Here is a 56376-nt window from a genome sequence, read left to right as displayed (position 1 = left end):
GCGACGACGGTCAGCGGGTCCTCGGACTCGCGCAGCAGCCGGGCCGCCGTGGTCATGCGCCAGCGCGTCAGGTACGCCATGGGCGGCTCCCCGACGAGCGCGGTGAACCGGCGGGCGAAGGCCGCGCGGGACAGCCCGGCCCGGTCCGCCAGCGCGTCGACCGTCCAGGCGACCGACGGGTCCGCGTGGATCGCGGCCAGCGCCGGAGCCACCGCGGAGTCGCCGAGCGCGGCGGCCCAGCCCGCGGCGGCGGCCGGAGGCTGGGACTCGAGCCAGGCGCGCAGGATGTAGAGGAGCAGCGAGTCGATCAGCGTCGGGACGATGCCGCTCGACCCGATCCGCGGGTTCTCCAGCTCCGCGCCGAGGAGTTGGACCGCGGCGCTCAGCTCGGGGTGCCGGCCGTGCCGGGTGGGCAGATGGATGATCTCGGGCAGCTGACGCACCAGCGGATGCGGACGGCCCTGGTCCAGGTGGTAGTTGCCGCACAGCAAGGTGGTGCGGGCGCCGTCGCCGCCGACGCTGACCGTCCCGATCGGGCCGACCTGCTTGTACTGGTCGGGCCGTTCGACCTCCGCCGGGGTGCCGGGGTCGTCGGCGAGGATGTGCCCCCGGCCGTCCCGGAGGAAGACCACGTCCCCCGGGCTCAGCGCGATCGGCCGCAGGTGCGGCGGGGCGTCGTCCAGCGGGATGAGCCAGCACGTCCCGTACAGGACGACGTGGAACCCCGCGCCGGCGACCGGCGGGAGCCGCAGCCCCCAGGGCGCCCGACCGTCGGTGCGTACGGATGTGGGCAGCCCGGTCCGCATCGACCCCAGCGCCTCCGTCAGGATGTCCAACGCCCCTCCAAGTCCGGTCTCCTGGAACTGGAGACGATACGTCGGCGGCTCGTGGCTCTCGGCAGCCCGTCGCCTGAGACGGCCCACCGCCTGAGGCGGCCCACTGCCTGCGGCTGCTCACTCGACGGTGAGCACGACCTTGCCCCGCACCTGCCCCGAACCGACCAGCTCGTGCGCCTTGGCGGCCTCGTCGAGCGCGAAGGTCTCGGAGACGTGCGGCCGGATCAGCCCCTCGTCGACGAGACGGGCGATGGCCTCCAGGGAGGCGTAGTCCGGCTCGACGGAGACGCCGACGAAGCGCCGCCCTGCGGCCTCGGTCACGGCGGCGAGCTCCTGGTTCCAGTGCTCCATGATGCTGACGAGCGTGCCACCGGGGCGGAGCACGGAGAGGGACTGGGTGCCCTGCGCGTTGGAGTCGAGGACGACGTCGACGTCCCGGACGAGGGTCTCGAACGGCGCCGCGGTGTAGTCGATCACCTCGTCGGCGCCCAGCTCGCGGACGAAGTCGTGCTTGCCGGGGCTCGCGAGGCCGATCACGTACGCGCCGCGCGCCTTCGCGATCTGCACGGCGAAGTGTCCGACGCCGCCGGCGGCCCGGTGCACGAGCACCCGGTCGCCCTCCTTGATCCCGGCCCCGTCGACGAGCCCCTGCCAGGCGGTGAGCGCGGCGAGCGGGAGGGCGGCGGCCTCGACGTGCCCGATCGAGGCGGGCTTGCGGGCGACCTGGCGGGACGGGACCGCGACGTACTCGGCGTAGCCGTTGGCCGCGCGCGGGAAGAACGGCATCCCGAACACCTCGTCCCCGGCCTTGAACCGCGCCCCCGGGCCGGCCTCCTCGACGACGCCGGAGATGTCCCAGCCGACGCCGAACGGCGGCTCCCCCAGCAGCGGGTAGGCGCCGGACCGCACGGCCACGTCGACGGGGTTCACCCCGGCCGCGTGCACCCGCACGAGCACCTCGCCCCCGAGCGGCGCGGGCCGCTCGGTCTCGACGGTACGCAGGACCTCGGGACCGCCGAAGGTGTCCTGGACGACAGCGCGCATGATGTTTCTCCCCTGTGAGCAACGTGTGATGTCGTTTGCCGACACCCCCAACAGTAGGAAGATCGAGCGAGCGGCTGAATATCCCTCAGTCTTCAAAAGATGTCCCAGACGCTCGCCCTGCTGCCTCCTCGCCCGGAACGACGAAGCGCCCCGTCCGGTCGGAACCGGGCGGGGCGCTGTCGTGAAGACTCGTAGGCCGTGTGGGACTCGAACCCACAACCAACGGATTAAAAGTCCGCTGCTCTGCCAATTGAGCTAACGGCCCTCGGCGAGTCACCCCCGAGCATAGCCGGACGCGGCCGGTGAGCCGATCGGGTATCGGATCACCGGCCGCGCCGTTTCTAGAACAGCCCCTTGAACGACCCCCAGCCGGACCCGATCTGCACGGCCGTCCCGAAGGACCCGTTGCCGTCCCCGGAGATCCGGAACAGCAGACCGGCGCGGTCGCGCACGACGAGATCGCGCTTCGCGTCGGAGTCGAGATCCCCGACGCCGACGACGGTGGTGTACGAGGCACCCCACCCGGACTTGATCTTCACCCCGGCCTTGAGCCGGCCGCCCCCGGCACCGGAGTACCGGTACAGCGACCCGTCACTCTTCCGCGCGACGAGATCCCCGATCCGGTCCCCGTCGAGATCCCCGGCCCCGGCGATGTGCGTGAACGGCGACCACCCGGACCCGAACCGCACCCCACTGGCCAGGGTCCCCCCGGCCTTCCCGGCGTACAGGTACAACGAGTCCCCGTTCCGCGCGACGAGATCGGCCCGCCCGTCACCGGTCAGATCCCCGGGCGACGTCATCAGGTTCATCCCGCCGAACCCACTGCCGGCCTTCGTGTACGCGACGGCCGGCGTGAGCGGCTTGCCGCAGCCCGGCTTGTACGTCCGCAGCTCGCCGGAGGACATCCGCAGCATCACGTCGTTGCAGTTGTCGCCGTTGACGTCGCCGAACGGCACGGCGGTGTTGACGCTCGTCCCCCACCCGGCCCCGGCGGTCTTCCCGGACACCCGCCCGGTCCCGGTCCCGTGCCAGAAGTCCAGCGACCCGGAGGTCGTACGAACGAGCAGGTCACCGTTCCCGTCGGGCAGGGAGCCGCCCCCGGCGTGGTCCCGGCGTACCGCGGTGCCGCCGACGAGGCGCGACGTACCCGACAACGTCAGGGCGGAGCCCTGGCCGGCCACCGGCTGCGCGGTCAGCGTCCAGGTGTACGCACCGTTGGGCAGCAGACCCCCGGAGGCTGTGCGGCCGTTCCAGTCGGCCGTGAACGGTGCGTCCGTCGGGCCGCCCGTACGCGTGGCGACCACCCGGCCCGTGGCCGTGTGCCGAAGGGCGAGGGTCCAGCCCGCGATCGGCTTGCTCAGCCACCACTGGCCGCGCCACGCGACGGGGGTCGCGTCCGTCTCGACGACGGGCGTCACCTGTGTGGACACGGGCGCCGGCCCGGAAACCGGCTTGCCCAGCTCACGGATCCTGATGTCGCCGCCCAGCACCGAGTAGGCGAGCTGACCGGTCTCCGGATCCAGGTCCGACACCCCTGCGGCAGGGTCGACCGACCGCTCGACGACCGAACCGCTCCGCACGTCGAACACGCGCAGGGATCCGTACGTGTACGTGTTCCGTACGACGAACCCGTCACCGAGTTCGATCCTCCCGTAGCCCTCCGGAAGCGTCACGTTCTTCTGCGTGTGAAGGTCGAAGACACCCGTCGCGAAGGAATTCGTCCGCTGACAGGACCAGTACAGCCAGCGGCCGCGGGCCTGCAGGTCCGACGTTCTTCGCGGTCACCGACGTACCCACGACGTCCGTCACCGAGTTCGATCCTCCCGTAGCCCTCCGGAAGCGTCACGTTCTTCTGCGTGTGAAGGTCGAAGACACCCGTCGCGAAGGAATTCGTCCGCTGACAGGACCAGTACAGCCAGCGGCCGCGGGCCTGCAGATCGGAGACGCTCTGGCAGCCCGGAATCCCGGTCGACACAAGAGTGGCCCCGGTCCTGACGTTCTTCGCGGTCACCGTGCCCGACGTACCCACGGAGCTCCACAGGACGTCCTCCCACACGGCCGCCGGTCCGGCCTGCACCCGTTGGACGAGCTTGCCGCCGGCGTCGAGGTCCAGGACTCGCCTCTCGGGCTCGCCGCCACCGGCGGGCCGCCCGTACACCACGACGTAGCGGCCTGAAGCGCCCAGCACGCTGATCGTGCTGTCGAGGTACGTGTCGGCAAGCCCGGTCTCCAGCACCGTTCCGGGGAACTGCCTGTCGGAGCCCACGGCGTGGAGTCGGAGATGCAGGGCTCCGTCCTCGCCGAGGACGCGACCCACGTACACGAACCGGCCGTCCCCCGTCGGGATCAGATCCGGGCAGAACTCGTCACGCCCGCACACCTGCTTTGCGCCCGGAGCCGGCGAACCCTTCGTCTCGCGGGTGCCGTAGCCCGGAGCCACCGCGGTCAGCGGCCTCTCGTATACGGAGCCGTCCCCGTCCCCGAGCTCGAGTGAGGTCAGGCGGTTTTCGTCCAACGCCACGTCCCGGATGGACATGGGGTCAGGGGGCAGTGTGCGGACCCGCTTGACCTGTGGCTTTCCGTCCGGACTCGCACTGATCAGATTGAAGCCGTAGTCCAGCGCCGAGGCGCCGCCCACGGCCACCAGCCCGCCGCCGGGGTGAGGAAACGTCCGCGATTCCGCCTGGGCGATCAGCGGCCTCTCCGCCGATCCGTCGAACGGGACGGCGACCACCCGCCAATCCGCCTCGCCGGGAGCCGGCTGGGGCCGCGCGACGATCAGGGAGTCGCCCACGACACCCATGATCTGTGCCCGGTAGAGGGCAGGTTCGAAGTCCTGAACCGGCGCGTCGAATTTCCCCTGTTCGTACACGAGGACCCCGCGGTCTCCGGTGACGACCACATGATGGGACGTCACGATCGGCGGAACTATCGCGGTCTCCGGAATGCGGGTGAGCGTCGCCGACCGAATGTCGAGCCAGGAGAAGTCCCTCGTCCGGTCCGGGTGGGTGAAGGCGATCGCCACACCGCCGACGCCGGCACGCGTGATCGACCCGTCGACAGAGCCCTCCGGATAGCCGGCCACCAGACGGTCGGCCGTACCGCCGCTCTCACGACGCAGCAGGTGAACCGATCCCTCCCCGAAGGACACCACGGTGTCGCCGATGGCCCCGATGTACCGCTGGCCGGCCGGCACCATGACGGTCCAGCTCTCCCCGGTCGACATGTTCCGCAGGCGCACCTCGCGGCCCGCTGTGTCCGCGCGGGACGGGATGGCGACTATGTCCGACACGGAGCCGTAGTACGGGCTCAACCCGACGGTCGAGAGATTCTCGGCGCCGGGGAGGGGCCGGACCGTCCCGTCGTAGGACGTCCATTCGAGTCCGCGATACCCCGGCGTGCTGCTCTGCTGCAGATACCCGCTCGCCCCCGCGCTCTGAATCACGGCGAACGGCGGAGAGGTCTGCGTCGTCGCCGGAACCACGATCTCCGCCGGAGTGTCCGCGGCCATCGCCACCTGTCCCGGCGCCCATCCCGTGGTGAGCGTCAGTCCGGCAGCGGTGGCGAGCGCGATGGACAGAAGTCTCGAAGTGCGTATACGCACGGATTCCCTCCCCAGAGAATCCCGTGGTGCGGCTTGCTCGAAGGCCCCCCTCCGCGCCCTCACCACGGGCGTGCGGATCGTAACAGCCGTCACACACACCGTGGAAGGACTTTTCGAACCCGTTCAAAGCAGGGTACGCAAAGGGCCCGTACCAGCACCGATGTGCTCGTACGGGCCCTTGGCTCAGTGTCCTACCGACCGTCAGCCGTTGCGCTTCCAGCGGGGCTTGTCGTCGCGGCGGCCGAAGGAGGAGCCGGAGCCGGCGCCGCCTCGGTGGTCGTCGCGGCGGCCGAAGGGACGGTCATCGCGGCGGTCGCGGTTGAACGGACGATCGCTGCCGCGGTGGCCGCCGGACGGGCGGTCGTCGCGACGGAAGCCGCCACGGTCGTCACGACGGTCGTTGTCCCGGCGGAAGCCGCCGGACGGACGGTCGTTGTCGCGGCGGAAGCCGCCCGAGGGACGGTCGTCGCGGCGGAAGCCGCCACGGTCGCCACCGCGGTCGTCACGACGGTCGAAGCCACCGCGCTCGTTGTCCCGGCGGAAGCCGCCCGAGGGACGGTCGTCGCGGCGGAAGCCGCCACGGTCGCCACCGCGGTCGTCACGACGGTCGTTGTCCCGGCGGAAGCCGCCGGACGGACGGTCGTTGTCACGGCGGAAGCCACCGCGGTCGCCGCCGCGGTCGTTGTCCCGGCGGTCGAAGCCACCGCGGTCGTTGTCACGGCGGAAGCCGCCACGGTCGCCGCCCCGGTCGTCACGACGGTCGTTGTCGCGGCGGAAGCCGCCACGGTCGCCACCGCGGTCGTCACGACGGTCGTCCCGGCGGAAGCCACCGCGGTCGTTGTCGCGGCGCTCGAAGTTGCCCCGGTCGTCGCGGCGCTCGTACGACTGGCGCTCCTTCTCCGCGGCAGCGGCCTTCGCCTGCTCCTCCACGGCCTTCGCCAGCTCGGCCTCCGCGGCCTCCGCGACCTCGGCGACGGCCGTCTCCGGGTCGTCGCCGCGCTCACGGGCGGCGCGGGCGACCAGACGGTCGGCCTCCTCGCGCAGCTCCGTGGCCCGGCGCTGCAGGCGCTCCAGCTGCTTGGTCAGGTCGGCGAGCTCGCGCTCGGCCTGCTTGGCGGCGTTGTTCGCGGAGTCGGCCTGGACCTCCGTCAGCGAACGCGCACCGGTGATCTCGGCGACCTCCGGGTCGAACGCGCCCGCCCCGCCCACGATGTGACGCGAGGCGTCCACGCCCGCGTCCTCCATCAGGCGGAAGATCTGACGGCGCTGGTGCGGCAGCGCCAGGGAGACCACGACACCCGAGCGGCCGGCACGCGCCGTACGGCCCGAGCGGTGCAGGTAGTCCTTGTGGTCGCCGGCCGGGTCCACGTTCAGGACCAGGTCGATGCCGTCGACGTGGATGCCGCGGGCGGCGACGTCGGTGGCGACCAGCGCGTTGACGTAGCCGTCCTTGAAGTCGGCGAGCACGCGGGTACGGGCACCCTGCGTCATGCCGCCGTGCAGCGCGTCCGCCTTCACGCCCGCCTCGACGAGCTGCTCGGCGATGCGGTCGGCGCCCAGCTGGGTGCGGACGAAGATGATCGTGCGGCCCTTGCGGGCGGCGATGGCGGCGGTGACCGGGGCCTTGTCCTTCGGCTTCACGACGAGGACGTGGTGGCTCATGGTCGAGACGTTGCCCTGGGCGCTGTCGACCTCGTGGCTGACCGGGTCGACCAGGTAGCGCTTGACCAGGGTGGAGATCTCGTTCTCCATCGTGGCCGAGAACAGCATGCGCTGGCCCCCGGCCGGAACCTGGTCGAGCAGCTCGGTGACCTCGGGCAGGAAGCCCAGGTCGGACATCTGGTCGGCCTCGTCGAGGACGGCGACCTGGACGTTCTCCAGGGAGCAAGCGCCACGGTTGATGATGTCGCGCAGTCGGCCCGGGGTGGCGACGAGGATGTCGACGCCGCGCTCCAGGGCGTAGATCTGGTTGCCCATGGACGTACCGCCGCAGACGACCTTGATCTTCAGGCCGAGCACGTCGCCGTACGGCTGGAGGGCGTCCGCGACCTGCATCGCGAGCTCACGGGTCGGGGTGAGGATGACCGCGCGGGGCTTCTTCTTCTCGGTGTGGCCGCCGGCCAGCTGCGCCAGGGTCGGCAGACCGAAGGAGAGGGTCTTGCCGGAGCCGGTGCGACCGCGGCCCAGGATGTCCTTGCCGGCCAGGGCGTCCGGGATGGTCGCGGCCTGGATCGGGAAGGGGGTGGTCACGCCGTTCTGCGCGAGCTTGCGCACGACGCCCTCGGGCAGACCGAGGTCGGCGAACGTGATGGTGGGCTCCGAGGACTCGACCTCGGTGGTCTCGTCGGACTCGGCAGCGATGTCGTCGGCCTCGGTGGCGACGGTCTCGGAAGCCTCTACGGCCTCGACGATCTCGTCGTTCTCGGGCATGACGGCGTGGTCAGAACTGAAAATGGACATGCGAAATGCGAAACCTTCCGGAGTCTCGGCACGCGCCCGTCAACTCCGTGAATTCGCACAACGACCGCCTCAATGCGGTCAGCCACGGCTAGGGAGAGTACGCGCCACGCGGCGCTCTTCTGTGTCGGCGCCGGGCAATGGGATCAAACGATCTACCACCATACGCACCCTCCCCCACCTGTGGCAAACCGGACTACGTCACACCGGCCCGACCTGCGGCGATGCCTGCGGTTCCGACTGGTCCCCGGAAGCCTCGGCGGCCTTCATGGCCCCCATGTGGGTGTCCGCCCCGGGCGTCGCCGAGGGCTGCTCGCTCGGCTTCGGACCCGGATCCGGGTTCGACGACGGTCCCGGCCCCGGCGGCTGCTCCGTCGGCGTCGGGTCGACCGGTGGCGGCTCCTCGCCACCACCGCCGACCGCGCCGCCCGGCGCGCTCGGCTCACCGCCCGGCCCGTGGGGCTCCCCCGGCCCCGCCGGCTCCTCGGGCCGCTGCGGCCCTGGCTTGCCCGCACCGCCCGCCGCGGCCGGCTTCCCGGGCCGCGAAGGCGACGCGCCCGGCTCGGGCGACGCCTCGTCCCCGCCGGCCCCACTCTTCTTGCCGTCCTTGCCGGACGTCCCGTGCCCGTGCGCCCGGTCCCGTACGCCGCCGGGCGCGCCCGCGCCCCCGTCCGACTCGGCCGACACACCCTGCTGCTTTCCCGCGGACTTGCCGGGCGCGGGCTCGGCCCCCTCGTCGGTCACACTCATGCAGCCGCTGAGTCCGGCGCAGGCGGCGACCGCCAGCGCGGTGGCGGCCCATCTCACGGGGGTGGGCAGTGGGCGCACGGAGGGCACCTCCAGGGAACCGGGGGAGAACGCGTTTCACAGCCCAACTCCCCGCGCGCCACAAGGGACACGCCCGGGAACGAAGGGATCGAGAACGAAGAGCCCGGCTTCGCGCCCGGTCCCGGACAATGGACCTGTGCTGGAGATGACACGCGAGGCGTTCGAAGAGCTGGTGAGCCAGGCCCTGGACACGATCCCGCCGGAACTGACGCGGGTCATGGACAACGTGGCGGTGTTCGTCGAGGACGAACCCGATCCGTCCGACCCCGAACTGCTGGGCCTCTACGAGGGAACCCCGCTCACGGAGCGCGGGGAGTGGTACGCCGGGGTGCTTCCCGACCGGATCTCCATCTACATGGGGCCGACGCTGCGCTACTGCGAGACGGCGGAGGACGTGGTCCACGAGGTCGCGGTGACCGTCGTGCACGAGGTGGCGCACCACTTCGGCATCGAGGACGAGCGGCTCCACGAGCTGGGCTGGGGCTGAGCCGACGAGGCCCGCCGGAGGCCCTGCGCACCCACCGGGGGAAACCGTTTTGGCGATAGCCGCCGGCATCCCATATGCTTCTCACGTCCCCGAGGCGCTGACGAAGTGCTCAGGCGGGCCCTTAGCCCTCATCGTCTAGTGGCCCAGGACGCCGCCCTTTCAAGGCGGTAGCACGGGTTCGAATCCCGTTGGGGGCACGCACAACCGTGTGCGAGACTGGTTCTCGCACACAAGCAAGGCTCTGTGGAGCAGTTGGTTAGCTCGCCACCCTGTCAAGGTGGAGGTCGCGGGTTCAAGTCCCGTCAGAGTCGCTGAGGCTGGAAACAGTCTCGTGGCTGGGTAGCTCAGTTGGTACGAGCGATCGCCTGAAAAGCGATAGGTCGCCGGTTCGACCCCGGCCCCAGCCACAAACGAAGGCCCCCGTCCTCAGGACGGGGGCCTTCTTCATGCCTCCTCGCGCTCCCGCCGACCCGCGCCGTCCATCCGGCCCGCCCGACCCGCGCCGCCCGCCCGGCCCGCGCCGTCCATCCGGCCCGCCCGCAGGCTCCGCACCGCGAACCCCGTCGCCACCACTGCGACCAGCCCCACCAGCAGCGCCCAGTCCGGGACCGTACGGCCCACCGCCGCCACCCGCTGCTCCACGGCGAACGAGTCGTCCACCGACAGCAGCCCGGGCAGGGCCGTCGTGCCGTCGAAGACCAGGAAGAGCGTGCCGAGCACCACGAAGAACAGCCCGGACAGCAGCGAGGTCGAGTGCAGTTCGAAGCGGCCCAGCCGGATCGGCCGGCCGCGCAGCCAGCGCCGCCGCCCCAGGTCGTACCGCTCCCACAGCAGTGCCAGCACGAACAGCGGAACGGCCATCCCCAGGGCGTACACCGCGAGAAGGAGCCCGCCGTACGCCGGGCTGCCGCTCAGCGCCGCCACCGTCAGGACGCTGCCGAGGATCGGGCCCGCGCAGAAGCCGGCGAGGCCGTACACCAGCCCCAGGGCGTACACCGAGAGTGCCGTGGTCGGCCGGATCCGGCCGCTGACCTCGGCGATCCGACGCGACGCGAAGCCCAGGCCGAGGATCTGCAGCAGGCCGAGCCCGATGATCAGCCAGCCGCCGGCGGTCACCAGCAGGTCCCGGTGGCCGTAGAACAGCCGGCCGGCGAAGGAGCCGGCCGCGCCCAGCGGCACGAGGGTCGTGGCGAGGCCCGCGTAGAAGATCCCGGTGCGGGCGAGCAGCCGGCCCGGCGAGTCGATCGAGTACGCGAAGAACGCCGGGAGGAGCAGCGCGCTGCACGGGCTGAGCAGCGCGAGCAGGCCGCCCAGGAGGGCGGCCAGATAGCCGATGTCGCCGGTCATCGCGCCGCCGACCCGGTCGGGGACGGCGCCGGGGTCCCGGACGCCGACGGTCCGGCGGCCTTCGTGCCCTTCGCCTTGGCGGCCCGCGCCGCCGCCTCGATGGCCTCGGTGAACGTGTCGAGGGGCTGCGCGCCGGCGATGGGGCGGCCGTTCACCAGGAAGGACGGGGTGGACGTCGCCCCCAGCGAGTACCCCTGCTCCTGGTCCGCGGCGACGGCCTCGCGGGCCGCCGCGCTCTCCGTGTCCGCGGCGAACTTCGCCAGGTCAGGGACCCCGGCCTGCTGCGCGAGCGCCGCGAGCCGCTCCTTGCCGAAGCCCTTCTCCTTCGTGCCCTCGGCGTACGCCGCCCGGTGGAACTCCCAGAACCGCCCCTGCTGCCCCGCCGCCCACGAGGCGCGGGCCGCGGCCTCAGACTCCTCGCCGAAGATCGGGAAGTTCCGCCACTCGATGCGCAGGATGCCCTGCTCGACGTACATCGCCACCAGGAGCTGCTCCGTGCCCCGGGCGAACTGCCCGCAGTACCCGCACTTGAAGTCCGCGTACTCGATGAGCACGACGGGCGCGTCGGCGCGTCCGAGCGCGAGCCCGTCGGAGGCGTCGCGGCGGGCGTACGACTCCAGCTCGGGGAAGACGCCGACGGTCGGCTCGGCGGCGGCGGACGTGCCGGCGCCGGAGCCGCGGGGGTCGGGCCTGGTGGCGGTGTACGAGACGAGGCCGAGCACGGCGGCGGCCACGGCCACCCCGGCGACGGTGGTGATCGACTTGGACCTGGACATGCGGAAGACGCTCCTGAACAGGGAGAAGAGAACGGACGGCGGCGAGGAGGGCCGCCCGTCTAGACCCTCAGGACGGACAGCTCCGGCGGGGACGGCGGCACGAGCTCCGGCGGCTCGGGCCCCGGTGCGAGGTCCCGCACGAGCGCGTCCGCCGCTCCGTACCCGCAGACCGGCCGGCCGGCCGCGAGCGACGTCAGCAGCTCCCCGAAGCCGTGGGCGCGCGGCGGTACGACGGGGCCCGCGGCCCCCTCGCCGACCGGATGTCCCGGCCCGCAGCCGGGCTCCCCGGCATCCGCCGTCGCACCGGCGACGACGGCCACGGGCGCGTCGCCCGGGGCCGCTCCGGTGACCAGGAGCCCCAGCACCACGGCGGCCAGCGCGGCGAACGCCGCCAGCGCGCGGGCGGCGGTGCGGGACATGGGGAGCCTTCCTGTTCGGGTGTCCGAAATATTACGCAGGCCCGTGACCCACCCCTCGTAAATCGGTTCGCCGGTTCTCGGCCGCAGGTGCGATCCTGGGTTCCGTATGTCTACTTCCTTCGCCGCCCTCCAGACCGTTCTGGCCGAGGTCTCGCTGCGGGACGCCCACCGGCTCGGCCGCCGTCTCGAAGGCGCCCGCCGCATCCGCAAGCCCGAGGCCCGCGAGGCCGTGCTGGACGAGATCGCCGCCGAGGCCGGCAAGGCCAAGGAGCGCGTCGACGGGCGCGCCACCCGCGTGCCCACGGTCACGTACCCCGAGCAGCTGCCCGTCTCCCAGAAGAAGGACGAGATCCTGGAGGCGATACGCGACCACCAGGTCGTGATCGTCGCCGGTGAGACGGGCTCCGGAAAGACGACCCAGATCCCCAAGATCTGCCTGGAGCTGGGCCGCGGCGTACGGGGCATGATCGGCCACACGCAGCCCCGCCGGATCGCCGCCCGCACGGTCGCCGAACGCGTCGCGGAAGAGCTGCGGACCCCGCTCGGCGAGGCGGTCGGCTGGAAGGTCCGGTTCACCGACCAGGTCAACCCGGACGCGACCTTCGTCAAGCTGATGACGGACGGCATCCTGCTCGCCGAGATCCAGACGGACCGCGAGCTGCGCGCCTACGACACGATCATCATCGATGAGGCCCACGAGCGGTCCCTCAACATCGACTTCCTGCTCGGCTATCTGGCCCAGCTGCTCCCGAAGCGCCCCGACCTCAAGGTCGTGATCACCTCCGCGACCATCGACCCCGAGCGCTTCTCCCGCCACTTCGGCGACGCGCCGATCGTCGAGGTCAGCGGCCGTACGTACCCCGTCGAGGTTCGGTACCGCCCCCTCCTGGAGGAGGACTCCGAAGAAGCGGACCGGGACCAGATCACCGCGATCTGCGACGCCGTGGACGAGCTCCAGGGCGAGGGCGCCGGCGACATCCTGGTCTTCCTCTCCGGCGAGCGGGAGATCCGCGACACCGCGGACGCGCTGATCAAGAAGAAGCTGCGGAACACCGAGGTCCTCCCTCTCTACGCGCGCCTCTCGCACGCCGAGCAGCATCGCGTCTTCCAGGCGCACACCGGCCGCCGGATCGTCCTCGCGACCAACGTCGCCGAGACGTCCCTCACCGTCCCCGGCATCAAGTACGTGATCGACCCGGGCACCGCCCGGATCTCCCGGTACTCGCACCGCACCAAGGTCCAGCGACTGCCGATCGAGCCGGTCAGCCAGGCCAGCGCCAACCAGCGCAAGGGCCGCTGCGGCCGTACGTCGGACGGCATCTGCATCCGCCTCTACTCGGAGGACGACTTCGTCTCCCGGCCGGAGTTCACGGACGCGGAGATCCTCCGTACGAACCTGGCGTCCGTCATCCTCCAGATGACCGCGGCCGGCCTCGGCGACATCGAGAAGTTCCCCTTCATCGACCCGCCGGACCACCGCAACATCCGCGACGGCGTGCAGCTCCTCCAGGAGCTCGGGGCTCTGGACCTGGCGGAGAAGTCCCCCCGAGAGGGGAAGCGGGGGCAGCGGCTCACCCAGCAGGGCCGGAAGCTCGCCCAGCTCCCCGTCGACCCGCGCCTCGCCCGCATGGTCCTGGAGGCGGACAAGAACGGCTGCGTGCGCGAGGTCATGGTGATCGCCGCCGCGCTGTCCATCCAGGACCCGCGCGAGCGGCCGGCCGAGAAGCAGGCGCAGGCCGACCAGCAGCACGCCCGCTTCAAGGACGAGACGAGCGACTTCCTCGCCTTCCTCAACCTCTGGCGCTACGTCCGCGAGCAGCAGAAGGAGCGCGGCTCGTCCTCCTTCCGCCGGATGTGCAAGCAGGAGTACCTGAACTTCCTGCGGATCCGCGAGTGGCAGGACATCTACGCCCAGCTGCGGACGGTCGCCAAGCAGATGGGCATCCACGTCAACGAGGAGGACGCGCCGGAGCTGTCCGTCCACACCTCGCTCCTCGCCGGCCTCCTTTCGCACGTCGGCATGAAGGACGTGAAGGAGGGTGCCAAGAACGAGTACCTGGGCGCGCGCAACGCCAAGTTCGCGATCTTCCCCGGCTCGGCGCTGTTCAAGAAGCCGCCGCGGTTCGTCATGTCCGCCGAGCTGGTGGAGACCTCGCGCCTGTGGGCCCGGGTCAACGCCAAGGTCGAGCCGGAGTGGATCGAGCCGCTCGCGCAGCACCTCGTGAAGAAGACGTACAGCGAGCCGCACTGGGAGAAGGACCAGGCGGCGGTCATGGCGATCGAGAAGGTGACGCTGTACGGCGTCCCGATCGTCACCGACCGCAAGGTGAACTACGGCCGGATCGACCCCGAGGTCTCCCGCGACCTGTTCATCCGCAACGCGCTCGTCGAGGGCGACTGGCGCACGCACCACAAGTTCTTCGCCGACAACCGCAAACTCCTCACCGAGGTCGAGGAGTTGGAGCACCGGGCCCGCCGCCGGGACATCCTCGTCGACGACGAGACGCTCTTCGACTTCTACGACAAGCGGGTGCCCGAACACGTCGTGTCGGGCGCGCACTTCGACTCCTGGTGGAAGCACAAGCGCCACGAGGAACCCGAGTTCCTCGACTTCGAGCGCGAGATGCTCATCAACGAGAAGGCCGGGGCGGTCACCAAGGCCGACTATCCGGACTCGTGGCGCCAGGGGCAGCTGAAGTTCCGGGTGACGTACCAGTTCGAGCCGGGCGCGGACGCGGACGGCGTGACCGTCCACATCCCGCTCCAGGTGCTCAACCAGGTCACCGACGAGGGCTTCGAGTGGCAGATCCCGGGCCTGCGCCCGGAGGTCGTGACCGAGCTGATCCGCTCGCTGCCGAAGCCGATCCGCCGCAACTACGTCCCGGCGCCGAACTTCGCGGGCCGCTTCCTGGACACCGTCGTGCCCGTGCAGGAGCCGCTGGCGACGGCGCTGGCCCGCGAGCTGCAGCGGATGGTCGGGGTGCCGGTCACGCCCGAGGACTTCGACTGGGCGAAGGTCCCCGAGCACCTCAAGATCACCTTCCGGATCGTCGACGAGCGACGCCGCAAGCTCGCCGAGGACAAGGACCTGGAGGCGCTGAAGCTGAAGCTGCGCCCCAAGGCCCGCCAGGCGCTCTCCAAGGCCGCCGCGGCGGCCACGGCCGGCCCGAGCGGCTCCGGGCAGTCCCTGGAGCGCACGGGGCTCACCGACTGGACGATCGGCACGCTGACGAAGGTCTTCGAGACCCGTCGGGCCGGCCAGCCGGTCAAGGCGTACCCGGCGCTCGTGGACGCGGGCGAGACCGTCTCCGTACGGCTCTTCGACACGGAGGCCGAGCAGGCGGCGGCGATGTGGCAGGGCACCCGGAAGCTGATCATGCTGAACATCCCGGTGAACCCCGCGAAGTTCGCCTCGGACAAGCTCACCAACCAGCAGAAGCTGGCGCTCTCCCGGAACCCGCACGGCAACGTCCAGGCGCTGTTCGAGGACTGTGCGACGGCGGCGGCGGACCGGCTGATCGCGGATCACGGAGGTCCGGCTTGGGACGAGGAGTCGTTCCGGAAGCTGTTCGACAAGGTCCGCGCGGACCTCGTCGAGCTGACCATCCGCACGGTCGGACAGGTGCAGCAGATCCTTGCCGCCTGGCAGGCCTGTGAGCGCCGCCTGAAGGCGACGAACAGCCTGGCCCTGATCAACAACGTGACGGACGTCCGGAACCAGCTCGCCTGGCTCGTGCCGGCCGGCTTCGTCACCCGCACGGGCCTGCGGCGGCTGCCGGACCTGATGCGCTATCTGGTCGCGGCCGACCGCCGCCTCCAGCAGATGCCGACGGGCGCGCAGCGGGACACCACCCGCATGGAGAAGGTCCACGAGATGCTCGACGAGTACGCCTGGCTGCTCGAACAGCTCCCGAAGGGCCGCCCGGTGCCGACCGAGGTCACCGACATCCGCTGGATGATCGAGGAGCTGCGGGTGAGCTACTTCGCGCACGCGCTGGGTACGGCGTACCCGGTCTCGGACAAGCGGATCGTGAAGGCGATCGACGCGGCGGCACCGTAGGGGCCCGGTGACCCCGTGAGCGGGACCTCGCCGTCGGTGAGTTCGACCAGACCCCCTGACCTGCTGTACAGTCTGAATCGCAGCGAGGTCCTGTGGAGCAGTTGGTTAGCTCGCCACCCTGTCAAGGTGGAGGTCGCGGGTTCAAGTCCCGTCAGGATCGCAGAAACGAAGGCCCGTACCAGAAGGTGCGGGCCTTCGCCGTGCACCGAGGTCGCGCCACGCGGCGGAGCCGCGAATCGACACAGCAAGTCCCGTCAGGATCGCAGTGAACGGCCGAAGGCCCGCACCGGAAGGTGCGGGCCTTCGTCGTATGCCCGGGCGTCTTGACGGGGTCATCGGCCGCCGGTACCCCGGATGCAGGGACGCGGGGCCCACAGCGGAGGTGGCGCATGGCGGCTGCGGCGACGGCGAGGCACGAGACCGGCGCGCTGCTGCGCGCGCATCTGGCGGCCGCGTCCCGGTACGGGCACGTCACACGCACCTGTCCGGTCTGCCATCGCCTCCTGCGCCTCGCCATGGAGCTTCCGGAGGTTCCGAAGCCCTCCGAGCCTCCCGCACCCCCGCCGGCCGCGGACGGGACCGAGAGCGGGACCGAGGACGAGGTCGAGGGCGGGGCCGAAAGTCCCGCCGACACGTGACCAAAGGCGTGTTGGGCGCCGCCCCTCCGGTGGAAAGCTTGTTCCGAGAGGGGCTCCACCAGTGTGACGCGCATCACTGAAGCAGTTTCAGGAACCGCTTCACTTACACCCTCCCTACAGCGGGCCCATTTAATATGTGCAATTGCACCACTCTCGCCGGCCAACAAAAAGATCGCGCTGGACCCGGCGGAGTCCAGCGCGATCGTTGACGCAGAGCCTGTTGGGGCAGGCACCCGTCGGCAGAGCTTGGGGTGGGCGAGCCGGATTGGGGGACCCGGAAATGCCCGGTGTTACGGGGTGTTGCAGGTGTGTCAGGCCTCGCTGCGCTGCTGCGGGATACCCGCCAGCAGTGCGCGGACCTCTGCCTCGCGGTAGCGGCGGTGCCCACCCAGCGTCCGGATGGACGTGAGCTTGCCCGCCTTCGCCCAACGGGTCACCGTCTTCGGGTCCACGCGGAACATCGTGGCAACCTCGGCGGGGGTCAGCAGCGGCTCGGCATCAGGGGTGCGAGCGGTCATGAGCGGCCTCCTCGGGAGAACCGAACCATCTCGGTTCTTTCCTCTAAATTCTGCACCTTGACCCGCGTTGCCCGAAATGGCGGACGCGAGCCGAGTCGGTTATAGGACGAACGGCTTGTCCTCGGCACTACAACTACACCATCTGTCCAGCCACGTCGGCCAAACCGATGGAATTGCCCTCTCAGGTGTCCATCAGCGGCGGAAGCCGATGGACCATGCCATAACGGACAGTCACGTCACAGTGACGATCAGTCACAGAGCGATCAGGAGCCACTAGACCCCCCATAGCGTGCAATGCTGAAGATTCCACCCATACTTGGGCGGAAGGAACCCTCCCCGGACTCCTTGTCCTATTTTGGCACGAGGGTGGGCGATGGGCGCAAGGGTGCACTAAGTGCTGTCCGTCACGCTTGAGCCAAAGGCCCGGATCGGGACCTACGTCCCGCACACACGTACCCCAAGGGCCTGGAGTCCTTAAAGATCATTTACAGGACGCACGCACCGCTTGTCGACGGTTCCTCGATCAACAGTTCGCTAACGAGTGACGTACGGCACTCCCCCGGCGCCGCCGTCAGTTCGCGAACTGCCGGTCCCGGACCGCCCGCCAGCGCTCCATCAGCCGCCCGTACGCCTCGCCCGCCGCCTCGCCGTCCCCGTCGCGCAGCGCCGCGATCCCCTCGGCCACGTCCGCCGCCGACCGGTCCGCCTCCAGCAGCGCCCCCGGCAGCGCGTGCACCAGGCCGCCGTAGTCCAGCTCCACCAGCGAGCGCGGGTGGAACTCCTCGAGCCAGCGGCCGACGTCCACCAGACCCTCCGTCAGCGGCCCCTCGTCGATCGTCTCCCGGAGCGTCCGCAGCGCCCGGGCAAGGCGTCGCCGCGCCTGCACCATCGGCGTCCGGTACCGCAGCACCGGGGCCGCCTCCGCTTCCGCGGGGACGTACTCGCGCTCCTCGTCGGCGAAGAGCACGAACCAGCGCACCGGCACCTCCCAGACGGAGGTCCGGATCCACGGCCGGGCGTCCGGGTTCCGCTCCCGCCACGCCTCGAAGTCCGCCACCGCCTGTTCCCGCACCACCGGCGGGAGCATCACGTCGAGCAGCGGCGCCGGCAGCGACTCCACCAGCTCCGTCATCGCCAGCCAGCCCCGCAGCCGGGTCCGCCACGGGCACACGCAGACCACCCCGTCCACGGACGCGACGAAGGCGTCGCCGCTCTCGTGCACCGGCACAGGGACGGGCGGCGTCGGCGCCAAGTCCGCGAGCGAGCGCCGGAGTTCGTCCTGCGCCGTGGGGGTCTCGGCCCGCCGCGCGTACTGCGCCCAGTGCCCCCGCTCCGGCTCGGGGAAGGCCGCCAGCGGCTCGTACACACGCAGGTAGGAGGCGTACGGGACGCGCACGGAGGAGACGACCGACATGTCGCAAATCCTTCCACGCGGGTACTCCTGGAGGGGGTGATCCTGAGCACTGCGGCGGATCTACGCACCCGTAGGACTTACCCTCTTGCCCAACCGGTCCCTCCCCACCCCTTGGAGGGGCCTCATCACCGCCGCTTCGTACTTGGGAGTCACCACCGTGACCGATGTGACCGACGGCGTCCTGCACACCCTGTTCCACTCGGAGCAGGGAGGCCACGAACAAGTCGTGCTGTGCCAGGACCGCGCCTCCGGCCTGAAGGCCGTCATCGCCATCCACTCCACCGCTCTGGGCCCGGCCCTCGGCGGCACCCGCTTCTACCCGTACGCCTCCGAGGCCGAGGCCGTCGCCGACGCGCTGAACCTCTCGCGCGGGATGTCGTACAAGAACGCCATGGCCGGCCTGGAGCACGGCGGCGGCAAGGCCGTGATCATCGGCGACCCGGAGAAGATCAAGTCGGAGGAGCTGCTGCTGGCCTACGGCCGGTTCGTTGCCTCCCTCGGCGGCCGGTACGTGACGGCCTGCGACGTCGGCACCTACGTGGCCGACATGGACGTCGTCGCCCGCGAGAACCGCTGGACCACCGGCCGCTCCCCCGAGAACGGCGGCGCCGGCGACTCCTCGGTGCTCACCGCCTTCGGCGTCTTCCAGGGCATGCGGGCCTCCGCGCAGGCCGTCTGGGGCGACCCGACGCTGCGCGGCCGCAAGGTCGGCGTCGCGGGTGTCGGCAAGGTCGGCCACTACCTCGTCGAGCACCTCCTGTCGGACGGCGCCGAGGTCGTCGTCACGGACGTCCGCGAGGAGTCGATCCGCCGGATCACCGACAAGCACCCGCAGGTCACCGTCGTCGCCGACACCGACGCGCTGATCCGTGTCGAGGGCCTGGACGTGTATGCGCCGTGTGCGCTGGGTGGCGCCCTGAACGACGACACCGTGCCCGTGCTGACCGCCAAGGTGGTCTGCGGCGCGGCCAACAACCAGCTCGCCCACCCGGGCGTCGAGAAGGACCTCGCGGACCGCGGGATCCTCTACGCGCCGGACTACGTGGTCAACGCCGGTGGCGTGATCCAGGTGGCCGACGAGCTGCACGGCTTCGACTTCGACCGCTGCAAGGCGAAGGCGACGAAGATCTTCGACACCACCCTCGAGATCTTCGCACGTGCGAAGTCCGATGGCGTTCCGCCGGCCGCCGCGGCCGACCGGATCGCCGAGCAGCGGATGGCCGAGGCACGCCGCGGCTGAGCCTTGACAGGGCCGGCCCGCCGGATTCGTTTGGACGTTCGTCCAGAGCGAGAGATGACTCACGCCGGTCGGCGGGTCGGCCCTCGAGAAGAGGTTAAAATCGCGATTGACCAGCGAGGACGGGGCTCCTCGTAGGTTCTGCACCAGGGCATGTGATGCGGGCGGCGTACCGTATGGCCACGGAAGCAGGTACCGTTGAAGCCCTACGGGCCGGTCTCTCTGTCGAGAGTCCGTTCCGAATCATGAACGCGTGTCAAGACTCTGGGGCCGTCGAGCCCCGTCACCGAGGGGGTCGAGCCATGGGGCGCGGCCGGGCAAAGGCCAAGCAGACGAAGGTCGCCCGCCAGCTGAAGTACAGCAGCGGCGGGACTGACCTGTCGCGTCTGGCCAACGAGCTGGGCGCATCGACTTCGAACCAGCCGCCGAATGGCGAGCCGTTCGAGGACGACGACGAGGAAGACGACCCGTACGCGCAGTACGCGGATCTCTACAACGAGGACGACGAGGACGAGGACGACGAGTCCGGTCCTGCGGCGTCCCAGCGTCGCGCTTGACCTCGCACTGATCTACACCGAACCCGGTCCGGGATCTCCCGGACCGGGTTTCTGTGCGCTCCGGGTCCGGGCGTTCGACGTCCCGACGTGCGACGCCCTGACGTGCGAAGACCGCGAGGCCTGCGAGGACGGGGCGGGCCGCCCCGGTGTCCCGGGACGACCCGCCGCGCGTCAGTTCGCGTAGTCGCCGACCAGCTCCGCGCCGGTGGCGTGGTCGCCGCGCTCGGTGATCTCGCCGGCGACCCAGGACTCCACGCCGCGGTCCGCGAGCGTGGCCAGGGCCACGTCGACGGAGTCGGCGGGCACCACGGCCATCATGCCGACGCCCATGTTCAGGGTCTTCTCCAGCTCCAGGCGCTCGACCTGTCCGGCCTTGCCGACCAGGTCGAAGATCGCGCCCGGGGTCCAGGTCGAACGGTCGACCGTGGCGTGCAGCCCGTCCGGGATCACCCGTGCCAGGTTGGCGGCCAGGCCGCCGCCCGTGATGTGGCTGAAGGCGTGCACGTCGGTGGTCCGGGTGAGCGCCAGGCAGTCCAGCGAGTAGATCTTTGTCGGCTCCAGGAGCTCCTCGCCCAGCGTCCGGCCCAGCTCCTCGACCCGCTGGTCGAGGGTCATGCCGGCGCGGTCGAAGACCACGTGACGGACGAGCGAGTACCCGTTGGAGTGAAGACCGGACGAGGCCATCGCGATGACCGCGTCACCCGTACGGATGCGATCCGGGCCGAGCAGCCGGTCGTACTCCACGACACCCGTGCCCGCCCCGGCGACGTCGAAGTCGTCCGGGCCGAGCAGGCCCGGGTGCTCCGCGGTCTCGCCGCCGACCAGCGCGCAGCCGGCCAGGACGCAGCCCTCGGCGATGCCCTTCACGATGGCGGCGACCCGCTCGGGGTGCACCTTGCCGACGCAGATGTAGTCGGTCATGAAGAGCGGCTCGGCGCCGCAGACGACGATGTCGTCCATGACCATCGCGACCAGGTCGTGGCCGATCGTGTCGTACACGCCCATCTGGCGGGCGATGTCGACCTTCGTGCCGACACCGTCGGTCGCGGAGGCGAGCAGCGGCCGCTCGAAGCGCTTGAGGGCGGAGGCGTCGAAGAGGCCGGCGAAGCCGCCGAGGCCGCCGAGGACCTCGGGGCGCTGCGTCTTCTTCACCCACTCCTTCATGAGCTCGACGGCGCGGTCGCCCGCCTCGATGTCGACGCCCGCGGCGGCGTAGCTGGCGCCGCCCGCGGCACCGGTGGTCTCAGTCATGGTGATGAGAGCTTTCGTGTCGTACTGCGGGTTGCAGCGGAGTCTTACGGGCGACGCAGGGCGTCGGCGGCCGCGGTGGCAGCGGGTCCCGCCGCCAGCTCGGTCTCGAGGAGCTGCTTGCCGAGCAGCTCCGGGTCCGGCAGCTCCATCGGGTACTCGCCGTCGAAGCAGGCCCGGCAGAGGTTCGGCTTGGCGATGGTGGTCGCCTCGATCATCCCGTCGATGGAGATGTACGAGAGCGAGTCCGCGCCCAGCGACTTGCCGATCTCCTCGACCGACATGCCGTTGGCGATCAGCTCCGCGCGGGTGGCGAAGTCGATGCCGAAGAAGCACGGCCACTTCACCGGCGGGGAGGAGATCCGGATGTGGACCTCGGCGGCGCCCGCCTCGCGCAGCATCCGGACGAGGGCCCGCTGGGTGTTGCCGCGGACGATCGAGTCGTCCACGACCACGAGCTTCTTCCCCTTGATGACTTCCTTCAGGGGGTTCAGCTTCAGCCGGATACCGAGCTGGCGGATGGTCTGCGAGGGCTGGATGAAGGTCCGGCCGACGTAGGCGTTCTTGACCAGGCCGGCGCCGAACGGGATGCCGGAGGCCTCCGCGTAGCCGATCGCGGCCGGGGTGCCGGACTCCGGCGTCGCTATGACCAGGTCGGCCTCGACCGGCGCCTCCTTGGCGAGGCGGCGGCCCATCTCCACGCGGGAGAGGTAGACGTTCCGGCCGGCGATGTCGGTGTCGGGACGCGCCAGATACACGTACTCGAAGACACAGCCCTTGGGCTTCGCTTCCGCGAATCGAGAGGTGCGGATGCCGTTCTCGTCGATCGCGATCATCTCGCCCGGCTCGACCTCGCGGACGAAGCTGGCGCCGCAGATGTCGAGGGCGGCGGACTCGGACGCGACCACCCAGCCGCGCTCCAGACGGCCGAGGACCAGCGGGCGGATGCCCTGCGGGTCACGGGCCGCGTAGAGCGTGTGCTCGTCCATGAAGACGAGGGAGAAGGCGCCCCGGACCTCGGGGAGGATCTTCGCGGCGGCCTGCTCGATGGTGAGCGGCTTGCCGTCCTCGTCGACCTGGCCCGCGAGCAGCGCGGTGACGAGGTCGGTGTCGTTGGTGGCGGCGACCTGGGTGGAGCGCCCGTCCTTCTTGGGAAGGTCGGCGACCATCTCGGCGAGTCGCGCCGTGTTCACCAGGTTGCCGTTGTGGCCGAGCGCGATGGAGCCGTGGGCGGTCGCCCGGAACGTCGGCTGCGCGTTCTCCCACACGGATGCCCCGGTGGTCGAGTAGCGGGCGTGACCGACCGCGATATGACCTTGGAGGGAACCGAGAGAGGTCTCGTCGAAGACCTGGGACACGAGGCCCATGTCCTTGAAGACGAGGATCTGGGAGCCGTTGCTGACCGCGATTCCCGCGGATTCCTGACCCCGATGCTGGAGGGCGTAGAGCCCGAAGTACGTGAGCTTTGCGACCTCTTCACCCGGAGCCCAGACACCGAAGACGCCACACGCGTCCTGGGGGCCTTTCTCGCCGGGGAGCAGATCGTGATTGAGTCGACCGTCACCACGTGGCACGTTCCCGAGTGTAGGCGAGATCGACCACTGGTCCGAATTGGGGAACCTGCGGGAGTGCGCAGGTAGTGCGATCGCACGAGGTGATCCACCGGCGTACGCGGGAGCGGGCCGCGGGGCCCGCACCCCTGGTGGGAAAAGGGGTCCACGGGGTCCGCGGTGGACGGGCAGCGAGGAGAGCGGACGCTCGTACGGGGCCCGGGACCTTCCAGGAGTGTGACGGAGTTCGCAACCGGGACGCGTCCCGGGGACCGAGACGGCCGGTTGACAGGTCCACGAGGCGTCGGCGAGGCTCACCGATCATGCAGCCCCTCCGTGACCGGATGGTCACCCTTGTGGAGCGCCGCCACGTCGACCTGGTCCGTGTCGCGAGCGCCATCTGTCGCTGCGCGTAAGCAGTTCCCCTGGCCGCCTCCCCGGCAGGCCCGCACCCGCCTCGTCGGGTCGATCCCTCCCGCCACCGTCCCGGCGGAGTACTCCCAGCCCTGAGTTCCGGCGTCCCCGACGCGCCCGCGTCCGTCCCCGCGGGCCGCCGCGTCGCGCCCTCCCCTGCCCGCGCCTCCCCGCGCGGGCACTCCCAAGGAGCACCCGTATGTCCTCGCACGCCCAGAGACTGTCCCGTCGCGCCCTCGGCGGGGCCGCCGTCGCCGGGGCGGCCGCCGCCGCGCTCGGCGCCGCCGGCTCCGGCACCGCGCAGGCCCAGGAGCAGGCGGGGGAACGGCCGTTCCGCGCCGCGGCCCCCGCGCGCTCCGGCCCGCGCCCCAACATCCTCTTCATCCTCGGCGACGACCTCGGCTGGGCCGACCTCTCCTCCTACGGCTCCCCCGACATCCGCACCCCGCACCTCGACCGCCTCGCCCGCCAGGGCGTCCGGTTCACCGACGCGTACTCCGGCTCCGCGACCTGCTCCCCGACCCGGTTCAGCCTCTACACCGGCCGCTTCCCCGGCCGGACGAAGGGCGGGCTCGCCGAGCCGATCGCCGACAAGTCCGTCGGCCTGGAGCCGACCCACCCCACCCTCGCCTCGCTGCTGCGCGACTCCGGGTACGCCACCGGCCTCATCGGCAAGTGGCACTGCGGCTACCTCCCGGACTACTCCCCCACCCGGTCCGGCTGGGACGAGTTCTTCGGCAACTTCGGCGGAGCCCTGGAGTACTACTCCAAGCTCGGCCTCGGCGGCGAGTACGACCTGTACGAGGGCGACGCCGAGTACAAGGACCTGCGCTACTACACCCGGATCCTCACCGAGCGGGCGAGCGAGTACGTGAGCCGGGACCACGACCGGCCCTGGCTGCTCAACCTCAACTTCACCACCCCGCACTGGCCCTGGATCGCCGACGGCGACACCGAGGAGAGCGCCGAGATCGTCCGCCGGATCAAGGCCGGCGACCGCAGCGCGCTCTGGCACCAGGACGGCGGCTCCCTCGCCAAGTACAAGGAGATGGTCGAGGACCTCGACCGCTCCGTCGGCGAGGTGCTCCAGGCCCTGAAGCGCTCCGGCCAGGAGCGGAACACCCTGGTCTTCTTCGCCAGCGACAACGGCGGCGAGCGGTTCTCCTACAACTGGCCGCTCTCCGGCAACAAGGGCTCCCTCCAGGAGGGCGGCATCCGCGTCCCGGCGCTCCTGCGCTGGCCGGCCCGGATCGACGGCGGGCAGGTCAGCGACCTGCCGGTGTTCACGCCCGACTGGACCGCCACCCTCCTCGAGCTGGCCGGCGCCCGGCCGCACCCGGCGTACCCGCTGGACGGCACCAGCCTGGCCGGCCACCTGCTGCGCGGGACGGACGTGCCCGAGCGGGACCTGTTCTGGCGGGTGCGCGGCGAGCGCGCGCTGCGGCGCGGCGACTGGAAGTACTACCGCGGCAAGACCGGCCGCGACCAGCTGTTCCACCTGTCCGAGGACGTCCGGGAGCAGGCGGACCGGGCCCCGTACGAGAAGGAGCGACTGGCGGAGCTGCGGGCCGCCTGGGAGGCGGTGAACGCCGGCCTGCTGCCGTACCCGGCCTGAGGATCGGCACTCGGTGAGCCGGGGGCTCGGTCCCCGGTGAGCCGGGGGCTCGGTCCCCGGTGAGCCGGGGGCTCGGTCCCCGGTGAGCCGGGGGCTCGGTCCCCGGTGAGCCGGGCTCAGTCCTTGGTGACCGGCTTCGTGGCCGCCGCGACGCCCGTGCCGTCCGGTGCGGTGAGGGTGAGCGAGCGGACGTGGAGGCCGTACGTCGCCCTGCTCTCGAAGACCTTCGACATCGCCTCCTCCACCTTCATCTGCGGCGGGGCGCACACCATCCGCGTGGAGGCGAGGCGGCCGAACGTGATCGTGGAGCCGGAGACGGTGGCCGTGGTGCTGAAGCGGTTGCAGCCGAGGTTTCCGGTGACCTTGCCGTCCTCCGCGATGACGAAGTGCGCCCGGCCCTCGGTGCCGGCGGGCAGCGAGGAGGCGGTGTCGCCGGAGACCAGCGACTCGACGGTCCACTTCGTGCCCTTGAGCGGGGCGGGCGGCTGGGAGCTGAGGACGAGGGTGTCGCCGTCCGAGCGGGTCAGGGTGAGGGTGTCGCCGTCGACGACGGCCTTGAACCTGCCGTCGAAGGTCTTGTGCAGCAGCGTCTCGAAGCTCTGCAGCGACGCGTCGCAGCCCATCTCGGTGGTCTCGCCGAGGGTGACGGTGAGGGTGTCGCCCCTCACCTCGGACTCGCCGCCGAAGTGGTTGCAGCCGGAGTTGCCGGAAGCCCGGCCGTCCTCGCCGAACTCCACGTACGCGCCGGGCGGGGCGGTCGTCTTCTTTCCGTCCACGGTGAGCGTGTCGAAGGTCCAGCGGACGTTGGCGACGAACGCGTCGGAGCCGACCGCCCCGGCCCCGCCCCCCGACCCGGTCTCGGTGCCGCAGGCGGTGAGCAGGACGAGCGAGGCCAGGGCGGCGGCTGCGGTGACGATCGGCTTCTGCATGCCGATGGGACGGAGCCGCCCCCGTACCGGTTCCCCCGTCAGCCCATCAGGGGCAGCAGCCCCGCCAGGTCCGCGCGCTCGCCGCTCGCGCTCACCCGGGCCGCCGCGCGTTCCGTCGCGAAGTCCGTACGGCCGGTGGCCAGCCGGATCCAGGTCAGCGGGTCGGTCTCGACCACGTTCGGCGGGGTGCCGCGGGTGTGCCGGGGCCCCTCCACGCACTGGACCACGGCGAAGGGCGGCACCCTGACCTCGACCGCGCCGCCCGGGGCCTTCACCGCCAGCGCGTCCGCGAGCAGCCGGGTGCAGGCGGCGAGGGCCTGGCGGTCGTACGGGATGTCGAGCCCGGTCGCCGCGTTCAGGTCGTCGGTGTGGACGACGAGCTCGACGGTCCGGGTGACCAGGAAGTCGGCGAGCCGCATCGCGCCGAAGCGGGTCGGCACCAGCCGGTCGTCGGACGTGCCGGCCAGCCGCTCGGTGTACCGCTCCGCCGTCGCCGCGTACAGCGCCGCCAGGTCGCCGGTGTCGATCGCCCGGGTGTCCTCGTCGACCTGGGCCGCCGCCGTGGCCGTGGCGAACGGCCAGTCCAGAAGCGTCAGCTCCTGCTTCGCCGGCTCGGGCTCGGCGAGGTACCGGGCGACCGCACCGACCGCCATCGTCAGGTGCGCGGCCAGTTCCCGTACCGTCCACTCGCCCAGCCGGGTCGGCCCGGCGAGCTGCTCGGGCGTGAGCGCGGCGACGGCCGCCCGTACGTTCTCGAACTGCGCGAGCACGGCGGCCCGGGTCCTGGCGGAGTCGTACGAACGCGTGCGCTTCTTGGCAGGTGGCATGGGCCCGAGGCTAGTCCGGTCGCCGTGTGGCAGGGCCGTAACCCCCGGCGGAGACTGAAGAGAAGGCTACGAGAGGGGCTGAACGACCATGGCGGAACACCCTCACGCCGCGCTGGTGCGCAATGGCTACGAGGCCTTCGGCGCAGGAGACATGGAGACGCTCGCCGGGCTGATGACGGGCGACTGCGTCCACCACTCGCCCGGCGAGAGCCAGATGTCCGGGCACTTCAAGGGCCGCGACAACATCCTGGCCCACTTCGGCCAGCTCATGGAGCTGACCCACGGCACCTTCCGCGTGGAGCTGGAGGGCGTCTATCCGGACGGCCGCGGCCACGTGATGGCCGTGCACAAGTGGCACGCGGACCGCGGTGACCGGGGCATCGAGATGAAGGGCGGCCTCTTCTTCACGATCGTCGGGGACAAGGCGACCGACGTCGACGAGTGCGTCGAGGACATCGACGAGTGCGACGCCTTCTGGGGTCAGGCCGAGTAGGCGGCGCGTCCGGCTTCGAACGTCTCCCCGTTCTTGGGCACCCCCACGCCGCTCCAGGTGAACGGCACGCCGCGGGCGGTGTCCAGGTCCGGGCCGTCCATCAGCTGGAAGTGCACGTGCGGCTCGGTGGAGTTGCCGGAGTTCCCGCAGCGGGCCAGCTCCTGGCCGGCGGTGACGCGGTCGCCGGGGCGCACGGCCAGGGAGCCCCGCTGGAGGTGCGCGTACATCGCGAACGTCCCGTCGCCCAGGTCGAGGACGAGGTGGTTGCCGGTGACCCGGTGGGCGCCGAGCAGCGCACGGGCCGCGGACTCGACCAGCATCAGGTAGAGCACGGCGGGCAACGAGTTGCGGCTCAGGTGGTCGCGCTGCCCGTCCTCTGCGTGGACGACGGTCCCGTCGGCGACGGCGAGCAGCGGCGCGCCGAACGCGGGGAAGTCCCGGTTGTGCCGCACGACCGGCCAGAACGCGGCGAACGCGGGACGGGCCCGCTCGTCGGACTCGGCGACGATGTCGATCGCGTACGTCTGGCCGTACTGGTGCGTGCCGTGGCTGGGCGTACGGTCGGCCGGGCTGTTCAGCGCCGACCAGCGGCCGGTGACCGGGGGCAGCACCTCGACCGGCTCCCGCGCCGACAGGGCCGCGACCTCCCGGCGCGCGGTCACCACCAGCCCGAACCCGAGTGCGGCGGCGACGAGCGCCGGCAGCCAGCCGGCCCAGTACGGGTAGGGCAGGTCGACGAAGACCGAGGCGATCGCCTGCCCGGCGAACAGCAGCCACAGCGCGCGGTGGAGCATCACCGCGACCTTGCGTACGGACATGAACGTTTCCCCCTGAGAACCTGTGCGTGCGGTCAGGGACGGGCCGCCGTCAGCAGCACCAGGAGCGGGACGACCCGCGCCCCCGGCACCTCGTGGCGTCCGCGTCCGGTGGTGTGGAGCCAGCCGGCGGCAGTCAGTTGCCGCAGGTGGTGGTAGATCTGGCCGGTCGTGCCGATCTCCTCCAGCTCCGCCAGTTCGGCGGCGGTCCGCCGGCCGCCGAGGATCTCCCGCAGCAGCCGGAGGCGTACGGGATGGCCGAGCGCGGCGAACGAGTCGGCGGCCTCGGACCAGTCGCGGTCGAGCAGGTCCTCGGTGAGCGCGCCGAACTGCCACTCGTACCGCTCCGCGGTGGGCAGCGCCACCGCGCCGGTGAACAGCACCCCGCCGTCCGACGATCCGGTCTCGGCGAGCTGCGCCTTGAGACCGTCCAGTGCCCAGAAGTCGCCCTCGGTGGGCGCGTGTTCCGTGCGCCCGGCGCCCTCCAGGGCCGCCATGCGCCGCTCCAGCTCGGCGACGCGCTCTTCCAGCTCCATGGATACGAGATTACGTAATCACGTAATCTCGTGCAACTCTCCCGCACGGGAAACGCGAGGAGGCCCCCGCCTTTCGGCAGGGGCCTCCTCGGTACCGCGATGCGTCAGGCCAGCAGGCCCGGGATCGTCGCCTCGTGCGCGGTGCGCAGCTCCTCCAGGGAGAGCGCGAACTCGCCCTGGACGTCGACGGCGTCACCGTCGACGACACCGATGCGGGTGGCGGGCAGACCCCGCGCGCCGCACATGTCGGTGAAGCGGAGCTCCTCGCTGCGCGGGACGGCGACGACCGCACGGCCCGCCGACTCGCTGAAGAGGAACGTGAAGGCGTCCAGGCCCTCGGGGACGACCAGGCGCGCGCCGTTCCCGCCGCGCAGGCAGGACTCGACGACCGCCTGCACGAGACCGCCGTCGGACAGGTCGTGCGCCGCGTCGATCATGCCGTCGCGGGACGCCGAGATCAGGATCTCGCCGAGCAGCTTCTCGCGGTCGAGGTCCACGGCCGGCGGCATGCCGCCGAGGTGCTGGTGGATCACCTCGGACCACGCCGAGCCGCCGAACTCCTCCTTGGTGTCGCCGAGCAGGTAGAGGAGCTGGCCCTCTTCCGCGAAGGCGATCGGGGTGCGGCGGTTGACGTCGTCGATCACACCGAGCACGGCCACGACCGGCGTCGGGTGGATCGCGACCTCACCGGTCTGGTTGTACAGCGACACGTTGCCGCCGGTCACCGGGGTGCCGAGCTGCAGGCAGCCGTCCGCGAGACCACGGGTGGCCTCGGCGAACTGCCACATGACGGCCGGGTCCTCGGGCGAACCGAAGTTCAGGCAGTCCGAGATCGCCAGCGGCTTGGCGCCGGAGGCGGCGACGTTGCGGTACGCCTCCGCCAGCGCGAGCTGCGCGCCGGTGTACGGGTCGAGCTTGGCGTACCGGCCGTTGCCGTCCGTCGCCATCGCCACGCCGAGGTTGGTCTCGTCGTCGATCCGGACCATGCCCGCGTCCTCGGGCTGGGCCAGCACGGTGTTGCCCTGCACGAAGCGGTCGTACTGGTCCGTGATCCAGGACTTCGAGGCCTGGTTCGGCGACGAGATCAGCTTCAGGACCTGGTCCTTCAGCTCGGCGCCGGTCTGCGGGCGGTCCAGCTTGCCCGCGTCGTCCGCCTGCAGCGCGTCCTGCCACTCGGGGCGGGCGTACGGGCGGTGGTACGTCGGGCCCTCGTGGGCGACGGTGCCCGGGGGCACGTCCACGATCAGCTCGCCGTGCCAGAAGATCTCCAGGTGGTCGCCGTCCGTGACCTCACCGATGACGGTGGCGGTGACGTCCCACTTCTCGCAGATCTCCATGAAGCGGTCGACGTGCTGCGGCTCGACGATCGCGCACATGCGCTCCTGCGACTCGCTCATGAGGATCTCCTCAGGAGAGAGCGTCGCGTCGCGCAGCGGCACGGTGTCCAGCTCGACGCGCATGCCGCCGGAGCCCGCGGAGGCCAGCTCGGACGTGGCGCAGGAGAGTCCGGCGCCGCCGAGGTCCTGGATGCCCGCGACGAGCTTCTCCTTGAAGATCTCCAGGGTGCACTCGATGAGGAGCTTCTCCTGGAACGGGTCGCCGACCTGGACCGCGGGGCGCTTGGTGGGCTTGGTGTCGTCGAAGGTCTCGGACGCGAGGACCGAGACGCCGCCGATGCCGTCGCCGCCGGTGCGGGCGCCGTAGAGGATCACCTTGTTGCCGGGGCCGGAGGCCTTGGCGAGGTGGATGTCCTCGTGCTTCATCACGCCGATGCAGCCGGCGTTGACCAGCGGGTTGCCCTGGTAGCAGGAGTCGAAGACGACCTCGCCGCCGATGTTCGGCAGGCCCAGGCAGTTGCCGTAGCCGCCGATGCCGGCGACGACACCGGGCAGCACGCGCTTGGTGTCGGGGTGGTCGGCCGCGCCGAAGCGCAGCGGGTCGACGACCGCGACCGGGCGGGCACCCATGGCGAGGATGTCGCGGACGATGCCGCCCACGCCGGTGGCCGCGCCCTGGTAGGGCTCGATGTACGAGGGGTGGTTGTGCGACTCGACCTTGAAGGTGACCGCGTACCCCTGGCCGACGTCGACGACGCCCGCGTTCTCGCCGATGCCGACGAGCATGGCGTCGTTGTCGGGGACCTTCTCGCCGAACTGCTTCAGGTGGACCTTGCTGCTCTTGTACGAGCAGTGCTCGGACCACATGACCGAGTACATGGCGAGCTCGGCGCCGGTGGGACGGCGGCCGAGGATCTCGCGGATGCGCGCGTACTCGTCCTCCTTGAGGCCGAGCTCCTTCCAGGGCTGCTCGCTGTCCGGCGTCTCGCTCGCGTGCTTGACGGTGTCGAGGCTCATCAGGCGTTGACCAGCTTCTTGAGGATCGAGGTGAAGAAACCGAGCCCGTCGGTACGGCCCGTACCGATCAGCGGCTCGACGGCGTGCTCCGGGTGCGGCATGAGGCCGACCACGTTGCCCGCGGCGTTCGTGATGCCCGCGATGTCGCGGAGCGAGCCGTTCGGGTTCATGTCGAGGTACCGGAAGGCGACCCGCCCCTCGGCCTCCAGCTCGTCGAGCGTGCGCTCGTCGGCGACGTACCGGCCGTCCATGTTCTTGAGCGGGACCTGGATCTCCTGGCCCTGCTCGTAGTCCACGGTCCACGCGGTGTCCGCGTTCTCCACCCGCAGCTTCTGGTCGCGGCAGATGAAGTGCAGGTGGTTGTTGCGCAGCATCGCGCCCGGCAGCAGGTGGGCCTCGGTGAGGATCTGGAAGCCGTTGCAGATGCCGAGGACGGGCATGCCCGCCTTCGCCTGCTCGATGATCGTCTCCATCACCGGCGAGAAGCGGGAGATGGCTCCGGCCCGCAGGTAGTCGCCGTAGGAGAAACCGCCGGCCAGGACCACGGCGTCGACCTGCTTCAGGTCCTTGTCGCGGTGCCACAGCGAGACGGGCTCGGCGCCCGCGAGGCGGGCGGCGCGCAGGGCGTCCTGGTCGTCGAGAGTCCCAGGGAAGGTGACGACTCCGATGCGAGCGGTCACGACTCCACCTTCACGGTGAAGTCCTCGATCACGGTGTTGGCGAGGAAGGTTTCGGCCATCTCATGGATGCGGGCGAGGGCGGCCTCGTCGACCGGACCCTCCACCTCCAGCTCGAAGCGCTTCCCCTGACGGACGTCGGCGATCCCCTGGAACCCGAGGCGGGGCAGTGCACGCTGCACCGCCTGTCCCTGCGGGTCGAGGATCTCCGGCTTGAGCATGACGTCGACTACGACGCGTGCCACTGGCACTCCCGGTGGTGTGTTGCGTGGGCGGTTCCATCAGCGTACCTGCCTCCAAATTCTACGCGAGTAGACTTTTGGAGGAGCACACAAAGGCCACCAAGAAAAATCCACGTGAAAAATCGCGGCGCCCATTGCAGCCGGCGTGACACGCTGATGGAATTGCCGGGGCTTCACGATGTCGTGCCAACCGCTGTACAAAGGAATGCAGAGGAAAGCCGCATTGCCCCTCGACCGCCGGAGAATCCGGCATCGCCGCACGTCAGGCCAGCCCAACAGGCAGGCGGGACGCGACGAACCGCAGGAAAGGACCGATATCCGTGGCGCAGCGCGTAGTGGTCACGCTCTTCGACGACATCGACGGCGGAGAAGCGGCGGAAACGGTCACGTTCGGCCTCGACGGTAAGACGTACGAGATCGACCTCAATCCCGCCAATGCAAAGAAACTGCGCAAGGTCCTGGCCCCGTACGTCGCCGCCGGACGAAAGCAGGCCGCCGGACGTACCGCCCCGGCCGCGAAGCCCCGCACGGTCACCGCGCTGGCCCCCGACCCGGCCGCCGTCCGCGCCTGGGCGCAGTCCAACAAGATGGAGGTGCCGGCCCGCGGGCGGATCCCGAAGCGGGTCTACGAGGCGTTCCGCGAGGCCAGTTGAGCCGACCCGCTGACACTCCGCCAGGAAGCGATTTGCCATGCACCCCCGCCGATCGGCTAGAGTCTGGATCACGCCGAGGGGCGAGGCCGACAGGCCGGACCTCACGCAGCGTGCGGGTGTAGTTCAGTAGCAGAACATCCCCCTTCCAGGGGGAAGGCGCAGTGTGCAATTCCTGTCACCCGCTCTGCATCGCATTACCGACCACTCCGGTGGATCAGGTACAGTGGTGCTCGCACCGCCCAGCGGCCTCTCTCACGGAGAAGCTGACGGTCGGAAGCAATGCGGACGTGGCTCAGTTGGTAGAGCATCACCTTGCCAAGGTGAGGGTCGCGAGTTCGAATCTCGTCGTCCGCTCGGCTGTAACAGCATGTCGCTACCGCGACGTGGAAAGGCCCCGGTTCTTCGGAACCGGGGCCTTTGTCGTGTGTTCGCACCCCATGACATTTGTCATGAGCACCCGTGACAGCGCGCACTGCTGTACGACCCCGTCCGCCGGAAGTCTTGTGGTCATGACGAACGTGATCGAGGCGGACGGCCTCCACCGGACCTACTCCGGCGGCTTCGAGGCCGTGAACGGGATCTCCTTCGCCGTGCCCCGGGGCGAGATCTTCGCCCTCCTCGGGACCAACGGCGCCGGCAAGACCTCCACCGTGGAGCTCCTCGAAGGCCTGGCCAGGCCCACCGCCGGCACCGTCCGGGTGCTCGGCCACGACCCGTACACGGAGCGGACCGCCGTCCGCCCGCGGATCGGCGTGATGCTCCAGGAGGGCGGCTTCCCGTCCGAGCTCACCGTGGCCGAGACCGTACGCATGTGGGCCGGCTGCACCACCGGGGCCCGGCCCGCCGGCGAGGCCCTGGAGATGGTCGGGATGGCCGGCCGCGCCAAGGTCCGGATCAAGCAGCTCTCCGGCGGCGAGCGCCGCCGCCTCGACCTCGCGCTCGCCCTGCTCGGCCGCCCCGAGGTGCTCTTCCTCGACGAGCCGTCCACCGGCCTGGACGCCGAGGGCCGTCGCGACACCTGGGAGCTGGTCCGCCGGCTGCGCGACGGCGGGACGACGGTGCTCCTCACCACGCACTACCTGGAGGAGGCCGAGACCCTCGCCGACCGGCTGGCGATCATGCACAAGGGACGCATCGTCACCTCCGGCACCCCCGCCGAGGTCACCGCGGAGCGGCCCGCGCGGATCCGGTTCCGGCTCCCCGAGGGCGTCGGCGCGGAGCGGCTGCCGCTCGGACTGCGGGCCGCCGCGGACGGGCCGCGGGTGGAGATCCGTACGCACGAACTCCAGGACGCGCTCGGAGCGCTGCTCGCCTGGGCCGCGGAGAAGGGCGTACGGCTCGACGCGCTCGACGCGCGCTCCGCCTCCCTGGAGGAGGCCTTCCTGGAGATCGCCTCCCGCGCCGACGACCCGACCGGCTTCCGTACGGACACCGCGTCCGCCTCCCGTACCCCCGACTCCCGCACCGCCGACCTGGAAGAGATCCGATGACCGCCACCGCCGCGCGCCTGACCGCCCTCGGGCGGGCCGAGCTCACCCTGCTCTCGCGCAACCGGAACAACCTGTTCATCGCCCTGCTCATGCCGGTGCTGATGATCTTCCTGCTGCGCCAGTCGCTCTCCGGCCTGGACGACGACAAGGTCCCGATGGGCATCGGCGGGGCGACCCTCGTGGGCGGCACCGGGATGGTGCTGATGCTCGTCGTCTACATGAGCCTCGTCTCCACCCTCGTCGCCCGCCGCGACGAGCTGGTCCTGAAGCGGCTCCGCACAGGAGAGGCCCGGGACATCGAGATCCTGGCCGGCGGGGCGCTGCCGGCCACCGTGATCGCCCTGGTGCAGTGCGCCGTGCTGACCGTCGCCGGCCCGTTCGCCCTCGACACGGCCGCCCCGGACCGCCCCGACCTGCTGATCCTCGGCGTGCTCGGCGGCATCGTCCTGCTGGCCGCGCTGGCCACCGTCACCACGGTGATCACCCGGTCCGTCGAGAGCGCCGGGCTGACCACGCTGCCGTTCTTCCTGGTCTCCTCGGTCGGCTCGGGGCTGATGCTGCCCGCCGGCTCGCTGCCGGACCCGCTCGCGGCGGTCTGCTCGCTCCTCCCGCTGAGCGGCGTGATGGACCTGATCCGGGCCGGCTGGCTCGGCGTCGCCGAGGTCGGGGCGAAGGACCTGCTGGGCGCCGGCATCACGACGGTGGCCTGGATCGTGCTGAGCGTGTTTGCTGTCCAGCGGTGGTTCCGCTGGGAACCGCGGCGCTAGGGGTACGCGAGAACAGGGGGGTCGGCCGTGTCCAGGCTGACGGGGTGGTGGAGCGGCCGCAGCAGCGCGGCCAAGGTGGAGCTGTACACGCGGTGGACCTTCCACCTCTTCATCCTGCTCGAGGTCACCGGCGTCGGGTTCGTCCCGCTCACCAGCCACGCGCACGGGGATCTCGGCACCGGACCGGCCCTGGCGGTCGCCCTGCTGGTCGTGGTGCTCGCCGCGCTCTGCGGGCTGCTCAGCTCGCGCGCCATCGACTGGCAGCTCGACCGGCGGGAACGCCCGGTGCGGCTCATGGCCGTGGTCGCCGGGCTGACCGCGGTCGGCGCGCTGACGCTCATCACGCTGCAGTCCACGCGCACGCTCACGGACCCGGGGGTCGCCGGCGCCGTCGTCGTCGGCTCGTCCGCGTTCACGCTCGGATCGGTCGCCCTGTGCATCCGGTCCACGCGGCAGATGGCCGGCACCGTGCTGGTCGCCTCGCTCGGGTCCGGGCTCGCGGCGCTCGTCCTCGGCCTGGACTGGCCGCAGGTCCTCGCCTACCCGCTCGGGGTCGCACTGAGCGGCGGCAGCCTCGTCGCCGCCTGCGGGTTCTCCGGCTGGCTGCTGCGCACCGTCTGGGAGCTGGAACGGTCCCGGGACCTCAAGGCCCGCCTGGCCGTCGCCGAGGAGCGGCTGCGGTTCGGGCGCGACCTGCACGACGTCATGGGCCGCAACCTGTCGGTGATCGCGCTCAAGAGCGAGCTGGCCGTTCAGCTCGCGCGGCGCGGGCGGCCCGAGGCCGCGGTGGACCAGATGACCGAGGTACAGCGGATCGCGCAGGAGTCCCAGCGCGAGGTGCGCGACGTCGTACGCGGCTACCGCGAGGCGGACCTGCGGGTCGAACTGGAGGGCGCGCGCGGCGTGCTGGCCGCGGCGGGCATCACCTGCGCGATGGATCCCGCCGGGATCGAGCTGCCCGGCGAGGTGCAGTCGGCGCTGGGCTGGGTGGTCCGCGAGGCCACCACGAACGTGCTGCGGCACGGGGACGCGCGGCAGTGCCTGATCTCGCTGCGCGAGGAGGACGGTGCGGTGCTGCTGGTCGTCGAGAACGACGGCGTAGGGGACCCGGCGGACCCCGCGGATCAGTCTCCGGCGCGGCGCCCCGGCTCCGGCCTCGCCGGCCTGCGCGAGCGCCTGGCGGCCGTCGGCGGAACGCTGGAGGCGGCCCCGGAGACGGGCGGCCGATTCCGCGTGACGGCCCGAGTGTCGCTGACAGGTGGACTGTTGGACGCAGAGGGATCCGTACCCGAGCCCGTTCCCCCGGGCATTGCGGACGCCGTCGGCGCGGTGCCGTCGGCGCGGAAGGAGAACGTTTCATGACCGTGCGCGTGCTGCTCGCCGACGACGAGCATCTGATCCGCGGCGCGCTCGCCGCGCTGCTCGCGCTGGAGGACGACCTCGTGGTCGTCGCGGAGGCCGCGTCCGGGCCCGAGGCACTGGCCATGGCGCTCGCCCACGAGCCGGACGTCGCGGTGCTCGATCTGCAGATGCCGGGGGCGGACGGTGTGAGGGTCGCCACATCCCTGCGCGACCGGCTCCCCGACTGCAAGACCATGATCGTGACCAGTCACGGACGCCCCGGGCACCTCAAGCGGGCCCTCGCCGCGGGCGTCCGGGGCTTCGTCCCGAAGACCGTCAGCGCCCAGCGGCTCGCCGAGATCATCCGCTCCGTCCAGGCCGGAAACCGCTACGTGGACCCGGAGTTGGCGGCCGACGCGATCTCCGCCGGCGACTCCCCGCTGACCGCCCGGGAGGCCGAGGTGCTGGAACTGGCGGCCGACGGGGCGCCCATCGCGGAGATCGCCGAGCGCGCCTCGCTCTCCCCCGGCACGGTCCGGAACTACCTCTCCTCGGCCGCTGCGAAGGTCGGTGCGGAGAACCGCCACACGGCGGTGCGTCTCGCCCGGGCGAAAGGTTGGGTATAGTTGGCGCAGCGCTTCGGCGCAGGCGGACGTGGCTCAGTTGGTAGAGCATCACCTTGCCAAGGTGAGGGTCGCGAGTTCGAATCTCGTCGTCCGCTCCATGAAAGAAGCCCCCCGGTCGATCCGACCGGGGGGCTTCTTCGTGTCCGTCAGCTCCAGCTCGTGCCGGTGATGAGCTCGTACGCCTCGATGTACTTGGCGCGGGTGGCGTCCACGATCTCCTGCGGCAGCGCCGGCGGCGGCTGCTCGCTCTTGCGGTCCCAGCCGGAGGCCGGCGAGGTCAGCCAGTCGCGGACGAACTGCTTGTCGTACGAGGGCTGGGCGCGGCCCGGCTCCCAGCTCGCGGCCGGCCAGAAGCGGGACGAGTCCGGGGTGAGGACCTCGTCGGCGAGGATCAGCGTCTCGCCGTCGAAGCCGAACTCGAACTTGGTGTCGGCGAGGATGATCCCGCGCTCGCGGGCGACGTCGCGGGCCCGGCCGTATACCGCGAGGGTGGTCTGGCGCAGCAGCGCGGCGGTCTCCGCGCCGACCTGGCGGGCGACCTCCTCGTACGAGACGTTCTCGTCGTGGTCGCCGACGGCGGCCTTGGTGGCGGGCGTGAAGATCGGGGCGGGCAGCTCGGAGCCGTCCGTCAGGCCCTCGGGCAGCGCGAGGCCGCAGACCGTACGGGACTCGTTGTACTCGACGAGGCCGGAGCCGGTCAGGTAGCCGCGGGCCACACACTCCACGGGCACCATGTTCAGCGACTTGCAGACGAGGGTGCGGCCCTCCCAGTCGGCGGGCGCGCCGGCGGGCAGCTCGGTGGAGAGCACGTGGTTGGGCACCAGGTCGGCGAGCAGGTCGAACCACCAGAGCGAGAGCTGGGTGAGGACCCGGCCCTTGTCGGGGATCTCGGTGGGCAGCACCCAGTCGTACGCGGACATGCGGTCGCTCGCCACCATGACGAGGTCGCCCGCCTCGTCGCGGTACAGGTCGCGCACCTTGCCCGTGTGGAGATGGGTGAGGCCCGGGACCTGGACGGGCTCGGGCTTTTCTACGAATCCGGACACGGTTCCTCCGCGTAGGTTGATCCAGGAGCGCTCCAATTCTCTCCCACCGGGAGGGGGACGCGGAGGCCGGGCCCGGTCAGTCGCGTTTGCAGATGCGGTCGAGGAGGTTCGCGGTGGCACGCTGGATGCGGGTGTCGGTGTGGCCCGGGCGGTCGAGCGCGGGCGACCAGGCGAAGGTGCCGGAGGCAAAGACCCAGGCGCCGGACGGGGCCCGGTAGAGCGAGGTCTCCTGGTGCCGCAGGGCCCCTTCGGTGTCCTGGTACGGCGAATGGGCGAGCAGGATGCGGCTCTCGTGCGGCGGCAGGGCGGTGCGCGGGAAGTACCGATCGGCCTCGCCCGCCACCAGGCCGGGGATCTCGTCACCCTCGGCGGCACCGGTCGCCTCCCAGAGCCAGTGCTCGGCGTTCCGTACGACCAGCGGCGACGGTTCGGGGACCCGGCCCGCGTACTGGATGCCGAGGAGCTGCTGCTCCGGACGGTCGATCTCGCGCCACAGGGCGGGGCGGCCGGGGCCGCGGCGCTTGCGGCAGGTGAGCAGCCGGTCGGGCGCGCCGGACGGCGAGGGGCCGAGCTCGACCTGCCAGTACAGGGTGTTGGCGGACAGGAAGACCAGCGAGGTGCCCTGCTCGCGGGCGAGCTCGACGGTCCGCCGCATGGGGACGGACCAGTACTCGTCGTGGCCTGGGAAGACCAGGCCGCGGTAGCGGGTGGGGTCGACGCGGCCGGCGTGCAGGTCGCGGGTCTCGGCGTACGCGAGGTCGTAGCCGTAGCGCTCGGCCCAGCGGATGAAGTCGTACGCGTGGCCCACGTGCAGCGGCAGGCCCGCGCCCGCGTACGGCCGGTCGAACGACACCGTGACCGCCGCGTCCTCCTCGCCGAGGAGCCGGCCCTGCTCGTCCCAGGCGTGGTAGAGGCTGGCGCCGGTGCGGCCGTCCTCCGGGTACAGGTTGTACGCCTGCCAGGTCACGTCCGGCAGGACGAGGAGCAGGTCGGCGGGGTGGTCGTCGCGGACCGTGAAGGGGATGTGGGAGCGGTAGCCGTCGGCGGTGGTGAGCACGGCGACGTACGCGCCGATCGACCAGTACGACGGGATCTGCAGCCGCCAGGACAGCCACCAGTGGTGGCAGGAGACCGTGCGGTCGGCGGTGAGCGGGGGCGGCTGGACGATGCCGGAGAGCCGCGGGCTGGTGGTGATCTTCGCGGCGCCGTCGCCGCTGTAGTGGCCGATGCGGTAGACGTCCACGGAGAACTGCTGCGGCGGGTCCACGGTGATGTGGAAGTCGATCGCCTCGCCGGGGGCCACCGCCCCGTTGGACGCGAAGCCCTTGATCTGACGGCGCACGTCGTCCGCCGTGCGCGGGCCGCCGGTGCTGGTGGTCTTGCCGCCGATCGCGGTGTCGACGTACCAGGGGACGACCTGGCCGGTGTCGTCGAAGTAGTGCTCGCTGCCGCGCAGCCAGGGCAGCGGGCCCTGACCGAAGGGGTCCGTGACGGCGTGGGCGAGCGCCCCTGATTCCCACCGCCTGATGTGCTCTGCCCCCATGCTGCGCCCCTCCCTCGACTCCCCCGAATGGTGATGTCCGGTGTCTGGTGCCTGGTGCCCTGGTGCCTGGTGCCTGGTTCTGCCTGATGCCTGGTGTGTGCGTTGTGGTGCGTGGGTTGTGCGTCGTGCGGCCGTGCGCCCTGGCGTGCCTTGCGCAAGCCTGGCGCGAGCCCAAGGCGCGACGGGTTGTCAGCGCCGAAACCCAGCACATCACATAACGCACGCACTCCGTCACCGTTCGTCGCTAATTGACGAGAGCGGAACCAGTGCTTCCGGGTCCGGGGGAGCTCCGGACCGGTCTCAGACCAGCCGGACGGGCTTCTCGGGCCGCACTCCGGTGCGGGCCAGCCAGACCCGCAGGGGGTCCGGGTCGCCGTCCTCGACCAGGGTCAGAACACAGCTGGTCAGCTCGGTCTGGCGCTCTTCTCCCAGGAAGAGCGCGGGGCCGTCCAGCCAGTCGAGGCCGGGGCGCGCGCCCGCGGTGTCCACGGCGGCGCAGCACACCATCGCCGTCACGTGGTCGGCGAGCAGGTCGCGTCCGGTACGCGGCGGCTGCAGCGGGAACAACGGCAGCGCGTCGGAGCCGGAGACGGCGTGCGCGTGGCCGGGCGCGCCGGGCAGGGAGACGGGCGCGGGCTCGGGCCTGCGAGCCTCCTCGCGGGCGACCTCGGCGGTCAGGGCGGCGGCCAGCGCGTCCGCGGGCGGCTCGGCGGGGCCGTCGGCGTCCCGGGCGGATGCGGCTCCGGCGGCTCCCACTCCGGATTCGGCTCCGGTGGCTCCGGCTCCGGTGGCGCCGGTGGTGGAGAGGTGGGCGAGGACGCGGGCGAGGGTCGGGCCGTCCGCCGCGTCGTCGCGGACGGTCCGGTCGGTGCCGGACGCCCCGGCGGGCAGCACGCCCAGCCGGTCCAGGACGCCGTGCAGCCGCGCGGCGTCCGTCCGCCACTTCCGGTCCACGACCTCCTCCGGGTACTGCTGCCAGTGCACCGGCGCCCAGTCCGGGCCGGGCTCGGCGGGGCCGCCGTGGAACAGGCGGGCGGCGAGCAGCGAGGCGGCCTCGTCGACTGCGCCGGGCTCCTCCAGCAGGTCACAGGCCGGGCGCTCGCCCAGCCGGGACGTGAAGCCCTCGGCGAGCCGGTCGCGCCGGGAGAGTTCGGTGAGCGCCGAGACCACGCCCGCGTCGAGACGGGAGGGCCAGCGACCCATCCGCCACGCGGGCAGCGCGACCCGGGTCAGCAGCCGGTCCCAGCCCGCGTACGCGAGCCCGACCTGCTCCTGGGCGACGATCCGCACCCCGTAGTCGACCGCCTGGGCGCGCTCGGACGCGGCGACGGCGACGCCCCGCTCCATCTCGGCGGCATGGCCCCGGCAGCTGCGCAGCAGCACCCGGGCGACCGCGCCGACCCCGCGCGCACCGAGCCGGCGGACCGGGTCGAGCCCGGGGCGGCGGTGCGCGGCGACCGCCGCATCCAGACCCTGCACGAAGCGTCGGGCCGCGGCTATGTCGGGCTGCGCGGACGGTCCCGTACCGGCGACGACGGGGGCGAGCACCGCGCGCAGTTCGCCGACCCGCATCCACCAGAGGAACGGCGAGCCGATGACGAGCACGGGCGCGTCGGTGGAGCGGCGCAGCCCGGCCGTGCGGCCGTTTCCGTGCGCCGGATGCGTACGGTCCTCCAGCCAGCTGTCGCAGTCCGGCGTCAGGGCTATCGCGGAGGGCGCGGGGACACCGAGCCGGTCGGCCAGGTCCTGCACCATCCGGTACAGGTCGGGGGCGGCCGGCTCGGCCAGCTCCACCGTCGGCGTGACGGCGGGCCTGGCCCGCGCGATGACCAGCGCGACGGCGCCGGCCACGAGGAGGACGAGGACCGCGACCACGGTGACCGCCCAGCGCGCGGCGTCCCAGCCGGAGCCGGTGAGATGCCCGGTGGGGCCGCCGGCGATGAGGACGACCGCGACGGCCGCGGGGAGCAGCGCGACAGCGGTGCCCCAGGAACGGACGCGGAGGACGGCGAGGGCCCGCAGCCGCGCCGCGCGTGCGCCGCGCTCCTCGGCCGCGGCCGCGCCGCGGCCGGAGCCGTTACCGATGCCGGACATGGACCTGCCTCACCCCCCTCGTACCCTCGTAGGGACTGCCTGTGGCGGTGTTGCTCACTCCCCCACTGTGGCACCCGCCACCGACATCGCAATGCCGGTGGGCCAAGTGCCGGAACGCCTGCGCCGCACCCTAGTTGGGGGTTCGGCGGGCGTCATCCGGATGGCTCAGCCGTCACTCGATGGAATGGCTTTGGGTAAAGGTGAAGACAGTGGGCGGGGGAAAAGGTTCTCCCTCCCCCGCCCCGTCCGGGTCACTCCCCGGCAACTGCCGGGGTCACTCCCCGGCGGCCTTGAGCGCGATGTCCGTGCGGTGCTGCGAACCGTCGAGCCGGATCCGGCCGACCGCCGCGTACGCCCGCTCGCGGGCCTGCGCCAGGTCCGTACCGCTCGCGGTGACCGACAGGACGCGGCCGCCGGCGCTGACGACGGCGTCGCCGTCCCGCTTCGTGCCGGCGTGCAGGACGTACGCGTGCGGGGCATCCTGCGCCGCGACCTCGTCGAGGCCCTCGATCGGGTCGCCGGTGCGCGGCGTGCCCGGGTAGTTGTGCGAGGCGACGACCACGGTCACCGCCGCGTCGCCGCTCCAGTTCAGCGGCGCCTGGTCGGCCAGGGTGCCGTTGGCGGCGTTCAGCAGGACGCCGGCGAGCGGGGTCTTCAGGCGCGCGAGCACGACCTGGGTCTCCGGGTCGCCGAAGCGGGCGTTGAACTCGATGACCCGCACACCGCGGCTGGTGATCGCCAGACCCGCGTACAGCAGCCCCGCGAACGGGGTGCCGCGGCGCCGCAGTTCGTCGACGGTCGGCTGCAGGACGGAGTCCATCACCTCGTCGACCAGCTTGGGGTCGGCCCAGGGCAGCGGCGAGTACGCGCCCATGCCGCCGGTGTTGGGGCCCTCGTCGCCGTCCAGCGCGCGCTTGAAGTCCTGCGCGGGCTGCAGCGGGAGGACGGTGACGCCGTCGGTGATCGCGAAGAGGGAGACCTCGGGGCCGTCCAGGAACTCCTCGATGACCACGCGGTCGCAGGCCAGCGCGTGCTCGCGGGCCGCGGCGAGATCGTCGGTGACGACGACGCCCTTGCCCGCCGCCAGGCCGTCGTCCTTGACGACGTACGGAGCGCCGAAGGCGTCCAGCGCCTCGTCGATCTCCTCGGGGGTGGTGCAGACGTACGAGCGGGCGGTCGGGACGTTCGCCCCGGCCATGACGTCCTTGGCGAACGCCTTGGAGCCCTCCAGCTGAGCCGCCTGCTCGGACGGGCCGAAGCAGGGGATGCCGGCCGCGCGCACGGCGTCGGCGACGCCCGCGACGAGCGGGGCCTCCGGGCCGACGACGACCAGGTCGGCGCCGAGCCGGCGCGCCAGCGCGGAGACGGCGTCGCCGTCCAGCTGGTCGACGGGGTGCACCTCGGCGACCTCCGCGATTCCGGCGTTGCCGGGCGCGCAGTGCAGAGCGGTGACGTCGGGATCGAGAGAGAGGGAGCGGCACAGGGCGTGTTCGCGGGCGCCGCCGCCGATGACGAGGACCTTCACGCCAGCCAGGGTAGCCCGCGGGGCGGAGTGCCCCTTGTGCGGGCCACCGAGCGAGACGCCCTATTCGTTTGTGTATTCCTCCACCACGGTGGCCCCGAGCTCGCGAACGATCAGGTCGTGCCCGGAGAGCGCCGACTCGACGAGGTCGGGGTCGTCCTCCTCGGGGGTGTCGTCCTCGGGGGCGACCGGCGGCGGTGCCTGGACCGGCGCGGGGGCCTGCGGCTGGGCCTGTACGGGCGCGGGCGCGGCGGCCTGCGGCGGCGCGGGGGCGGCCGGGGGCTGCGGGGCAGGGGCCTGCGGCGGGGGCGGGGCCTGCTGGAACGAGGGGGGCGGCGCCGTGGGCCGGCCGCCGCCGAAGCCGCCGCCGCCCGCGGCGGGCGGGGGCGCGGAGCCGCCCGAGGGGTCGACGATCGCCTCGATCTTCCAGTGCACGTTGAACTGCTCGGCGAGCGCCTGCTTGAGCACGTCCTCGCTGCCGCTGCTCGCGAAGTTGTCGCGGGCGCCGGCGTTGAGGAAGCCGAGCTGGAGGGTGGTGCCGTCGAAACCGGCCACCTGCGCGTTCTGCGAGAGCAGGATCCAGGTGAAGCGGCGGCGGTTCTTGACGGCGTCGAGGATCGACGGCCACATGTTCCGCACCTGGGCGGCGCCCTGGGCCATGTCCCCGCCGGGGGCGGCGGGGGCGGCCGGCGCGGCCGACTGGGGCGCGGGGGTCTGCGCGGCGGGCGCGGGCGCGGCGGCCTGCGGCGCGGAGGCACCCGGCCAGGCGCCGGGCGCGCCACTGCCGGGAGCGGCGGCACCGGGCCACGCACCGGGGCGCGGTCCGGCGGGCGCCTGCGCCGGCGGAGCGGCGGCGGGGGCGGGCTGGGCCGGCGGCGCGGGCTGGACCGGCTGCGGAACGGCCGCCGGGGCAGGCGCCGGGGCCGGGGCGGGCGGCGGCGGGGCCATCGGCGTGTGGGCGTCCGGCCCGGGCACGTATCCCATGGCGGGCGCGGGCGGGCCGGGCATGACGACGGGTGCGGGGGCGACGGCCGCCCCGCGCTCCAGCCGGTCGAGCCGGGCCTGCAGCGAACGCTCGTCGTCGAAGGCGGCGGGCAGCAGCACGCGCGCGCAGATCAGCTCCAGCTGCAGTCGCGGCGAGGTGGCCCCGCGCATCTCGGTGAGCCCGGAGTTGACCAGGTCGGCGGCCCGGCTCAGCTCGGCGGCGCCGAAGACGGAGGCCTGCGCCTGCATCCGCTCGACGACGTCGACCGGCGCGTCGATCAGGCCCTTCTCGGCGGCGTCCGGCACGGCGGCGAGGATCACGAGATCGCGCAGCCGCTCCAGCAGATCGGCGACGAACCGCCGGGAGTCGTTGCCCCCCTCGACGACGCGATCGACGACCTCGAACGCGGCGGCACCGTCACCGGCGGCGAAGGCGTCCACGACGGAGTCGAGCAGCGACCCGTCCGTGTACCCGAGCAGGGCGGTGGCCATGGCGTATGTCACACCGTCGTCGGCGGCGCCGGCGAGCAGCTGGTCCATGACGGACATCGAGTCACGCACGGACCCGGCGCCGGCCCGCACGACCAGCGGCAGTACGCCGTCCTCGACGGGGATGCCCTCCCGCCCGCAGACCTCGCCGAGGTACTCGCGCAGGGTCCCCGGCGGGACGAGCCGGAACGGATAGTGATGCGTCCGGGACCGGATGGTCCCGATGACCTTCTCGGGCTCGGTCGTCGCGAAGATGAACTTGAGATGCTCCGGCGGCTCCTCGACCACCTTCAGCAGGGCGTTGAAGCCCGCCGAGGTGACCATGTGCGCCTCGTCGATGATGTAGATCTTGTAGCGGCTGGAGGCGGGCCCGAAGAAGGCCTTCTCCCGCAGGTCACGGGCGTCGTCCACGCCACCGTGCGAGGCGGCGTCGATCTCGATGACGTCGATGGACCCGGGCCCGTTCCGGGCGAGGTCCCGACAGGACTGGCACTCGCCGCACGGCGTCGGCGTGGGCCCCTGCTCACAGTTCAGGCACCGCGCGAGGATCCGCGCACTGGTCGTCTTGCCGCAGCCGCGCGGCCCGCTGAACAGGTACGCGTGGTTGACCCGGTTGTTCCGCAGGGCCTGCTGCAACGGGTCGGTGACATGCTCCTGCCCGATGACCTCGGCGAAGGACTCGGGGCGGTAGCGGCGGTACAGCGCGAGAGACGACACGTATACGAGGTTATAGGCGCACACCGACAACCCGTGCCCGAGAACGCAAGCGCCCCCCACGCACCCGCCAGAGCCGACCTACCCTTGCTGCCTTCCGGCCCTGGGGGAGTTCAGTCAGATAGCGCCACGTGAGGGGCTGGCCCCAGAGTACCCGATCCCAGGGGCCCCACGGTCCCCCGCTCCCGATCGCGGGACCCCGTTCTGGATCACGTTCGCGAGCACCCCTCAGCGTCTTGTATTGTTTGCGGCGGAGGATTCGCCTAGAGGCCTAGGGCGCACGCTTGGAAAGCGTGTTGGGGGCAACCCCTCACGAGTTCGAATCTCGTATCCTCCGCCAGGCAGAAGGCCCGGACCGCTCAGCGATCCGGGCCTTTGTCGTACCCGTGGGTCGGGACGCGGGTGCGTCAGGCGGGATGGCGGCGGATCCGCCGGAAGGCGAGCGCGGCCAGGAGGGCCGCCAGGGCGGCGAAGAGGGCGGTCTCCAGGTACTGGAAGGTCCAGTACCGGTCGGCCGGCTGCTCGGCGATCTCGACGTGGACGTCGCCCTCGGCCAGACACGTGGGCAGCTCGGAGAGCGAACTGCGCTCCATGCAGTCCTGGAACCAGACGGTGCGGCCGACCTCCCGGCCCGCCGCGTCGAGGATCGGGCTGGTCTCGACGACCCAGGGCCCGCCGGGGACGCGCAGGCCGCCGATGTCGCCGTACGTACCGATCTTCGTCAGGCGGCCGATCAGTTCGGGGGTGAGCGGGACCGAGGTGCGGGCCGGCGCTTCGTAGTGCGGGCGGATCAGGGTGGGGACGGCGATCTGGAGGGCGACGAAGACGACCAGGGTGGCGGCCATCGCGGGTACGGCGGCGCGGAGGAACAGGCCCAGGGTCGCGCCGAGCACGGAGGCGAAGGCCGCGTAGCCGAGCGGGGCGAGGTTGCGCGAGGCGAAGAGCGCCGGTTCGAAACGGTTGTCGAGGACGGCTGCGACCGGGCCGGTCGCCCAGGTCAGCAGCAGGCTGTACGGGCCGACACCGGCCACGCTCAGCAGACCGACCAGCCCGAGCTTCACCGCCAGCCACCTGCCGCGGGGCACGCTCTGGTTCCACACCAGCCGGTGGGTGCCGGCCTCCAGCTCCCGGGCGATCAGCGGGGCACCCCAGAACACTCCGATGACGCCGGGCAGAGCGAGCAGCAGGTAGCCGAGCAGGTCCGTTCGGAGGCTGTACCGGTCGGCGAACGCGCCCAGCTGCCCGGCGCAGGCCTCAACGGCCGCGCAGTGGGCGAGGGTGTCGTCGTACGCGCCGTGGATCTGCCCGCCGAGCACGACGAGGTAGCCGGCCAGGAGCAGGAGCGCCCCGAGGCCCACAAGCGCCTGGGTACGGAACTGGCGCCAGGTCATCCAGATCATCGGTGGGCCTCCGTGAGTGCCGACGAGGAGCGGACGCCGGTCCGGTCCGCCCGGGCGAGATGGGCGAGGACCAGTTCTTCGAGGCCGACCTTCGCCATGGACCAGGGCCCACCGGCCGGCAGCGCGCGATCGGCCCGCACGACGGCCGTGGTCTCCCGCCCGGTCGGGTCGGTGGGCGTGATGACCTCCGCTCCGGCGGGCAGGGACGCGAGGTCCGCGTGGCGGCCGGTGATCCGTACGTGGCTCGCCAGCAACTCCGCCACCTCGCCGGCCAGCTGGACCCGGGAGCCCGCCATCACGATCAGGTAGTCGCACACCCGCTCGACGTCGGGCAGGGCGTGGGAGGAGAGGACGGCGGCGGCGCCCAGTTCGGTGACGGACTCGATCAGGTCGTCCAGGAAGGCGTGCCGGGCCAGTGGGTCCAGGGCGGCGGCGGGCTCGTCGAAGATCAGCAACTCGGGCCGTTTGGCCGCGGCGACGGTGAGGGCGAGCTGAGCGCGCTGGCCGCCCGAGAGCCGGCCGGCCTTCTGCCGGGGGTCCACCCCGCCCGTACCGGCGAGGGAGACCCGTTGAGCATCCGCGTCCTGCTCGCCGACGGCCAGGCGATGATCCGCGGCGGCCTGCGGCTCATCCTGGAGGACCAGGACGACATCACCGTGGTCGGCGAGGCCGCCGACGGCGCCGAGGCGGTCGAACTCGCCCGCCGGCTGCGCCCGGACGTGTGCCTGGTCGACATCTGCATGCCGGGTCTCGACGGCATCGACGTCACCCGGGCCCTCGCCGGCCCCGGCGTCACGGACCCGCTCCGGGTGGTCATCGTCACCACCTTCGACCTGGACGAGTACGTCCACGGCGCGCTGCGCGCCGGGGCGGTCGGCTTCGTCCTCAAGGGCGCCGCGCCCGCCCTGCTCGTCGAAGCCGTCCGCGCCGCACACGCCGGGGACGCCCTCATCTCCCCGTCCATCACCCTGCGTCTGCTCCGCGACCTGGCACCGGCCCGGGCCGGTGCGTCCGCCGCCCGGCCGGCCCAGCCGCTCTCGCCCCGGGAGACGGAGGTGATCCGGGCCATCGCCAGAGGCCGCACCAACCAGGAGATCGCCGGCGCCCTCTTCATCACCCTCAGCACCGTCAAGAGCCACCTGGCGACGATCCAGAACAAACTCGGCGTCCGCAATCGCGTCGAGATCGCCGCCTGGGCCTGGGAGAGCCGCCTCATGGACTCCCCCGTCACCGGTCCGGGGTGAGATGGACGCGCAGGAGGTCGGCCACGGCGGCGGGGGCCTGTTCGGGGATCCAGTGGCCGATGCCGGTGAGGGTGTGGAAGGTGTACGGGCCGGTGACGAAGCGGTGGGTGCGGTCGGCGCCGGTGCGGCTCAGGGCGGGGTCGCCGTCGCTGAAGACGAACAGGGTCGGGACGGTCACCTTGGCCATCCGTTTCGGCGTGTTCAGCATCATGGCCCGGTACCAGTTGACCGCCGGGGTCAGCGCGGCCGAACGCGCCGCGAACTCCACGTCCCGGGCCGCGCTCTCCTCGGTCTGGCCGCCGGCCGTCAGGCCGGCGACCAGGCGCGGTCCCGAGCGCCGGGCGAGCCGGCGGATCGCGAGTTCGGGCAGCCAGGGGACCTGGAAGAGGTACATGTACCAGGACATGAGGAACTGGCGGCTGGTGAACAGGGACCACATGAACGCGGCCGGGTGCGGCACGGACAGCGCGGTCACCGTCGCCACCACGTCAGGCCGGGCCGCCGCCAGCGACCAGGCCACCGACGCGCCCCAGTCGTGCCCGACGACATGCACCTTGCGGTCGCCGAGCCCCGCCGCCTCGACCAGCGCGAGGACGTCGTCGACCAGCGCGGACAGCCGGTACGCGAACCTCCCGCGCGGCCGGGCCCGGGGCGAGTACCCGCGCTGGTCGGGCGCGAGCGTGCGGTAGCCCGCGGCGTGCAGCAGCGGGGCGAGCCGGTCCCAGGAGCGCGAGGTCTGCGGGAAGCCGTGCAGCAGCACCACGACGTCACCGTCGAGCGGCCCCTCGTCCGAGACGTCGAAGACCAGGCCGGCCCGCTCGAAGGACGTGGTGCGCCGCTCCGCGGCCGTCACGCCTGCACCCACTGACCGTGGAAGGTGTACCCGAGGCTCTCGGGGACCGGCAGCGTGCAGACGGGCCCGTCGGCGACGGCCCCGGCATCGAAGATCACGATGTTCGTGGCCCCGGCGGCGATCTCGTTCTCGTACGCGATGAGCCAGCCCCGCCCGTCGGGGCGGCCCGGATCGCCGGGGACGAACAGCGGCTCGCTGACCAGGTGGCCGGGGCCGTAGTCGTGGATGTCCGCCTCGCCGCGCTCGGTGTCGTACCGCGCGACCGCCGAGAACGCGACGCCGAAGCCGGGCTCGGTGGCGGCGGCGCCGTAGACGTCGCGGTGGGCCGTGGTGGCCAGGCGCGGATCGATGGTGGGGAATTCGAGCGGCAGCGAGTGGATCTGGTGCCCCTCGACCTTGCCGGAGGGGCCGACGCGGTAGCGCCAGAGGCGGCCGACCGGGGAGCAGGACGCGTCCGTGAGGTGACTGAGGCTGCTGAGGGCCTCGTGCATGACGGTCCAGGACCGGAAGCGGACCAGGTCGAAGACGATGTCGGCACCGTCGTCGTACGCGCCGGCGAAGTGCCACTGGAACCACGGGTCGGTCTCCACGACGCGGAACGGTCCGCCCGCGCGGGGGACGAGCAGGATGCGGGTGGGCTGGTCGCCGTGCCAGCGCATGGCCTCGAAGGTCGTGAGCCGCCCGGACATCATCGCCGGCATGTCCAGGACCACCGGGCCGAGGCAGAACACCAGGTGGGTCGCGGTCATCGCGAAGTCGTGGACCATGTGGCGCCGGGGCAGCCGGATGGAGCGCAGCCGCTCGGTCGGGCCGCCCTTCCTGGTGCGGTAGATCTCCAGACTCGGGCGCGGGCCGTACACGCAGCCGAAGTTCCACAGCTCGGCGGTGGCGGGGTCCCAGCACGGGTGGGCGGAGTACGGGCTGCCGAGCCGGCGGCCGACGGCGCCGGACGGCCCCACCGCTCCGTCGAGGTCGCAGCGGCCGAGCGTCGCGAGCGAGCCGGGCTCCAGCTCCCACGGCAGGTCCGCCTCCCAGAGCGCCAGCAGCCGGCCGTCGATCATCGCCACGGAGGTGTTGGCCTGCGAGGCGGGCAGGCGGAGCGCGTTGCGGAGCCGGCCGCCCGCGGCGTTCGCCCCGCCGAGGCGGACGGGGGGCCCGTCGCCGCTAGGAGCGCCGTCGCGGCCCGCCGCGCGGGCGCCGAGGGCCGCCGCGTACGACGGCGTCCGGACGTAGCGGGACCGGACCCGTACCGGGCGGCCGGGCGTGAACGTCACCGCGCTGACCAGGCCGTCGCCGTCGATGACGTAGTCGGACAGATGGTTCCCGGGTCCGTTTCGGTAGAGGGTCCCGGCCAGCCCCTCGGGCAACTTCCCCTGACTGAGCCGGAGTTCGGCGTCGACCTCGCGCGCCCAGCCGCCGTGATGCAGATCCACGAGCACTCCCATGTGATCGGCGAACACATTGATGTGATCGCCGATTACATTTCCTCTTCGCCTCCGTGTCAAGGTGTGGTACGACTGGCTCCATGAACGCCCGAGCAACCGGCCGGCCCTACCACCACGGCTCCCTCCCGGAGACGTTGCTGGGGCATGCCGTCGAGCTGTTGGACGAGGGAGGCATCGAGGCGGTGACCGTCCGCGAGGTGGCCCGCAGGGCGGGCGTCTCCCCCTCGGCGCCGTTCCGGCACTATCCGGACCGGGCCGCCCTGATCACGGCGGTCGGCGAGGCCGTGGCGGTGGACTTCGCCACGGCGCAACTGACCGCGGTGGACTCGGCGGAGGACTCTGCGGAGGAGATCCCCTTCAGGGCCCTGGGCACCGCGTTCGCGCACTACGCGCTGGCCCATCCGCACCGGTTCACGCTCCTGCGCCGCGCCGTCTTCGGCGCGGACCGCACGCCCGCCCTGCAGGAGGGACACGATGCGCTCGTCGGGGCCATCACCGACGTGATCATCGCCGGTCAGGAGCGCGGCGAACTCCGGCGGGCCGACCCGGACGTGGTCCGGATCGCCGGCCAGGCGCTGGCCTACGGGTTGTCGCAGATGTTCGTCGACAACTACCTCGACGCCTCGCGCGCCGACGAACTCATCGAACAGGTCGTCGACCTGTTCGGCCTCGGCGTCCTCGCCTCCGACAGCGAACGGCGGCAGGCGCACGAGGACTGTCCGTGCGGGCTCGAAGCGGGCGCCTCGGAAGTTCCAGAAAACCCAGAAGACCCAGAAGACCCGCAAGACCCGCAAGACCCAGAAGTCTCCTAGCACTGTCCTAGAAGTCACTATCGCCTTGCGCCGGACGGGAGTTCGGCAGCGAGGCGTCGGGGGTTGCTTTGTCATGACTCAGACAAACGCTGGCGCGTTCGACCGGCAGATCCAGGAAGCGGCGGCCCGGGCGGACCTTGGTGCGTACCGCGGCGGCTACCAGAAGGGGTCGGCGACGAGCACGGCGGCGATGCGGGTGGGCATCGCCGTGTGCGGGCTGTTCGGCATCGCGACGGTGGCCTCCCTGGCCACCGGCTATCCGGCGCTCGCGATCGTGACGGGTCTGCCGACCGTGATCGGCGCCCTGCGACTGCTGCTCGGCGGGATGGCGAGCGGCGGCCCCGGTGCGCTGCACCTGTACCAGGGCGGCGTCGTCGTCCTGCACAAGAACCAGGTGCGGGTGGTCCGTTACGCCGACAGCACGGTGCTGGACAACACCAAGCGCCACACCCAGTACGGCAGGACCCTCTCCACCGTCTACTCCTTCGGCCTCACCGACACCGACGGCCGCAATCTGGTCGTCGGCAGCGCGTTCCCCGGCGGCGAGCAGTGGGGCCCGTGGGTGCAGCAGGATTCCGCCACCGCCCAACTCCCCGGCGCACTGGCACGGTTGCGCGCCGGCGAGAAGCTGGACTTCGGGCTGCTGTGGATCACGGCCGGGGAGATCGGCTCCGGGAACACCTCGGCGCCGTGGCATCAGGTCGAGCGGGTGGAGATCAAGGACGGTTCGATCGACGTCCGCGTGGCCGGCCGGCGCGGCGCCCTGGCCGCCTCGTGGGTCCGGCTCACGCCGAACTTCTCGCTCTTCCACACCCTCACCGACATGGCCGCCCAGGGCCGGCCGCTCGCCTAGAGCGGGGAAGGGCACGGCGCGGCAGGGAAGAGGAAGGCGCATGTGCGCCACCCCGGCCGTCGCGCCGTGCCCGTTCACGCGGGCACACCGGTGATCACCCCTACGGGGCGCACCCGCTGCCGATCAGCAGGCGCTGCCCCAGGAGTGGGAGGAGACACGGTCGTTCCAGCCGTCGGGCATGCTCTCCCAGTACGCGCCGTTGGGGAGGCAGACGAAGGAGCCGCGGCGTTCGGTGTTCTCGTAGAAGAGGACGTCCTCGTAGCTGCCCGAGTAGCCGCTGTTGCGGGCGGAGGAGACCTTGTCGTTCATGTCGCCGCAACCGGTGTTGAAGCGGTAGTCGCTGTCGTCCCCGCTCCAGCGGCACGTGGCGCCGCCGGCGCCGGTGTGCTCCCAGACGTGGACGTAGCCGTCCGCCATCACGGCAGCGGAAACGGAGGCCGGGGCGGAGGAGACGGAGGACGAGGCCACGGACGGCGTCGTGGCGGCCAGGGCGGCCGTCAGTGCCAACGCGGCCGCGGCCAGGACCGTCTTCGTCTTGCGCATGATGTGTCGATTCCCTTCTGATGGAACCGGAGCGGGAGTGCTCACGGTCGTCTGTGGAGGACCTCGCGGGCCCGGGGCACGGCGGCGCGTGCCAGGCGGAGTTCGGTCGCGATCTGCCCGGCGTACCGGCGGCGGACCTCTGCCCCGTACCGCGCGTCCAGCGCCTTCGCGGTGGCGGCCAGGCCGGACTCGCCCGCGCAGCCGGCCTCCGCGACGGCCAGGCGGATCTCCGCCGCCCTGGTCCGCACGCCCGGCAGCGCCTCGCGCAGAGCGTCGGGGGTCGCGTAGCGGTGGCCCCGCCCCGCCATGCACCGCGCCCAGCCGCCCACCGCCCGCCGGAACTCCGGGTCCTCACGCACCTTCGGCACGTACAGCGGCGTCAGGTTGGCCACCGTCAGGCGCGCGGCGAACCAGCCCTGGAGGTCGCCGTACAGCCGGCGCTGAGCCCGCGCCGTACAGCCCTCGTCGCTCGCCACCACCACACCGCCGCCCGGCATCCGCGCCGACAGGCCCTCCGGGCGCGCGCCGTTCAGCGCCGCCAACGCGGCCTTCTGCCGCTCGGGCGGCAGGCCGCGGAAATAGCGTTCGTTGGGGTCGGCCGCCTTCCGGGCGGCGATCCGGCGCTCCTCGTCGAGCCCGTAGCCGTGCCGCCGCGCCCAGGCGACGTCGTCGAGGACGTACGGGAAGCGGCGCGGTGGCTCGTCGGGGAGGGTCCGTGCCTCGTACGCGAAGCCCTGCGCGCGCAGGCACTCGGCGATCAGGATCTGCTCCGCCCGCTTCAGGTACCGCCGGTCCGCCGCCGACGGGACAACCCGCGCCCCCGCCCCCTCCGGGCTCCCCGGGCTCCCCGGGCTCCCCGGCCTGTCCGCCCTGTCCGGCCTGTCCGGCCTGTCCGGCCTGTCCGCCCCGCAGCCCGCTGCCGCCAACGCCGTCGCTAGAAGCACGAGCATCAGCGCCGCGAGGACGGCCGGCCGCCGGCTTCGTACACCCCTGGTCCGCACAGCGCCCAGGCTGCCCCACGATGATCACGCGGATACGCGTCGCCGCAGGTGAAACGTTGCGTCCTCGCCCGGAAGGGTGGCGCTCCACGATCATCCGAAAAATAATCGGGATGCGTTCCGTGCCGGATGTCGAGAGCCCGTCTCCCGCTCCGACCATGGGGTGACAGCGCGCCGAAGGGGCGCGCGACACGGGGAGGAAACCCACCATGAAGTACGTCGCGATGATCTACGGCAACCAGGCCAAGTGGGACTCCTTCCCCGCCGACGCCTGGCCCGAGGCGATCGCCAAGCAGGACGCCTTCAACCGCAGGTACCGGGAGAGCGGCGAGCTGATCGGCGCGTACGGGCTCGCCGACGCGGCCAACGCGCAGCTGGTGCGCCGCGCGGACGGCGTCCCGGCGGTGACCGACGGCCCGTACCTGGAGACCAAGGAGTACATCGCCAGCTTCTACCTGCTCGACTGCGACAGCCTGGAGCGGGCGCAGGAGATCGCCGCGGACATGCCGTTCGCCGACGTCGAGCCGGTCGAGCTGTGGCCGGTGCTGCACGAGGCGGCGGCCGACGCTGCGGGCCTGTGAGCAGCGTGCCCCACACGGTCGAGGACCTGCTGCGCGAGCTGGCGCCGCAGGTCCTCGGCACGCTCGTGCGCCGGTACGCGAGCTTCGACGAGGCCGAGGACGCGGTGCAGGAGGCCCTGCTCGCCGCCGCGCTGCAGTGGCCGAAGGACGGTGTCCCCGAGAACCCGCGGGGCTGGCTCGTCACCGTCGCCGGCAGACGGCTCGTCGACCAGGTGCGCAGCGAGGCCGCGCGGCGCCGCCGCGAGGACAGCCACGCCCTGGCCACGCCGCAGTCGGCGCTGATCGGCCCGCCCGCCGACGAGCGCCCGGAGGCGGACCGGGACGACTCGCTGGCCCTGCTGTTCCTGTGCTGTCACCCGGCGCTGTCGCCGTCCAGCCGGATCGCGCTCACCCTGCGGGCGGTCGGCGGTCTGACGACGGCGCAGATCGCGGCGGCGTTCCTGGTGCCCGAGTCGACGATGGCCCAGCGCATCAGCCGCGCCAAGCAGACGATCAAGGCCGCCGACGGGACCCTCGCCCTGCCCGCGGAGACCGACCGGGCCGAACGGCTCGGCGAGGTACGGCACGTGCTGTACCTGGTCTTCAACGAGGGCTACACCGCCTCGAACGGCGACGACCTCACCGCCCCCGAGCTCTCCACCGAGGCGATCCGGCTCACCCGCCTGCTGCACCGGCTCGTCCCCGACGACGGCGAGACCGCCGGGCTGCTCGCCCTCATGCTGCTCACCGACGCCCGCCGCCCCGCCCGCACCGGGCCGCACGGCGAGCTGGTGCCGCTCGGGGAGCAGGACCGCGGCCGCTGGGACGCCGCGCTGGTCGCCGAGGGCGTCGCGCTGATCAGCCGTACGCTGCCGCGCGGGCAGGTCGGGCCGTACCAGGTGCAGGCCGCCATCGCGGCGGTCCACGACGAGGCGCCGGACGCGGACGCCACCGACTGGCCGCAGATCCTCGCCCTCTACGAACTCCTGGAACGGTTCGGGCCGAACCCGATGGTGACCCTCAACCGGGCCGTCGCCGTCGCGATGGTCCACGGTCCGGACGCCGGGCTCGAGTTGCTGGCCGCGCTGGCGCAGGACAAGCGGATGGCGAAGCACCACCGGCTGCTCGCGACCCGCGCCCACCTCCTCGAACTGCGCGGCGAGACGGGCCGGGCGACGGACGCGTACCGCGAGGCCGCCCGCCGCACGACGAGCGCGCCCGAGCGGCGTCATCTCACCGATCGGGCGCGGAGGTTGGAGGCGTCCGGAGGAACGGACGCCTGAGCGGGTGCGGCACCGGTCTCGCCGGCCCGCACCCGCCGTACGCGGCGGTCACGCCGCCAGGGTCGCGGTCTTCGGGTGCTCGTCGGACGGAACGCTCCGAAGCGCCGCCGCCTCCTGCTCCCGCTTCGTCTCCGCCGCGCGCCGGGCCACCCGGCCGCGCAGGGCCAGGGTGCCGGTGGCCGTCACCGCGCCGGCGGCGAGGGCGGTCCACCACAGGGTTGCCGGGCCGACCGAGGTGTAGACGGTGACGCCCAGGGTCAGAGCGGCGAAACGGGCCGCGCCCCAGGTCCAGCTGAACGCGCCCTGGTACCGGCCGCGGGCGTGCGCCGGGGCCAGGTCGGCGACGACGGCGGCGGCGATGCCCGAGACCACGACCTCGCCAAGGGACCAGACGGCCACCGAGAACGCGTACCCGGCCACGCTGTCCGCGATGCCGGTCAGCGCCACGCCGGCGGCGATCAGCAGGCTGCCCGCGGCCTGCACCGGGAGCTGGGGCAGCCTGGCGAGCCGGGCGGTCGTGAAGGGCTGGAGGACGACCACCAGGATCGCGTTGATCGCCGCCATCGTCCCGTACACGGCAGGCGAGAGGCCGCTGTCGTGGATGGCGAGCGGCAGGGCCACCTCGGTGAGGGAGTAGACGAACAGCTGGATGCCGAAGAGCGGGAGCAGCGCCAGGAGCAGCTTGTCGCGGAAGACCACCCCGTACCCGATGCCGTCCTGGTTCTTCGCCGACGTGGCTCCCGCGGCCTGCGGGGCGGACTGCGGGCGGGTCTCCGTCAGCCGGGTCACGACGATCGTCGCGTACAGCAGCATCGCCGTGACGTCGACGGCGAACAGCAGCCAGTACCCGTGCGCCGCGAGGAAGCCACCGAGGACGCCCGCCACCGCCGTGCCGATGTTGCTGCCCCAGTGGAACAGGGCGTACGCGCGCTGCCGCCGTTCCGCGTCGACCGCGTCGGACATCAGGGCGTACGCGGCGGGGGCGACCATCATGCCGGTCGCGCTGACCAGGAGCGCCGCGGCGGCCATCGTCCAGACGCCGGGGGCGGCGTACAGCGCGCCCACCGCCGCGGACGAGCCGAGCAGGCCGCTGAGCATGGCCGGGCGGCGGCCGAACCGGTCGGCGAGCAGTCCGCCGACCGCCGGGCCGATGAGGTGGCCCGCGCCGAGCGCGCCGAGAACGTAACCGACCTC

50 protein-coding genes, 9 tRNA genes and 1 other RNA gene (2 of these 60 cut by a window edge) are annotated in these 56376 nt (G+C 72.0%); 26 read left to right on the top strand and 34 right to left on the bottom strand.

Features of this window, described 5'->3' with window-relative positions; genetic code table 11:
- From R2D22_RS19585 to R2D22_RS19555, 7 genes are all read right to left on the bottom strand, one after another.
- Positions 1–836 carry the 5' portion of an AraC family transcriptional regulator gene (locus R2D22_RS19585; RefSeq protein ID WP_318105276.1) on the bottom strand. The gene continues 106 nt to the left of window position 1, outside the view, so only the first 836 of its 942 coding nucleotides appear in the window; the start codon lies at positions 834–836; its stop codon lies off the left edge, out of view.
- 117 nt (positions 837–953) lie between these two features.
- On the bottom strand, positions 954–1880 hold the full coding sequence (locus tag R2D22_RS19580; RefSeq protein ID WP_318105273.1) for an NADP-dependent oxidoreductase: 927 nt from the start codon (positions 1878–1880) through the stop codon (positions 954–956).
- A 192-nt stretch (positions 1881–2072) separates the two neighbouring features.
- Positions 2073–2145 (bottom strand) — tRNA-Lys (locus tag R2D22_RS19575).
- A 76-nt stretch (positions 2146–2221) separates the two neighbouring features.
- Positions 2222–3553 (bottom strand): FG-GAP-like repeat-containing protein, encoded by a 1332-nt coding sequence (locus R2D22_RS19570; protein WP_318105272.1) that lies wholly within the window; start codon positions 3551–3553, stop codon positions 2222–2224.
- The gene (locus R2D22_RS19565) at positions 3550–5484 is read right to left on the bottom strand and encodes a hypothetical protein (RefSeq protein ID WP_318105271.1); all 1935 of its coding nucleotides are present in this window, start codon (positions 5482–5484) and stop codon (positions 3550–3552) included. Before R2D22_RS19565 ends, R2D22_RS19570 begins: the two co-directional genes overlap by 4 nt.
- Before the next feature lie 201 nt (positions 5485–5685).
- Positions 5686–7944, bottom strand: a complete 2259-nt coding sequence (locus tag R2D22_RS19560; protein ID WP_318105269.1) for a DEAD/DEAH box helicase — start codon at positions 7942–7944, stop codon at positions 5686–5688.
- Positions 7945–8142: 198 nt separating this feature from the next.
- A complete protein-coding gene (locus R2D22_RS19555; protein WP_318105267.1) occupies positions 8143–8769 on the bottom strand; it encodes a hypothetical protein in 627 nt (208 codons plus the stop codon).
- A gap of 136 nt (positions 8770–8905) precedes the next feature.
- On the opposite strand from R2D22_RS19555, the gene R2D22_RS19550 reads away from it, so the two are divergent.
- From R2D22_RS19550 to R2D22_RS19535, 4 genes are all read left to right on the top strand, one after another.
- On the top strand, positions 8906–9256 hold the full coding sequence (locus R2D22_RS19550) for a metallopeptidase family protein (protein WP_318105265.1): 351 nt from the start codon (positions 8906–8908) through the stop codon (positions 9254–9256).
- Positions 9257–9380: 124 nt separating this feature from the next.
- Positions 9381–9453, top strand: a tRNA-Glu gene (locus R2D22_RS19545).
- A gap of 40 nt (positions 9454–9493) precedes the next feature.
- Positions 9494–9567 (top strand) — tRNA-Asp (locus R2D22_RS19540).
- Positions 9568–9589: 22 nt separating this feature from the next.
- A tRNA-Phe gene (locus R2D22_RS19535) sits at positions 9590–9663 on the top strand.
- A gap of 37 nt (positions 9664–9700) precedes the next feature.
- Here the strand turns inward: R2D22_RS19535 and R2D22_RS19530 are convergent.
- From R2D22_RS19530 to R2D22_RS19520, 3 genes are read right to left on the bottom strand one after another with little or no spacing between them, the layout of a single operon-like run.
- Positions 9701–10603 (bottom strand): cytochrome c biogenesis CcdA family protein, encoded by a 903-nt coding sequence (locus R2D22_RS19530; protein WP_318105264.1) that lies wholly within the window; start codon positions 10601–10603, stop codon positions 9701–9703.
- Positions 10600–11379 (bottom strand): DsbA family protein, encoded by a 780-nt coding sequence (locus R2D22_RS19525; protein ID WP_318105263.1) that lies wholly within the window; start codon positions 11377–11379, stop codon positions 10600–10602. The genes R2D22_RS19530 and R2D22_RS19525 overlap by 4 nt, the downstream gene beginning before the upstream one ends.
- Before the next feature lie 59 nt (positions 11380–11438).
- The gene (locus tag R2D22_RS19520; protein WP_318105261.1) at positions 11439–11798 is read right to left on the bottom strand and encodes a hypothetical protein; all 360 of its coding nucleotides are present in this window, start codon (positions 11796–11798) and stop codon (positions 11439–11441) included.
- A 106-nt stretch (positions 11799–11904) separates the two neighbouring features.
- Here R2D22_RS19520 and hrpA point away from each other — a divergent pair, with 106 nt between their 5' ends.
- The 3 genes from hrpA (at position 11905) to R2D22_RS19505 (ending at position 16496) form a co-directional block, all read left to right on the top strand.
- Positions 11905–15858: an ATP-dependent RNA helicase HrpA gene (gene hrpA, locus R2D22_RS19515; RefSeq protein ID WP_318105260.1), complete on the top strand. Its 3954-nt coding sequence runs from the start codon at positions 11905–11907 to the stop codon at positions 15856–15858.
- Positions 15859–15944: 86 nt separating this feature from the next.
- A tRNA-Asp gene (locus R2D22_RS19510) sits at positions 15945–16018 on the top strand.
- A 229-nt stretch (positions 16019–16247) separates the two neighbouring features.
- Positions 16248–16496, top strand: a complete 249-nt coding sequence (locus tag R2D22_RS19505; protein WP_318105258.1) for a DUF6274 family protein — start codon at positions 16248–16250, stop codon at positions 16494–16496.
- Positions 16497–16807: 311 nt separating this feature from the next.
- On the opposite strand, the gene bldC is transcribed toward R2D22_RS19505, so the two are convergent.
- Together bldC and R2D22_RS19495 are read right to left on the bottom strand one after the other, a co-directional pair.
- Positions 16808–17014 (bottom strand): developmental transcriptional regulator BldC, encoded by a 207-nt coding sequence (gene bldC / locus R2D22_RS19500; protein ID WP_003949541.1) that lies wholly within the window; start codon positions 17012–17014, stop codon positions 16808–16810.
- A 571-nt stretch (positions 17015–17585) separates the two neighbouring features.
- A complete protein-coding gene (locus R2D22_RS19495; RefSeq protein ID WP_318105256.1) occupies positions 17586–18428 on the bottom strand; it encodes a DUF8083 family protein in 843 nt (280 codons plus the stop codon).
- A 157-nt stretch (positions 18429–18585) separates the two neighbouring features.
- Here R2D22_RS19495 and R2D22_RS19490 point away from each other — a divergent pair, with 157 nt between their 5' ends.
- Together R2D22_RS19490 and R2D22_RS19485 are read left to right on the top strand one after the other, a co-directional pair.
- Positions 18586–19668, top strand: coding sequence for a Leu/Phe/Val dehydrogenase (locus tag R2D22_RS19490; RefSeq protein ID WP_318105254.1), 1083 nt, complete (start codon positions 18586–18588; stop codon positions 19666–19668).
- Positions 19669–19967: 299 nt separating this feature from the next.
- The gene (locus R2D22_RS19485; RefSeq protein ID WP_318105252.1) at positions 19968–20222 is read left to right on the top strand and encodes a DUF3073 domain-containing protein; all 255 of its coding nucleotides are present in this window, start codon (positions 19968–19970) and stop codon (positions 20220–20222) included.
- A gap of 171 nt (positions 20223–20393) precedes the next feature.
- Here the strand turns inward: R2D22_RS19485 and purM are convergent, their stop codons facing one another.
- A complete protein-coding gene (gene purM, locus R2D22_RS19480) occupies positions 20394–21473 on the bottom strand; it encodes a phosphoribosylformylglycinamidine cyclo-ligase (protein ID WP_318105250.1) in 1080 nt (359 codons plus the stop codon).
- 44 nt (positions 21474–21517) lie between these two features.
- On the bottom strand, positions 21518–23044 hold the full coding sequence (gene purF / locus R2D22_RS19475) for an amidophosphoribosyltransferase (protein ID WP_318105249.1): 1527 nt from the start codon (positions 23042–23044) through the stop codon (positions 21518–21520).
- Positions 23045–23343: 299 nt separating this feature from the next.
- Between purF and R2D22_RS36140 the strand changes: the two genes are divergently transcribed.
- Positions 23344–23436, top strand: a complete 93-nt coding sequence (locus tag R2D22_RS36140; protein ID WP_411977046.1) for a putative leader peptide — start codon at positions 23344–23346, stop codon at positions 23434–23436.
- 197 nt (positions 23437–23633) lie between these two features.
- Entirely contained in the window at positions 23634–25049 is a 1416-nt protein-coding gene (locus R2D22_RS19470) for a sulfatase family protein (protein ID WP_318105247.1), read from the top strand.
- Positions 25050–25165: 116 nt separating this feature from the next.
- On the opposite strand, the gene R2D22_RS19465 is transcribed toward R2D22_RS19470, so the two are convergent.
- Positions 25166–25978 carry an META domain-containing protein gene (locus R2D22_RS19465; RefSeq protein ID WP_318105245.1) on the bottom strand — a complete coding sequence of 271 codons (813 nt, stop codon included), beginning with the start codon at positions 25976–25978 and terminating at the stop codon, positions 25166–25168.
- 38 nt (positions 25979–26016) lie between these two features.
- Positions 26017–26805, bottom strand: coding sequence for a maleylpyruvate isomerase family mycothiol-dependent enzyme (locus R2D22_RS19460; RefSeq protein WP_318105244.1), 789 nt, complete (start codon positions 26803–26805; stop codon positions 26017–26019).
- Positions 26806–26893: 88 nt separating this feature from the next.
- Here R2D22_RS19460 and R2D22_RS19455 point away from each other — a divergent pair, with 88 nt between their 5' ends.
- Positions 26894–27298, top strand: coding sequence for a nuclear transport factor 2 family protein (locus R2D22_RS19455; RefSeq protein ID WP_318105243.1), 405 nt, complete (start codon positions 26894–26896; stop codon positions 27296–27298).
- Here the strand turns inward: R2D22_RS19455 and R2D22_RS19450 are convergent.
- From R2D22_RS19450 to purS, 5 genes are all read right to left on the bottom strand, one after another.
- Positions 27286–28116, bottom strand: a complete 831-nt coding sequence (locus tag R2D22_RS19450; protein WP_318105242.1) for a M23 family metallopeptidase — start codon at positions 28114–28116, stop codon at positions 27286–27288. The two genes, R2D22_RS19455 and R2D22_RS19450, sit on opposite strands and share 13 nt — an antisense overlap.
- Positions 28117–28148: 32 nt before the next feature.
- A complete protein-coding gene (locus R2D22_RS19445; RefSeq protein WP_318105241.1) occupies positions 28149–28649 on the bottom strand; it encodes an ArsR/SmtB family transcription factor in 501 nt (166 codons plus the stop codon).
- A gap of 104 nt (positions 28650–28753) precedes the next feature.
- Complete coding sequence (purL, locus tag R2D22_RS19440) at positions 28754–31003, bottom strand: phosphoribosylformylglycinamidine synthase subunit PurL (RefSeq protein ID WP_318105240.1); 2250 nt, start codon at positions 31001–31003, stop codon at positions 28754–28756.
- Positions 31003–31683 (bottom strand): phosphoribosylformylglycinamidine synthase subunit PurQ, encoded by a 681-nt coding sequence (gene purQ, locus R2D22_RS19435; protein ID WP_318105239.1) that lies wholly within the window; start codon positions 31681–31683, stop codon positions 31003–31005. The genes purL and purQ overlap by 1 nt, the downstream gene beginning before the upstream one ends.
- Positions 31680–31925 (bottom strand): phosphoribosylformylglycinamidine synthase subunit PurS, encoded by a 246-nt coding sequence (purS, locus tag R2D22_RS19430; RefSeq protein ID WP_318105238.1) that lies wholly within the window; start codon positions 31923–31925, stop codon positions 31680–31682. The genes purQ and purS overlap by 4 nt, the downstream gene beginning before the upstream one ends.
- A gap of 317 nt (positions 31926–32242) precedes the next feature.
- Between purS and R2D22_RS19425 the strand changes: the two genes are divergently transcribed.
- From R2D22_RS19425 to R2D22_RS19390, 8 genes are all read left to right on the top strand, one after another.
- A complete protein-coding gene (locus R2D22_RS19425; RefSeq protein ID WP_318105237.1) occupies positions 32243–32575 on the top strand; it encodes a histone-like nucleoid-structuring protein Lsr2 in 333 nt (110 codons plus the stop codon).
- A gap of 112 nt (positions 32576–32687) precedes the next feature.
- Positions 32688–32759: transfer RNA gene (locus R2D22_RS19420), tRNA-Gly, on the top strand.
- A 97-nt stretch (positions 32760–32856) separates the two neighbouring features.
- A tRNA-Gly gene (locus tag R2D22_RS19415) sits at positions 32857–32929 on the top strand.
- A gap of 155 nt (positions 32930–33084) precedes the next feature.
- A complete protein-coding gene (locus R2D22_RS19410; protein WP_318105236.1) occupies positions 33085–34065 on the top strand; it encodes an ABC transporter ATP-binding protein in 981 nt (326 codons plus the stop codon).
- Positions 34062–34832, top strand: a complete 771-nt coding sequence (locus R2D22_RS19405; protein WP_318105235.1) for an ABC transporter permease — start codon at positions 34062–34064, stop codon at positions 34830–34832. The genes R2D22_RS19410 and R2D22_RS19405 overlap by 4 nt, the downstream gene beginning before the upstream one ends.
- 27 nt (positions 34833–34859) lie before the next feature.
- Positions 34860–36194: a sensor histidine kinase gene (locus R2D22_RS19400; RefSeq protein ID WP_318105234.1), complete on the top strand. Its 1335-nt coding sequence runs from the start codon at positions 34860–34862 to the stop codon at positions 36192–36194.
- Positions 36191–36799, top strand: coding sequence for a response regulator transcription factor (locus R2D22_RS19395; RefSeq protein ID WP_318105231.1), 609 nt, complete (start codon positions 36191–36193; stop codon positions 36797–36799). Before R2D22_RS19400 ends, R2D22_RS19395 begins: the two co-directional genes overlap by 4 nt.
- 22 nt (positions 36800–36821) lie before the next feature.
- Positions 36822–36897, top strand: a tRNA-Gly gene (locus R2D22_RS19390).
- Positions 36898–36945: 48 nt separating this feature from the next.
- On the opposite strand, the gene R2D22_RS19385 is transcribed toward R2D22_RS19390, so the two are convergent.
- From R2D22_RS19385 to ffs, 6 genes are all read right to left on the bottom strand, one after another.
- Positions 36946–37845 carry a phosphoribosylaminoimidazolesuccinocarboxamide synthase gene (locus tag R2D22_RS19385; protein WP_318105230.1) on the bottom strand — a complete coding sequence of 300 codons (900 nt, stop codon included), beginning with the start codon at positions 37843–37845 and terminating at the stop codon, positions 36946–36948.
- Between the two features lie 76 nt (positions 37846–37921).
- Positions 37922–39388: a N,N-dimethylformamidase beta subunit family domain-containing protein gene (locus R2D22_RS19380; RefSeq protein ID WP_318105228.1), complete on the bottom strand. Its 1467-nt coding sequence runs from the start codon at positions 39386–39388 to the stop codon at positions 37922–37924.
- A gap of 300 nt (positions 39389–39688) precedes the next feature.
- Positions 39689–41482 carry a M48 family metalloprotease gene (locus R2D22_RS19375; RefSeq protein WP_318105227.1) on the bottom strand — a complete coding sequence of 598 codons (1794 nt, stop codon included), beginning with the start codon at positions 41480–41482 and terminating at the stop codon, positions 39689–39691.
- A 274-nt stretch (positions 41483–41756) separates the two neighbouring features.
- On the bottom strand, positions 41757–43007 hold the full coding sequence (gene purD, locus R2D22_RS19370) for a phosphoribosylamine--glycine ligase (protein WP_318105225.1): 1251 nt from the start codon (positions 43005–43007) through the stop codon (positions 41757–41759).
- 60 nt (positions 43008–43067) lie between these two features.
- Complete coding sequence (locus R2D22_RS19365) at positions 43068–45194, bottom strand: DNA polymerase III subunit gamma and tau (protein WP_318105223.1); 2127 nt, start codon at positions 45192–45194, stop codon at positions 43068–43070.
- Between the two features lie 42 nt (positions 45195–45236).
- An RNA gene (gene ffs, locus R2D22_RS19360) (signal recognition particle sRNA small type) lies at positions 45237–45335 on the bottom strand.
- Between the two features lie 108 nt (positions 45336–45443).
- Here ffs and R2D22_RS19355 point away from each other — a divergent pair.
- Positions 45444–45531 (top strand) — tRNA-Ser (locus tag R2D22_RS19355).
- A gap of 67 nt (positions 45532–45598) precedes the next feature.
- Here the strand turns inward: R2D22_RS19355 and R2D22_RS19350 are convergent.
- Entirely contained in the window at positions 45599–46591 is a 993-nt protein-coding gene (locus R2D22_RS19350; RefSeq protein ID WP_318105221.1) for a hypothetical protein, read from the bottom strand.
- Positions 46588–47133, bottom strand: coding sequence for an ATP-binding cassette domain-containing protein (locus R2D22_RS19345; protein ID WP_411977045.1), 546 nt, complete (start codon positions 47131–47133; stop codon positions 46588–46590). Before R2D22_RS19345 ends, R2D22_RS19350 begins: the two co-directional genes overlap by 4 nt.
- A 27-nt stretch (positions 47134–47160) precedes the next feature.
- Here R2D22_RS19345 and R2D22_RS19340 point away from each other — a divergent pair, with 27 nt between their 5' ends.
- Complete coding sequence (locus R2D22_RS19340) at positions 47161–47835, top strand: response regulator (RefSeq protein WP_318105220.1); 675 nt, start codon at positions 47161–47163, stop codon at positions 47833–47835.
- On the opposite strand, the gene R2D22_RS19335 is transcribed toward R2D22_RS19340, so the two are convergent.
- Together R2D22_RS19335 and R2D22_RS19330 are read right to left on the bottom strand one after the other, a co-directional pair.
- A complete protein-coding gene (locus R2D22_RS19335; RefSeq protein ID WP_318105218.1) occupies positions 47819–48688 on the bottom strand; it encodes an alpha/beta fold hydrolase in 870 nt (289 codons plus the stop codon). The genes R2D22_RS19340 and R2D22_RS19335 overlap by 17 nt on opposite strands.
- Complete coding sequence (locus R2D22_RS19330) at positions 48685–50121, bottom strand: carotenoid oxygenase family protein (RefSeq protein WP_318105216.1); 1437 nt, start codon at positions 50119–50121, stop codon at positions 48685–48687. Before R2D22_RS19330 ends, R2D22_RS19335 begins: the two co-directional genes overlap by 4 nt.
- Before the next feature lie 92 nt (positions 50122–50213).
- Here R2D22_RS19330 and R2D22_RS19325 point away from each other — a divergent pair, with 92 nt between their 5' ends.
- Together R2D22_RS19325 and R2D22_RS19320 are read left to right on the top strand one after the other, a co-directional pair.
- The gene (locus tag R2D22_RS19325) at positions 50214–50945 is read left to right on the top strand and encodes a TetR/AcrR family transcriptional regulator (RefSeq protein WP_318105215.1); all 732 of its coding nucleotides are present in this window, start codon (positions 50214–50216) and stop codon (positions 50943–50945) included.
- A gap of 73 nt (positions 50946–51018) precedes the next feature.
- The gene (locus R2D22_RS19320; protein ID WP_318105214.1) at positions 51019–51798 is read left to right on the top strand and encodes a DUF6585 family protein; all 780 of its coding nucleotides are present in this window, start codon (positions 51019–51021) and stop codon (positions 51796–51798) included.
- Between the two features lie 123 nt (positions 51799–51921).
- Here R2D22_RS19320 and R2D22_RS19315 read toward each other — a convergent pair whose 3' ends face one another.
- Both R2D22_RS19315 and R2D22_RS19310 read right to left on the bottom strand, forming a co-directional pair.
- Entirely contained in the window at positions 51922–52341 is a 420-nt protein-coding gene (locus R2D22_RS19315; RefSeq protein ID WP_318105213.1) for a peptidase inhibitor family I36 protein, read from the bottom strand.
- A 41-nt stretch (positions 52342–52382) separates the two neighbouring features.
- The gene (locus R2D22_RS19310) at positions 52383–53291 is read right to left on the bottom strand and encodes a hypothetical protein (RefSeq protein ID WP_318105212.1); all 909 of its coding nucleotides are present in this window, start codon (positions 53289–53291) and stop codon (positions 52383–52385) included.
- 257 nt (positions 53292–53548) lie between these two features.
- On the opposite strand from R2D22_RS19310, the gene R2D22_RS19305 reads away from it, so the two are divergent.
- Both R2D22_RS19305 and R2D22_RS19300 read left to right on the top strand, forming a co-directional pair.
- On the top strand, positions 53549–53920 hold the full coding sequence (locus tag R2D22_RS19305; protein ID WP_318105210.1) for a YciI family protein: 372 nt from the start codon (positions 53549–53551) through the stop codon (positions 53918–53920).
- Positions 53921–53925: 5 nt separating this feature from the next.
- Entirely contained in the window at positions 53926–55182 is a 1257-nt protein-coding gene (locus R2D22_RS19300; RefSeq protein ID WP_411977150.1) for an RNA polymerase sigma factor, read from the top strand.
- A 48-nt stretch (positions 55183–55230) separates the two neighbouring features.
- Here R2D22_RS19300 and R2D22_RS19295 read toward each other — a convergent pair whose 3' ends face one another.
- Positions 55231–56376, bottom strand: the 3' portion of a protein-coding gene (locus R2D22_RS19295) for an MFS transporter (RefSeq protein WP_318105208.1). It continues 132 nt past the right edge of the window; 1146 of the gene's 1278 nt are visible here — the last part of the coding sequence; the start codon falls outside the window, past its right edge; the stop codon is at positions 55231–55233.

The organism is Streptomyces sp. HUAS YS2 (genome assembly GCF_033343995.1).
GTDB lineage: Bacteria > Actinomycetota > Actinomycetes > Streptomycetales > Streptomycetaceae > Streptomyces > Streptomyces solicathayae.
The sequence above is the reverse complement of the archived record's forward strand: the minus strand, read 5'-3'. Positions and strand labels throughout refer to the sequence as shown.

Bases quoted from the DNA above. Each gene is read 5' to 3' on its own strand.
- purL (WP_318105240.1), bottom strand. From the start codon at position 31,003: ATGAGCCTCGACACCGTCAAGCACGCGAGCGAGACGCCGGACAGCGAG.
- R2D22_RS19405 (WP_318105235.1), top strand. From the start codon at position 34,062: ATGACCGCCACCGCCGCGCGCCTGACCGCCCTCGGGCGGGCCGAGCTC.
- R2D22_RS19505 (WP_318105258.1), top strand. From the start codon at position 16,248: ATGGCGGCTGCGGCGACGGCGAGGCACGAGACCGGCGCGCTGCTGCGC.
- R2D22_RS19450 (WP_318105242.1), bottom strand. From the start codon at position 28,116: ATGTCCGTACGCAAGGTCGCGGTGATGCTCCACCGCGCGCTGTGGCTG.
- R2D22_RS19485 (WP_318105252.1), top strand. From the start codon at position 19,968: ATGGGGCGCGGCCGGGCAAAGGCCAAGCAGACGAAGGTCGCCCGCCAG.
- R2D22_RS19320 (WP_318105214.1), top strand. From the start codon at position 51,019: ATGACTCAGACAAACGCTGGCGCGTTCGACCGGCAGATCCAGGAAGCG.
- R2D22_RS19470 (WP_318105247.1), top strand. From the start codon at position 23,634: ATGTCCTCGCACGCCCAGAGACTGTCCCGTCGCGCCCTCGGCGGGGCC.
- bldC (WP_003949541.1), bottom strand. From the start codon at position 17,014: ATGACCGCTCGCACCCCTGATGCCGAGCCGCTGCTGACCCCCGCCGAG.
- R2D22_RS19350 (WP_318105221.1), bottom strand. From the start codon at position 46,591: ATGATCTGGATGACCTGGCGCCAGTTCCGTACCCAGGCGCTTGTGGGC.
- R2D22_RS19495 (WP_318105256.1), bottom strand. From the start codon at position 18,428: ATGTCGGTCGTCTCCTCCGTGCGCGTCCCGTACGCCTCCTACCTGCGT.
- R2D22_RS19395 (WP_318105231.1), top strand. From the start codon at position 36,191: ATGACCGTGCGCGTGCTGCTCGCCGACGACGAGCATCTGATCCGCGGC.
- R2D22_RS19530 (WP_318105264.1), bottom strand. From the start codon at position 10,603: ATGACCGGCGACATCGGCTATCTGGCCGCCCTCCTGGGCGGCCTGCTC.
- R2D22_RS19560 (WP_318105269.1), bottom strand. From the start codon at position 7,944: ATGTCCATTTTCAGTTCTGACCACGCCGTCATGCCCGAGAACGACGAG.
- R2D22_RS19305 (WP_318105210.1), top strand. From the start codon at position 53,549: ATGAAGTACGTCGCGATGATCTACGGCAACCAGGCCAAGTGGGACTCC.
- R2D22_RS19375 (WP_318105227.1), bottom strand. From the start codon at position 41,482: ATGTCCGGCATCGGTAACGGCTCCGGCCGCGGCGCGGCCGCGGCCGAG.
- R2D22_RS19310 (WP_318105212.1), bottom strand. From the start codon at position 53,291: ATGCTCGTGCTTCTAGCGACGGCGTTGGCGGCAGCGGGCTGCGGGGCG.
- R2D22_RS19520 (WP_318105261.1), bottom strand. From the start codon at position 11,798: ATGTCCCGCACCGCCGCCCGCGCGCTGGCGGCGTTCGCCGCGCTGGCC.
- R2D22_RS19580 (WP_318105273.1), bottom strand. From the start codon at position 1,880: ATGCGCGCTGTCGTCCAGGACACCTTCGGCGGTCCCGAGGTCCTGCGT.
- R2D22_RS19460 (WP_318105244.1), bottom strand. From the start codon at position 26,805: ATGCCACCTGCCAAGAAGCGCACGCGTTCGTACGACTCCGCCAGGACC.
- purM (WP_318105250.1), bottom strand. From the start codon at position 21,473: ATGACTGAGACCACCGGTGCCGCGGGCGGCGCCAGCTACGCCGCCGCG.
- R2D22_RS19445 (WP_318105241.1), bottom strand. From the start codon at position 28,649: ATGGAGCTGGAAGAGCGCGTCGCCGAGCTGGAGCGGCGCATGGCGGCC.
- R2D22_RS19410 (WP_318105236.1), top strand. From the start codon at position 33,085: ATGACGAACGTGATCGAGGCGGACGGCCTCCACCGGACCTACTCCGGC.
- R2D22_RS36140 (WP_411977046.1), top strand. From the start codon at position 23,344: ATGCAGCCCCTCCGTGACCGGATGGTCACCCTTGTGGAGCGCCGCCAC.
- R2D22_RS19455 (WP_318105243.1), top strand. From the start codon at position 26,894: ATGGCGGAACACCCTCACGCCGCGCTGGTGCGCAATGGCTACGAGGCC.
- R2D22_RS19465 (WP_318105245.1), bottom strand. From the start codon at position 25,978: ATGCAGAAGCCGATCGTCACCGCAGCCGCCGCCCTGGCCTCGCTCGTC.
- R2D22_RS19315 (WP_318105213.1), bottom strand. From the start codon at position 52,341: ATGCGCAAGACGAAGACGGTCCTGGCCGCGGCCGCGTTGGCACTGACG.
- R2D22_RS19380 (WP_318105228.1), bottom strand. From the start codon at position 39,388: ATGGGGGCAGAGCACATCAGGCGGTGGGAATCAGGGGCGCTCGCCCAC.
- R2D22_RS19325 (WP_318105215.1), top strand. From the start codon at position 50,214: ATGAACGCCCGAGCAACCGGCCGGCCCTACCACCACGGCTCCCTCCCG.
- hrpA (WP_318105260.1), top strand. From the start codon at position 11,905: ATGTCTACTTCCTTCGCCGCCCTCCAGACCGTTCTGGCCGAGGTCTCG.
- R2D22_RS19525 (WP_318105263.1), bottom strand. From the start codon at position 11,379: ATGTCCAGGTCCAAGTCGATCACCACCGTCGCCGGGGTGGCCGTGGCC.